We start from the raw sequence: 57,671 nt of genomic DNA, 5'->3' as shown, positions 1-57,671 counted from the left end.
TCCGATCCTGATCGCACGCTCAAGGTCGGCATATCGAGCCCGTATCTGATCGCCGCGGTTGCCTTGTGCGATCCCGACCTGACGATGACCTGTCCGCCCGGGCTGACCGCGATCGCCGGCGCCGACGCATTGACACACGCAATCGAGGCTTTCACCGCCATGCGGCGCGGCGAGGATCCGGACCTGCCGCAAAAGCACGTGTTCATCGGCAAGACGGCGCTGACCGATCATTTCGCGCTGCTGGCCATAAAGCTGCTGGGTCGCAGTCTGCAGAAAGCCTGCACGGACGGCACCGATGCCGATGCGCGTGCCGATGTGATGATGGGCGCGTTGGCGGCAGGGTGTGCATTCGGTACCGCCGGAACGGCGGCGGCGCATGCCGTGCAATATCCCGCCGGTGCGCTCACACACACCGCGCACGGCTTGGGTGTGGCAACCATGATGCCCTACGTCATGACCTATAACAGGCGTGTGGCTGCCGCTGAAATGGCCGAGATCGGCCGCGCGCTCGGGCTCTCCCCAAATGGGCGCAGTGAAGACGAGCAGGCCGGCGCTGCCATAGAGGAGATCAGGCGGCTGTTCGCAGCGATCGGCATCACCTCGACGCTGGCGGATCTTGGCCTACCCGCTGATAAGCTAGACTGGACCGCCGAGCAGGCGCTCGGCATCGACCGCCTCATCAAGAACAATCCGCGCCCATTCGATCTCGCCACCATGCGACGCCTGGTTCAGGCAGCCCACGACGGCGATCTCGCGGCCTGCGCCAATTGAACGAACGGAACAAGACGATGACCCTTGCCCAGCAAATCGACCAGGATGGCTACGACGTGCGCCGGTTTTCGCACGGGCTTTACATCGACGGCACGTGGCGCCCCTCTTCCGATGGCCGGCTCATCGATGTGGTCGATCCGTCCTCCGGGGCCGTGATCGCGGCGGTTCCCGATGCAACGCTTGAGGATGCCGCAACTGCCGTCGAGGCCGCAGCCAGGGCCGCCAAGGGATGGCGGGAGACAGCGCCGCGCAAGCGCTCGGAAATCCTTCGGCGATGTTTCGAACTCATGGTCGAACGTTCTGAAACGCTCGCCATGCTGATCTCGCTGGAGAACGGCAAGGCGTTGCGGGACGCGCGTGGCGAGGTGGCGTATGCGGCCGAGTTTTTTCGGTGGAACGCCGAAGAGGCGGTCCGGATCACCGGCGAATTCGGCACCGCACCATCCGGCACCAACCGGATCGTGGTCGACTATGAGCCGATCGGGATCTGCGTGCTGATCACGCCCTGGAACTTTCCCGCCGCGATGGCGACCCGCAAGATTGCACCGGCACTGGCGGCAGGTTGTACGGTCATCCTGAAACCCGCCAGCGAAACGCCACTGACGGCCTACGCTTTGGCCGCACTCTACAGTGAGGCCGGGGTCCCGGCCGGCGTCGTCAACGTCCTCACCACGACCAGTCCTGGTCCGTTGACATCGGCCATGCTGGCCGATCCGCGTGTCAGGAAGCTCTCCTTCACCGGCTCAACCGGAGTCGGCCGAACCTTGCTCGGCGAGGCGGCCAAGCATGTCATCTCCTGTTCGATGGAACTCGGCGGCAATGCGCCCTTCGTCGTGTTCGACGATGCTGATCTTGATGCGGCGCTCGACGGTGCAATGATCGCCAAGATGCGCAATGCCGGCGAGGCATGCACCGCCGCCAACCGCATCTATGTCCAGTCAGGCATCCACGAACGGTTCGCTGACGGGCTTTCCAAACGCATGGCGGCGCTCAAAGTGGGAGCGGGCACCAATGCCGATACCGAGTGCGGCCCTATGATCACAAAGAAGGCAGTGGACAAGATCGACCGTCTCGTCAAGGACGCGGTGGAGCGGGGAGCCACGGTGCTTTGCGGCGGCTCGATTTTGGACCGCGAAGGCTTTTTCTATCCGCCGACCGTACTCTCGGCGGTATCGCCAGAAGCCGACATGGCGCATGAGGAGATCTTCGGGCCGGTGGCGCCCATCACCATGTTCGAAACCGAGGCGCAGGCCATCGCGTACGCTAATGACACGGAATATGGCCTTGCAGCCTATATCTATACGCGCGATGTGGGACGTGGAATGCGTGTGGCGTCGGGTATCGAGGCCGGTATGATAGGGCTCAACCGCGGGCTGATGTCCGATCCAGCGGCGCCCTTCGGCGGCGTCAAGCAAAGCGGCCTTGGCCGCGAAGGCGGTCAGCACCACGGCATCGCCGAATTCATGGAGGCGAAATACATCGCCGTCACCTTCTGATCGGGATCCCATGCAGAAAGACCCCTTCCGCACCCGCGACCACGTTGCCGATTTTGACGACATCGTGGCCGATATCGTGGCGCGCAGCGCCGCGACCCGGGCGACGCTGCCCATGGCCGGCGATCTCGCCTATGGCGAGCACCCTGCCGAGAAGCTCGACCTGCTTTTTCCACCCGCCCGGGGCCGCAATCTTCCGGTTCATATCTTCATCCATGGCGGCTACTGGCGCATGTTCTCCAAAGCCGACTATTCCTATATCGCGGATACCGTGACCAAGGCTGGCGCGATCGCGGTGATCGTCGATTATGCGCTGATGCCTGAGGTCAGGATGGCGGCGATCGTGGATCAGGTCCGGCGCGCCAAACAATGGGTGCTGGACAACATCGCCAGCTATGGCGGCGACCCCGGCCGGATAAGCCTCAGCGGCCATTCCGCCGGGGCGCATTTGGCGACTTTCCTGTTCGAAAAGACGCCAGCGCCTTCGCACATCCATGCAGTGCTGCTGTTGGGCGGCCTCTACGACCTGAAGCCCCTCCAGACGTCTTTCCTCAAGCCACTAATCGGCATCACCGACGAGGAGGCTGTGGCCTTCACGCCGATGACGCGGCAACACGATCCTGATACCGACGTGACGATCGTGGTAGGTGCCCAAGAAACACCGCCATTCCAGAAGCAGGCGGCTGATTTCGCAACGCGATTGCGCGCGCACGGGCTCGGTGTCCGCAACCTGTCCCTGAAAGATCGGAACCATATGAACAGCGTACGGGATCTGGGCATCACCAGCACGCAAGCTGGCGATCGCCTGCTAGAAATCATCGAAGCGACGCGCGGCTAGTCCGGCTGGGTTCCGCGCAACCCAGGGGCGGACTGAGCGCCTTGCGCTGCAGGGGTCATCTGCCGTCAGTTCCCAGATGACCGCAACGGGGCCGAAGGAGAATGTCCGCTCTCGGGCCTATGTGGCTGAAGGTCGACCTTTTGCATCCATGGCTGTGCCGAAGGCTTGCCGCCGTTGCTTTCTCCCGCGCCGCGCGACGGTTCTACCTACTGAGGCCAAGACCTCGTGCGGCTGGCCCAATTCAGCCCTCGCCGCAGGATAGTACCCATGGACGGATTGTCGAATTCCTCCGGGACATGGCCGAGTGCGCTGAAGAAGACGCGGCCGTGGCCGAACGGCTTTTTCCAAACTGTCGGCATAACCACGCCGTCGATCCAGGGATAGTCCTCGCCGGTGAAACGGACGGTCGCCAGCACCTCGTTCGCCGGATCAACATGCATGTAGTACTGCTCAGAATGATATTCGAAGTCGGAAACACCAGCCATGATCGGGTCGTCCTGGCGCGCGATCTCAACCGTATAGCGTTTTATGCCGCCGGGTTCGCGCACATAGGCGCCGCCGACCATGTAGCGGAACCGGTCGTTGTCACGGAATCCGTCGGCCATGCCGCCATGGAAGCCCCCAAGCCCGACGCCCGACCAGATTGCCGCCCAAAGCCTCTTTGAGGTGTCGACACTCATCTGGCCCACTGTCCAGTTGGGAACGATCAGGTCATAGCCGGCGAGATCTTCCACGTCATAGGCACTGAGCGTTTCGCTATGCGTCACGGCGAATCCATCTTCCTCAAGCATCGACCTGACGCGCTCGCCAGCCTCGACGGCGCGATGCGGCGCATAGCCTCCGGAAATGATCAGACACCGCCTCATGAAATCCCTCTTCATCTTTTGGCCATCCACATTGCGGATGCGCATATCGTACAAAACAACAATTGTATCAAATTTTCAAGGCGAACGTAGGCGCATCGCGAGAATCCACACATATCGGTCCTTTGACGGCTTCTCTGATGTATCTTATAGAACAATAATTGTTGATATTTATTCCGAGGTGCGCGATGTTGCCGGGGATTTCGGCCGACGAACGGCCGCACCCGCCCCGAGGAGCGAATGATGAGCCAACGACCGCAATCAGCCACACTGAACCATGTCAGCATTCCCGCCCACGACCTTGCGGAGTTGGAGGCGTTCTATCGCGAAGTGCTGGGATGCGAGCGCGTGCAGGCGCCGAATTTCGGCTTCCCGGTGTGCTGGATGCGGCTCGGCAATTTGCAGCTCCACCTCCAGCAGGTCGGCCCGACCGCTGGCGTGCGCACCTACCAGCATTTCGCGGTCGAGGTGGCCGACTTCATGGGCGCCTACCGGGCATTGCAGGCGCGGGGCGCTTTCGAGGAAGGCACACGCTATGCCGACCTGTGGCTTTTGCCGTCGGGCGAATTACAGATGTTCGTGCGTGATCCCTCGGACAATCTGTTCGAGATCGACCATCCCGATGCCACGCAGCTTGACCTGTCGGCTTTCGAGACCCCCTTGCGCCGGCTGGAGAACGAGCAGGAACAGTCGCAGCAGAACCGGCTTGCCACCCTCTTCCTCTACCGCAAGGCGGCAGCCTGATCGCGCCGTGCGAGGCGCGCGTGCTAAACGGCAAGATTCGTGGTGATCTCGTTGCCCATCGCCTGGATGGAATGGATCAGATGCTCGAACCTGCCGGGCTCCGCGCCGACCAGCGCCGTCACGCAGGTAATGCCGATCGAGGCGACGGGAATGTTGTCCTTGCCGAAAATCGGGCGAGCGACGCAGGTCAGCCCCTCGTGGGTCTCGTTCGCGTCGATTGCATAGCCGCGCTCGCGCGTGACCGCCAGATCGATGCGCAGCGCATCCGCGTTCATGATGGTGTTGCCGGTAAGGCGGACGAACTCGATGTTGTTGATCAGCGTCTCGCGCTGTTCCTGCGGCAGGAAGGCGAGCACCGCCTTGCCCACGGCGGAACTGTAGAGCGGTTCGAGAACGCCGATGCAATGGCGGATCGAGATGATCGAATCCGACAGCGCGAAATCGGCCAGCAGCACCCGGTCGTTGACAAACAGCCCCAGATGCGTGGTCTGCTGAGTGATGCTGGCCAGCCGCTGCAACTGGTCGTGGAAAGAATTGATCAACCGCGTCTTCTCGCGCAGCCGCGACGCCCAATAGTAGATGCGGCCGCCGACGTCATACTCCTTTGTCGTGGTGTCCTTGCGCAGGAAGCCGCGATGCTCGAGCGTCTGCAGGAAACGAAAGGCGGACGCACGATCCATGTTGAAGCGCCGTACAATATCCGACAGCTTGAGCGGCGCCGGCGCCTCGATGATCTCATCGAGGATCCGCAGACCTTTTTCGAGGCTCTGGATGTGGCCGGCCGGACTCTCGACCTCGTGCACGGGGTTCGGATTGTCCAACATTGTCTCCCGAAAGTTTGATTATGAAACAATGGAATAGGCTGTCGGCCCTTACCTGTCAAACGAACAAACCGGGCGCGCCTGGTGGAGCTCCACGCAAATGCTGGCAGTATGAGCACACCGTGACGCCAGATTGTCCATCCGATCGCCCAGGGCCGCCAGATACTGATAAGCTCCCCAAGACAACAATTGTTTCTCAATGACTTTGCAAACACGCCTGAAATCCATGCGACCTCAGGCCTTCAGCGCTGCCACACCCTTTCGCAGGATGACGATCACCGCCAAGGTCGCGACCACCAGCAACACCGTCGACACGACAGCGATGGTCGGGTCGATCTTGTCGCGCAGCGCCGTGAACATCACCTTGGGGAGCGTCGCATTGTTGCCGCCGGACACGAACATGGCCACCACCACTTCATCGAGCGAAGTGACGAAGGCAAGCAGGCCGGAGGCGACGATGGGTCCGCTCACTTGTGGCAGCACGACCCTAAGCCAGGCCTGGTGCCAGCGCGCACCCAGGCTGCGCGCGGCGCGTTCCTGGCTGAAATCGAACTGGCTGAAGGCGGCGCTCATCACCACGAACACCACCGGGATCGCCAGCGCCACATGGCCTAGCACCAGCCCGGTCATGGTGCCGACCATACCGATGCGAGCCAGCACGAAGAACAGGCCGATAGCGATGAGGATCGAGGGTATCACCGCAGGCAGGACGATGAGCCCGCTGACCAGCAGCCGCCAGCGCTGGCTCAGTTGCGCGGCACCGTAGGCGGCGAAGATGCCGATCGGCACCGACACCAGCGTGGTCAGCGTACCGGCAGTGAGGGACGCGCGCGCCGCCTGGGTCCAGGTGATGGAGTCCAGAAAGTATTGATACCAGCGCAGCGACAGCGACGGCGGCGGAAACGCCAGGAAATCCGACGATGAAAACGACATCGGTATGACGATGAAGGACGGCGCCGCCAGGAACACGACCAGCAGAATGGCAAGCAGCCATTTCAGTCGCTCGATAAGCGGCGTGTCCTCGAACCCATCAAGCATGTCAGCTCCTCTGCCGCGAAAGCAGGACGCGCTGCACCCCATAGCTCAGCGCGAACAGCAAGGCCGTGAACACCAGCAGCAGCACGCCGAGCGCGCTGGCAGCGCCCCAGTTGGAATAGTTGGACAGGCTGCGCGCGATGCGCATCGAGATGACGTTGACGTTGCCGCCGCCGAGGATGGCGGGCGTGACGTAGAAGCCAAGGCTCATCACAAAGACGAGGATCGCGCCGGCCGCAATGCCCGGCACGGCGAGCGGCAGGAAAATCCGGCGATAGGTATAGGACCTGGACGCTCCCATGCTGGCCGCGGCACGGATCAGCGCGCGGTCGATGTTGCGCATGGCCCCCAGCACCGGAAGGATGAAGATCGGCAGCATGATGTGGGTCATGCCGAGCACCGTGGCGAAATGGTTGAAGGCAAGCTCCAGCGGCGCCTTGGTGATCCCAAGCCACATCAGCATCGAATTGACGATGCCGGTGCGCTGCAGCAACACCAGCCAGGCATAGGCTCGCACCAGCAGCGAGGTCCAGAACGGCAGCAACACCGCCGCCAGGAAGATCACGGAGCGCCTGGGCGGCAGGCCGTTGATGAAGGTGGCGAAGGGCACACCTATCACAACGCACGCGGCCACCGTTGCCAGCGCGACCTGAAAGGTCGTGACGAAGATGCGCGCGTAGCTCGCCCCATCCAGGATGCGCTGGTAGTTCTCGAAACTTGGCTTGCCGTCCGCGCCGAAGGCCGACAGGAAGAACAGCCAGGCGCAGGGTACGAGTACGCAAAGCGCCACGACCGCCAGGCAAGGTAGCGTGAAGGCCAAGGAGACGAAGCGCTCAAGCCTGGTGTCCCATGCCAGCCGCCTGCCATTGTCGGCCTGCGCCGCAGAGTTCGGAATGGTCGCATTCAAGGCGGACATGTCTACACCTGAAGGAAATGCACCCGGTCGCGCCGAACGTGCAGGTCGATGGGCTGTCCCACCTGAAGGTCGGCGACCTCGGAGCTGAAATGCTTTTGCGCGCGCGCCGTGATGGCTTGCCCGCCGGCAAGGTCGACCTGCAGCAGCCAGCTGTCGCCTTGGAAAACGACGCCTCGCAGCAGGCCGGCGACCGCGAACCAGTCGCTCTCGTCGCCGCTCCTGGCCAGGCAGAAATCCTCGCTGCGCACCATCAGCGCATGTGCCGAAGACGCCACCGTACCGAGATTCCCAGACACAACGCCGCGCGCCTCGGCCAACGGCAATATGGTCGCCTCGCCGATGAAGCGGGCGACGAACTCGTTGGTCGGACGCCGGTAGATGGTTTCGGGACTGTCGAGCTGGACGATCCTGCCCTTGTCCATGACAGCGACACGATCGGCGATTGTCAGCGCCTCGCGCTGGTCATGGGTCACGTAGAGTGTGGTGATCTGCAGCTTGTTGTGCAGTTCGCGGATTTCGATCTGCATCTCCTCGCGCAGGAGCTTGTCGAGGGCCGATAGCGGCTCGTCCATCAGGAGCACCTTGGGCTCGAACACGATAGCGCGGGCGAGCGCCACGCGCTGACGCTGGCCGCCCGAGAGTTCGCCGATGCGCCGCGATCCGTAGCCGCCAAGCTTGACGACGTCGAGCGCCGCCAGCGCCCGCTTGCGCGCCGCGTCCTGCGGCACGCCGCGAACCTCCAGCGGAAACGTCACATTGGCCATGACGTCCATATGCGGAAACAGGGCATAGCTCTGGAAGACGACGCCGAAGCCGCGCTGGTTGGCGGGAAGCCTGACGATGTCGCTGTCGCCGAAGAAGATCCGTCCGCGATCGGGGCGGATGAAGCCGGCGACGGCCATCAAGAGCGTGCTCTTGCCCGAGCCCGAGGGACCGAGAATGGCGACGAATTCGCCGGCCTCCACCGTCAGGCTGACATCGTCGAGGGCGCGGAAATCGCCATACATCTTGGACACGGCCTCGATGCGGACCGATTCTGCGGAACGACTGCTCATATGACCTGTCTGGCTGTGGGTGGGGGCCGGGGAAAGAAGCATAGGGGACAGCGCCTATTCGGTCATCATGTCTTCGAACAACTGCTGGACGTGGTCGTTGTTCTTCGCCCACCAGTCGATGTCCTGCACGATCATCGCGCCCGAATTGGCCGGGCTCGTCGGCAGCACGGCCTCGGCTTCCTTGCTGATGATGCTGGTCTTGTAAGCGCCCTGGTTCAGCGGACCGTAGGAGACGTATTTGGTGAGGCCGGCCTGCGACTGCGCCGACGACATCTCGTTGATCATCTTCATCGCCTCGGCCTTGTGGGTCGAGCCCTTGGTCACCGCGAAACAGTCGTAAGTCAGAATGCCCTGGTTGTAGGTGTAGTTTACGGGGCCGCCAGCTTCCTTGGCGGTCTGGAAACGGCCGTTCCATCCGGTCGTCATGTCCACCTCGCCGTCCTTCATCAACTGCCCATGCTGCGCACCCGAAGACCACCAGACAGAAATATTGGGCTTCAGCGTCGCGATCTTGGCGATGGCGCGTTTGATTCCTTCCTCGGTGCCCAGCACTTTATAGACATCCTTGGGCGCCACGCCGTCGGCCAGCAGCGCCATCTCGACCTGCGCCTCCGCGTCGGAACGCATCGAGCGCTTGCCCGGAAATTTCTCGACATTCCAGAAATCGGCCCAGCTCGAAGGCGCGTCCTTGGCATAGGTCTTGGTGTTCCATGCCATCACCGCCGCGTAGCCGTAGATGCCGACGCAATAGGGCGCCGCCGTCCCCGGCAGGAACTCGGAAGCGTCAACGGCCTTGTAGTCGATCGGCTCCAGCATGCCTTCGGCCCCGGCGATCGCCGCCTGGTAGCCGCTCATGATGATGATATCGGTCTTGACCGAATTGGAGCCAACCTCGAGCCGAAGCACGTCCAGGGCGTTGTCGGCCGTCTCTTCTTTCACCTGGATGCCAAGCTTCTTGGCGGCCGGCCCCCAGAGCACGGCGCGCCCACCTTCCTGTACGGCGCCGCCGGGCGTGTTGAGCGTAAGCGTTGCCTCCTCGGCGGACGCCGTTCCGGCAAACGCGGCCGCAAGAATGCCTGCAGCCAGTATCGAACCACGCATAAGTCGTCTCCCATTCTTGTTCAGGTCGTCGGCAATTGTTGTTTTTAACACAACATTTATGCCTCACAAATCGATGTAAGGCCATCTTACCGCCGATTGTCAAGCAATTTTGCTGGATTTTTGCGACGCCGACAATTTCTTTTTCTTATGAAACAATTTCTGTTGATCAAGATTACGGCGGTCGATATGGGTAACCCTGACCAAGGAGATGACGCCAGATGAGTGACGGCGAGGCAAAACTGATCAATCTCGCATTCCGCGTCGGCAGCGTCGCCGAAGCGGAGGCGCTGGTTCAAAGCACCGGCGGCTGGTCGAAGCGGGCCTTGCACGACATCGATGGCAAACAGTTCCTGGAAGCCCGCTTTGGCGGCATCAGCATCAATTTCTTCGAGACCGCGCTCTATGACGGAAAGAACGTGCCTTCGGCCCGCGGCTTCCTGCACGCAAGCTTTGCCGTGCCGAGCCTCGCCGTCATTCTCGAAAATCCCGACTGGAGCGCCAGGCTCATTTGGGGGCCCTCTACGATTCGTGGCGGCTTCGGCCATCGCCGGATCGCCTTCTTCGAACCACTGCCCGGCTGTCGCATAGAATTGATGGAGGAAATCGATGATTGAAGCATCGCAGTTGCGGTTCTTCGCCCGCGCCGGCGCGGCCACCGTCTATGAAGCTTACGGGCGCATCGGCGATCTCGACCCGGCCGTGCGGACGATGGTGCCAGGCCTCGCGATTGCCGGTCCGGCCTTCTGCGTCGGCTGCGAGCGCGGCGACAATCTGGCGCTGCACCGCGCAGTGGCCGAGGCAGCGGCCGGTGACGTGATCGTGCTGTCTGGTCATGGCGAGGCCTGCGGCTATCTGGGCGACATCCTCGCCGAGGCGGCGGCATGCCGGGGCATTGCCGGCGTGGTGGTGGACGGCTTCGTGCGCGATGCGGCCGAACTAACCAAGATGCGCTTTCCCGTATGGGCCCGGGGCCTGGCCATCCGCGGCGCGACCAAGATCCATGCCGGATCGATCGGTGCCCCGGTACAATGCGGCGGCGTTCGCATTGCGCCCGGCGACCTTGTGGTTGCCGACGACGACGGGGTGTGCGCGGTAGCGAGCGTCGATCTTAGCCGCGTCTTCCAAAGCACCGGAGAGCGCCTTGCACAGGAAATCGCGATGCGCGACCGACTGCGCCAAGGCGCGCTGACGCTGGATCTTCTCGATCTTCGCAAATATCTGTCGGCCGCCGGCGAGGATCTGCCGCGATGATCCATTGCCGAGACTGTCGCCGGCCGCCTGCGTGCCAGTCCCTTTCGTGTCCGAGGTCCTAGACGATGCCCGATGCCCAGAATGCCCTGCCGCTTGACGGCGGCCCCTATGATTTCATCGTCATTGGCGCGGGTTCGGCCGGTGCGGTGCTGGCCGCGCGCCTTAGCGAAAGCGGACGCAAGAAGGTCCTGCTGCTCGAAGCCGGCCCCAGAGACCTGAACCCCTGGATCCACCTGCCCATGGGCTATTCCAAACTGTTCACCGACAGCCGCTACAACTGGATGTACGAGAGCGAGCCGGAGAGCGCTCTTCAGGGGCGCGTGCTCTACCAGCCGCGTGGCAAGGTGCTGGGCGGATCGAGCTCCATCAACGGCATGATGTATGTGCGCGGCAACGCCGAGGATTTCGACGATTGGGCAAAGGCCGGCTGCGACGGCTGGTCCTATGACGAGGTCCTGCCCTATTTCCGCAAGGCCGAAGACCAGTCGCGCGGTGCCGACCATTGGCACGGTGTCGGCGGCCCGCTGAAAGTGTCAGACCAGTCGTTCGGGCACGAACTGCCGAACGCGCTCTGCGCGGCAGCGGTGCAGGCCGGGCTCGAGCGCAACGACGATTTCAACGGCGCCGCGCAGGACGGCTTCGGCTACTACCAGATGAACATCCACAGAGGCCGTCGCTGGAGCACGGCGCGCGGCTATCTGACCCCGGCCCGCAAGCGCGCCAACCTCAGGATCGTCACCGGTGCCCGAGTCGAGCGGATCGTCGTCGAGAACCGCGTCGCCACAGGCGTATTGTTCAGCCAAGGCGGGCAGAGGCGGATCGCGACGGCTGGCGAAATCATCCTGTCGGCAGGCACAATCGCCTCCCCGCAACTACTCATGGTGTCCGGGATCGGGGCCGCCGCTCCGATGCAGGACCTCGGTATTGGCTGCGTCCTTGACCTGCCGGAAGTCGGCCGCAACCTGCAGGACCATACCTGCATCCAGCTGATGTTCCGCTGCACCAGGCCGATCACCGTCAACGACATCGCCAACAGTCTGGCGAGGCGCATCGCAGTTGGTATGCAATATGCTATAACCCGCAAGGGCTACCTCGCTGAGACCGGTATCTATGTCGGCGGCTTCGCCCGCAGCGACGACACGCAAGACCGGCCGGACATCCAGATGGCGATGGCGGCCTGGAGCGTCGGCGAGCGCACGGCCAAAGGTGCGAAGCCGCACCCATTTTCCGGCTTCAGCTTCAGCCCCGAACATGTCAATCCCGATGCGCGCGGTGCAGTCACGCTGCGCTCAGCCGATGCCATGGCCGCGCCGAGGATCAGCTTCAACTTCTTCCAGACCGATTACGACATCCGCGCCATGACCTTCGGTATAAGGCTGGTGCGCAGGATTTCCGAGCAGCCGGCCATGAAGCCCTACGTCGCCTCGGAATTGCAGCCGGGCAAGGATATACAGACCGATGACGAGATCCTCGACTTCATCCGCCAGAAGGCGGGCTCGGACATCCATGCTGTCGGCACCTGCCGGATGGGCCCTGGTGCCGGCGCCGTGGTCGATCCACGCTTGCGCGTGAACGGCATCGCTGGCCTGCGCGTGGTCGATGCCTCTATCATGCCACGCATCGTGCGAGGCAACACCCATGCCGCCGTGGTCATGATCGCGGAAAAGGCGGCAGACATGATCCTGGCCGATGCGCGATCCTGAACCCGGGCGCCTGCCCCGTCCCAAGGACCTGACGCTGGCCAACTGGGACCGCGCGCCTCGCAATCGCTGGGCCTACCAGCACGTGAGCGATTTCCTGCCCACGGCCCCCATCGCCAGCGCAGAACCGATGCCGCTCATTGCGGCGCACACCGGCCTCGACCTCACCGCCCTCACCTTCACCGACCATCGCGGCGACAGGGTCAATGCGGCGGCAGTGCTCGACGGCTCATGGACCGACGGCTTTCTCATCCTGCATCGCGGCCGGGTTGTCGTTGAGGATTACAGGAACGGCATGCGGCCCGGCAGCGTGCATCTGACGCAATCGGTTTCGAAATCGGTCGTGGCAGCGCTGGCCGGCATCCTCCATAACCAGGGCAGCCTCTCGCTGGACAGGACCGTGGCGGCCTATGTGCCCGAATTCTCGGACTGCGCTTATCGTGACGTCACCGTCAGCCAATTGCTGGACATGACCAGCGGCGTGCACTTCCCCGAGGATATGACCGACCCCGTGTCCGGCATCGGCTTGATGGACATCGCGGTCGGCTGGAAGCCCGCGCCGGCGGGGAATACGAGCCCGAGGACAGTGCGCAAGCTGGTGGGGTCCCTGCGCGGCCTGTCGCGCCCGCATGGCCAGGAGTTCGAGTACCGGTCGATGGAAACCGAAGTGTTGGGTCTTTGTATCGAGGCGGCTGTGCGGGGCAGGCTCGCCGATCTCGCTTCCGAACTGGTCTGGCGACCTATGGGCGCCGAGGACGAGGCGAATTTCGCGGTCGATCCGGAAGGATATGCCATCGCCGACGGCGGCTTGTCGGCCAGCCTGCGCGATCTCGGCCGCTTCGGGCTGATCTACGCGCAGGATGGCTGCGCCAACGGCAGGCAGATCGTGCCGGAGCAATGGGTGGCGCACACGCGCATCGGCGACACCAGCCTGTTCCCCGAGCGCTACCGGGCCGACCGCCCCAATGGCGCCTACCGCAACCAGTTCTGGATCGCCGATGTCGATGCCCCGGTCATCCTGGCGCTGGGGGTCTACGGGCAGATGATCTATATCGATCATCAACGGGATTTCGTCGGGGTGAAACTGTCGACCTGGCCGGAGGCCATCAACCCGGACATGCGCATCGACGTGCAGAACCTGATGGGGACGATCGCCGAGAATCTCAGTTCGATCTGAAGGCGATCTAACGGTTTCGGCTGAAATTCGGACGTGCGGTACTCGGTTTGGAGGCCTGAGATAAATATCAGATTTCTTCGCGAAGTTTCGCAGGTTGAAAGTCAGAATGGGGCCGAAAGGAGAATGTCCGCTCTCGGCCTTATGTGGCTGAAGGTCGAACTTTTGCGCCGTGCTGATCCCTGGTTCCATGCAACCGTCCCTGGGACCCCACAGGCACCTCCACACATGAGCACCAACCCTGCGTGCGCAGGTGATGGACACTGGGCGGCAGCGGATAGGGGCGGCGACCAAAAGCAAAACCGGAATGATCTGTTTTTGGAGAAAATCCCTAATCGGGACGCATGCTCAGGTCTCCTGCACCACACGCCGTGCGTTAAGCGATACCACCGAAGCAGAGATATTTGAGTTCCGTGAAGTCATCGAGGCCGTACTTCGAGCCTTCCCGCCCAAAGCCGGACTGCTTGATGCCGCCGAACGGCGCCACTTCCGTCGAAATCAGGCCAGTGTTGATGCCGACCATGCCGTACTCAAGGGCTTCGGCCACAGCCCAAACGCGCGACATATCCTTTGCGTAGAAATAGGCCGCCAGCCCAAACTCGGTGTCATTCGCCATGGCAATGACATCCTCAACGGCATCGAAACGGAACAGGGGTGCCAGGGGACCAAACGTTTCTTCACGGGCTACCGCCATTTTGGCCGTCACGTCGGTCAGGACGGTCGGCCAGATGAAATTGCCCCCCAGGGGGTGGTCCGGGCCGCCAGCCACGATGCTGGCGCCATGAGCGACGGCGTTTTCGATGTGGCGCCTGACTTTGGCCACGGCGCGATCGTCGACCAAGGGACCGATCTCGGTGCCTTCCTCGAAGCCGTCGCCCACCTTGAAAGCTTTCACGCGACGGACAAGTTTTTCCGCAAACTCCTCGTAAATGCCGGTCTGCACGTATAGGCGGTTGGCGCAAACGCAGGTCTGTCCGGCATTTCGATACTTTGAGACTACGGCTCCCTCGACGGCAGCATCGATGTCGGCATCGTCGAACACGATAAACGGTGCGTTGCCGCCCAACTCCATGCTGAGCTTCATCACCTGCGCCGAAGCTTGCGCCATAAGTGTGCGGCCGACTTCAGTGGATCCGGTAAAGGTGAGTTTGCGTACCTTTTCGTTTTCGCAGACCTCATCACCGAAGTCCGAACTCTTGGTGATCGGGACTACGCTCAGCAAACCGGCGGGAACCCCTGCCCTTTCCGCAAGCACGGCCAGTGCCAAGGCAGACAAAGGGGTCAGGGCTGCCGGTTTGAAGACCATCGAACAACCGACCGCCAAGGCCGGAGCGATCTTGCGCGCCACCATCGCCGAAGGAAAATTCCAAGGCGTCACGGCCCCGACGACGCCTACGGGTTGCTTGATTACGACGATCCGCTTGTCACGAGCATGCCCGGGGATGGTGTCACCATAGACGCGCTTGGCCTCCTCGCCGAACCATTCGATGTAGGACGCGCCGTAAAGGATTTCGCCTTTCGACTCTGCGAACGGCTTGCCCATCTCGGCGGTCAAGATGGTGGCTAGATCGTCCAGACTCGCGATTGTGAGATCGTACCAGCGACGCAGAACGGCCGCGCGCTCTTTGCCCGTACGGGCAGCCCAGTCCTTCTGTGCGACATGAGCTGCGTCGATGGCTTTCGCGATTTCAGCTCGCGTGAAATCAGGCAATGTTGCCAGCACCTCGTTCGTTGACGGGTTGGTAACGTCGAAGGTTTGGCCGGACCGCGATCGACCGAGCCATTCGTTGCCGATCAATCCCGCTTCGCGGACCAGGTCCCTATCCTTGATCTTGCTTAGGAGCGTCGCTGATACGGCCATGACCATTCACCTTTACTGGATTGCTGGCGCCCGCGCTTAAACATCAGGCGCTCCGCGCGGTACGGACTTGGGGACGAGCATCCCCGGCGGCGTCGAAGAGCCCCAGCGAACGTATCGAGCGGTTCCGAACTGCCGCCGGCGACAAGTTGCGTGCGGGCTTTTTGCACGAGTTCGGTCGCCGTCACCGGGTTGTCGGGATCGCCCTTGGTGTCGTGGCGCGCAGCGGAGACAGGTCTTCCCGGGGGCAGTTTCCATTACGATCTTGGCTCCCCATGATTGAGGTAACGGCCGTTCCCTCCAGCGCGCCTGGCATGGCTCGCTCCGTATCCTGCTTTTCTGATACCATCGCATCGGAAGGGGTCCCTCCGTCAAATAGCGTTTTGTAATGGGAGATATAGCGAAACGGCACACTCGGCCGTTCGCCACCAACCCTGAAAGGTGTCCACTTCCTGTATTGAAGAGCTGGCAAAGGCTGCACCACGTGCAGTTACGTCGCTGCCTTGGAGAATGAGCCGCTCTCAACGACTTTCGAGAATATTCAAGCTGACAAAGGTCCAATCCGGCTGCCTACGATGTGATGGTAGGACCACGAGGCAATGCCTCGAATTGAGCTCTATTCCAGCCCTGCCCCAATGACACCGTGTCCGCGCTACCCTGCGATTTCTTCAGCCGCTGCGCCAACCGGCGGATTTCGCCAATCAGGACGGGGAGGACGACATGCTGGGCAGCGCTTTCCTGCGGTCGCACCAGGGCGATGGTTCGCGTCATGTCCCTGTCGGCGATGGCGGAGGCACTTAATGCGTGTTGAGAGAGTTCACGGGCCACGCTTGAGTGAGGCAGAATGGTTGCATATTGCGTGGCCTTATCCGCGATCACGGTTTTGACCGCGCCAAGGGAATCGAGTTCCAGCTCTGGCTTGAGGGCAATGCCCCTTGCCCGGTAGACCCGATCGATAATTCGCCGCAACTCATGGATTTCGCTGGGGAGGATCAGCTTCAGACGGCTGATATCGCCGAGCTGGCGTGGTGGTTGGAGCTTCACACCGGCATAGGACGTTACAAGTACAAGGCGCTCTGAGAACAGATCGATGATATCGAGCCTTTCCGGCGAAGTAGGTCGATAGGTAAGCGCGGCGTCGAGACGTCCGCCACGCATGAGGCTGGCGAGGTCGCCGCTATAGGCCTCGACCACGTTCAGTGTCACGCCCTGACCTTGACCTCCGACGAAACTGCGGATGTCCTCAAGGAACAGCGAAGCGATAGTTGGGCAGATGCCCAGCGATATCTCGCCTTTCAGTCCATTGGAACGCCGACGCATCTCACGAACGGCGTCATCCAGGCCATCAATGTGAAGGCGGGATTGGCCCAGCAGGAACCGGCCTTCTGCCGTGGGCTCGGCGCCCCGTCCGCTGCGGTTGATCAGGGAAACCCCAACCTCCTTCTCAAGCAGTTTGATCTGCCGCGTCAGCGAAGGCTGCGCTACGCCGATGGATTGGGACGCGCGAGAAAATCCCCCGTGCTCGCACACCGCAATGAAATAGCGCAGGCGCCTGAGATCGATGCCATCCATCTCCCCGCTACCTGCCCGTGACACGGTCAAGGAGCCGGGCAATCCACGGCGTCGTGGTTGGCTCAAACAGGGGGTTGACGTCAGGCACAAGGTTGATCTGGTGGCGCGGCAGTTGATCTACCACGGATAGCCGGCCCTGATAGGCTAGCCACCACACGATGAAGACGCCGACGAACCAGAACAGGACCTGCCAGATTAGCAGCGATGGCACGCCCGGCGCCACGACAGATCCGGCAAAAATCGGCTCGCTGAAAAACTTGTTGCCGAGGATCGCTCCGGGCCCGAGCGCGAAGAACGCCCAGAGCAGGGTCAGCGACCATTTCGCGGTCGTGGCCGCAGGGTTGCCATTGCGCGCCGGTTGGCTTTTCTCAAATGCATCGTGGAGGCGGTCCCTGCGATCTCTTTCAGCACCACTTCGCGTGAACAGAGAGACCAGGAGGCACGCCGCAAAATTCGGGATCAGCCCCCATCCGGCCGAATGCACCGATAGAGGCCAACGGCCCCACGGCAGGTCGATGAACAGTCGCTCGAACAGGACCAAGCCAAAGCTCTCTGTAAACACCACGAAGAGACCTCCGACAATTAGCCCCGTCAACACACCGCTACGGCTAATCCAACGCACCCAGCAAAGGCCTAATACTGCCGGAAGGAGCTGCACGGATAGACTGAGCGTGAGAGACGAAAAGATCGTCGCGCCAAGCGGCGCATAACTCGCGGCGATGGCGACGGCGCCATAGACGAGGGCTAAGGTTACGCGTGCGGCAAACCGCGTCGTGCGTTGGTCCATGCCCGGAACAATGTAGCGGGAAGTGAGTTCGACCGTGCAAATGGAAGCACCCGATCCGGCGAAGAACGCCACGGCGATTTGGGATGCCGCCACCAAAAGAACAATGAAGCCCACCGCCACCATCTGGTCGAGCGATGCCAGGCGCGCGGTGAAGGCGGTCAGGGACCCTCCTGCCGCGATCTCGCCCGCTAGGATCGGCCCTACCAATATCAGTGCACCGGCCGCGACCCCCGCGATCATCCAGACCTGGCCAAATGCAAAGCCGCGATGCGGCTTACTTGTCATACCGAGGAAGCTGAACCCGGGACTGATGGCGATGCCGCCCAAAGAGAGTGCGAACGTCAATCCCGCAAACGTCGTCCAGATGCCTCCGATCGGGAGTTCCTTGCCGATACCGGCCGTGAACTGGATCACTCCGGGGATCATGTCGGGCAGCACGCCCCCGGTTGTCGCAATGCCGCCAGCGGCAAACGCGAGCTTGCCAACTGTGAAGCCCGTGAAACCGCCGAAGAACAGAAGGAGGGCCAGGATCAGCAAGGACTGGGCGGCAACAAAATAGGCGGTGCCGCGCCAGCCGCCGATCACGCTGCAAACGAACAGTGCAAACGCAACCGCCCAGATTGCAAGCCCGGACGGAATGTCGCCCGCAGTTGAAGCGCCCACCAGTTCGCCCGCCTGAGACAGAGCCATCGCCGCGAACGGAATGGTGAAGAGAAACAACAAGACAAGCATGAAAATACGCAGGGTGGTGCTACCAAAATAATCGCCGAGCAGGTCACCCAGGGTTCGCAACGAGGTTAGTCTCGAAGCGAGCCAAAGGCGCTTCTGCGTGAGGGCCGCAACGAGGGCGACACAGATGATCCCGACAGCAACCTGATTGTATTGCAGGCCGAAAGTGGAGAGCAAAACCAGGTGGTCCGAAAGGCTAAGACTTGCCAAGGTAATGCCGGCACCAGCAAAGATGATCACCCAAGGCGGCAATGATTGACCGCCATCCACGAAGTCAGACGCCTGCTGGGTGTGACGGCCGCTGATGGTTGCAAGATAGAGACCGAAGACCGCAACGATGGCGAGTATGGAAACCAGCAGGGAGGTCATTCGGAGCCTCCCGTCGAACGGGCTGGATCTCGGTCACCCGAACGGAAGTCGCGGATGGCGTCGAACCCTTCAAATGCCTGTCGCGCCCCGTATCGGATGATCAGGTAGAAAATCACCACGGCCCCTATGGTGATAAAGCCGACGCTGAGCGGTATGAAGTTATGCACGGCCAATGGCACGCCAACGAGCGACAGAGCCACGAAAAGGACCAGGCCGAATCCATAGATGATGAGGCCAAGTCCCAATTCGCGGGGCGAGAACCCTGTGCCGTAAACAGCATTGACGATCACATGCGCCACAAATCCCGCCAGAATAATCGCGAACCCAGAGAGGAGATAAGGCGCCCCGCCTTGGCCGAATCCGTAGTCAAACAAGAATGCGGCCGGCAGGGCCGCTGCCAACCAGCACGCCATAACCAGGGCGTGGCGGTCTAGCGTTTCATTTGGGCCGAGCGGGGTCATGAAAAGTTCTCGCTAAAGTGGGCCGCGTTCAGTCGTCCTTGTCCTTAGGAGCATCCGGCCCCTGGAAATTGCGGAACGACATCCCGCCCGCGCTCCCGAGATTCTCGATCGGCAGCCCGAGGTCCTTCATGAGCCCGTCTACGAACGCAACCTGGGTGCGGTACTTCATGGCGGAGTTCACGACGCGGTCCGTCATGTTGCCCCCACCCGAGCCGCCATTGCCCGCGCCAGCTGTTTCCGACGGGCTGTTGAGGCCTGGCAGTCCATCGACCTGCAGGATCTTGATAGATTCGATATTTTCCATCGGCTTGACCGTCTCACGAATAATACTCGGCAGATTGCTGACGAGATTCTCGTAGATGGCACTCCGCCTGCTGGCGTCCGAACGGGTGTTCTCCGACTCGTTGAGCATGCGCTGCCCGGCAGCGTCTTTGGCGTAGCGGATTTCGGCTGCGTTGGACTCGGCGATTTCCGCCTGTGCCCTTAGTTCCGTAGCTTCTTTCTCGGCTTTTGCCGAAGAGACCACGCGTTGGGCGTCGCGCTCGATCCTGGACGAAGACTGGATAAGCTCGATCCGCTTGATGCGTTCGGCCACCTCTTGTTCGCGTGCGCTGTTGACCTGCTCTTCCTGTTCAACCTGCTTTTTCAGGGCTTCCGCGGCTTCCGTCTTCGCGTAGGCTTCCTCGATCGACTTGTTGATCACCGCGATGAGCCGTTCCTTGTCGACGATTTCAACCTCCTTCTGCTGTTCGATCTCATACTTATCGACAAACTTCCGCGCCGCGATGCGCAGCTCATCAATCTGGCGGTTGGCCTCGATCGACGCGTCCTGGATTTCTTGGAATGCCTTGGTCTCGGCAAGCTTGATTTTCTGGTTTTTCTCGATCTCGAGTTGCACGATTTCCTCGTCAACCCTCAAGCGTTCGACGTCGACATCGTAGCGCTTCTGCAGGCGCGCCTTTTCCTGGTCCGCTTCGGCAAGCTCATTGCTGATGCGAACCTCCTTTGACTTCGCCACAGCCAGCAATTCAATGGTTTTGTCGGTTTCGATACGGTGTGTCTCGGTGACCCGTTGGCTCTGCAGTTTGGCCTGGTCGATCTCGGCCGATGACGTCGTCTCAATAATTGACAACTCCTGTCGCGACCGGATTTCCGACTCCTTCACATGCTGCTCGTTTTCGATCCTCTCAGCCTCGACTTCCCGGCGGTTCTGGATCCGTTGCATCTCGAGCTCGCGGCGCGACATGATCTCCGTCAATTCAGTCTCTTGCTGTTTCTTGATCTCCAGCGACCGCACCTCCGACTGGGTAGTGATCCGTTCGGAATCAATCAGCCGGTCTTTGGCGATCCGGATCCGCTCGCCTTCTTGCTCGCTGCGAATCCTGGCGTTTTGAATACTGATCGTGGAACTGGACCGCTCTGCCTCGATTTCCGCCAGCTGGGAGGCCTTGCGGATTTCGATTGCCTGTGTCTGTTCAATGCGGGCGTACTCAAGGTCACGCTCGATCTCCAGAGCCCGCTGCTCCGTCTCGAAATCCTTGAGCTTGATGCCGATCCGCGATTCGTTTTCGATACGATTGCGGAGCTGACGGCGCTCTTCAATCTGCTCGGTCAGTTGCGTCAGTCCTTCAGCATCGAACGCGTTGGACGGGTCAAATACAGAAATGGCGGTCTGGTTGAGGTTGGTCAGCGAGGCGTTTTCAAGCTCGAGACCGTTGGAGCCGAGAGTTGTCGCCGCCAGAGCGGCTACCTCGCTCATGTAACGACCGCGGTTGGTGTGGATCTCATCCATCGTCATTGTAGAAGCGATGGCCGACATTGCGTCGACGAACCGGCCCTGAACGATCTCTTTTAGCGCGGCCGGATTCTGGGTGCGCTCGCCGAGCGTCCGGGCGGCGGTCGAGACACCGGCTTCCGTCGGTACGACCCGTACGAAGAACTCTGCGATGATATCGATGCGCATTTTGTTCCTGGTGATCAGGGATTGCTCGCCGAGCCTCCTGATTTCCACCGGGATCGCGTTCATGTTGACGCGAGTGATGTCGTGGACGATCGGAATGATCAGCGCACCACCGCCCATGACCACTCGCTCGCCCCCGAGGCCGGTCCGGACGAAGGACTGATCTTTTGACGAGTGTCTGTAAAGCCAGTGCAGCAGATAGACACCGATCGCGATGATGATCGTTATGAGAATAACGACTGCGATCACATCTGAGCCATTCATTGGAAGATCCTCCACTTAACCGCAGGCGCCGAACAGGTTGGCGCGAAGATTGACAGCCCTCAGAAACGTTCCTCGCCGGCGACGGCAAGTACGATCATTGAGACGGCGATGAGATTGATAAGGTCAGCGACAGTGTAGAGCACGATGATCGGCGCCACATGTCCCGTGCCGATAACGACATCCACGAAATGCAAGATCGGGTAGATCGCCCAACCGATGGTCAGGATCAGCCTGATCCAGAAATAACCGAGCCGGATTGGCCGCGTCGACTTGCTGACGGCATCCGCCATCGCGCCGAAATACATCTCGCCGAGAATGTAGAGCCAGAAGGCGATCGACAGCAGCACGCCAAGGGTTGGATTGAAAATCCGTGCGTCGCCAAGGTACCTTGCGAGAACCATCAGGATTGCAGCTGCCAGTGTCCGCCAGAAGACACCGACGGGCACTTTTCCCGCGATACTCGCAAAGAAGAACACCGACGCCACCTGCATCGGCTGAACCACAAACCACGCAACATAGCGCGAAGCCGCACTGAGCTGCTGGCCCGTCAGCCAAATGTTCGATGCAGCGTAGTATTCAATACCCGATGCGAGAAGCGCGACGCCTGACAGGGCCAGCGGAACCCGCCACCGCTCGGACGTCCACGTCAGGCCCAGCATCGCCAGGGCAGCGGTTGCAAACGTGGCAAGGGTGGCAACGCTGAGCGCGGTGCTCACAACGGCGCTGGACTGAAAGAGTGTTCCAAACATGGGTTTTCCCTAAACTTGGGCTCTGATGTCTGGGGCGCGGCCGTAGAGCGCGACCATCGGCAGGATCAGAAGACCGAAAATGAACTGTTGCCATTCGTATTTGAGCCCGATGCCGATCAGGAAGGCACTCAGGACTTGCAGGACGAGAACCCCGATCACTGTGTAGCCGTAGCCGCCGTACCCCCCCATAAGCGAGGTTCCGCCGATCACCACCGCAGCCAGGGTTGTGAAAAGATACTGGTCGCCGACCCCGATGAATCCGCCGCCGCTCCATCCCAGCAGCAGGCATCCTGTCAGGGCGGCCGAGAAGCCGCTTATGGTGTAGGCCACGGTCCAGTATTTGAACTCGGAGACGCCGATGAGCTTGGCGGAACGGCGATTACCGCCAAGAGCATAAATATACCTGCCAAAGGCGGAATACCGCAGCCCGACAATGACGATAATCGCAATGACGATCCACAGGAGGATTGTCGGCGGAACGGCTAAACCGAAGGTACGACCGTTCATAGCAGCGAGGTTCTGGAGCCATTTGGGCACTGTCCCAAAAACATTGCCGCCAAATGACGATCCGATGCTGGTGAGGATCTGGACTAGCCCTGCAATCGCAAAGCCCATGCCGAGCGTCAGGATCAAAGCTTGGCCCTGCAGTCTGTATGACAGGACGCCGTTGAGGAAACCCAGAGTGGCGCCGATGATCAGCACAAAGACGACTGCCAGCCACGATGGCACGCCGAGCCCGATCAGGAAGAGCAGCCCGATATTCGAAGACCCGATGACAAATGGGATCGACAGGTCCAAGCCGCCCAGCAGCGCCACCAGTGTTTGGCCAACACAGGCGATACCCAGGAAAGCGGCAAACAGCAGGATTGCCTTGATATTGGGGGCGGAGAGAAACCCGTTGATCGTGAAGGAGCTGATCACAATCAGCGCCAGCAGGACAATCAGCCCGATAAACGCGCTCCGGCCGTGAGCGAAACGGTTGCTGACCTTGAACGCGAAGACCAGGATCGCTTCCAGCAGCAGGAAGGCGATCAGGTTGCCAAGGCTTCTGAAGGACGGGACCGTAGCGGTAATCAGCAGGTACACAATCAGCATCACCGACATGGTGACGATCAGAACCCGGTTACCGGCCCAGACGCCGCCGGCAGCGGCGGGCGCGCTCCCAGAGTCCAGTGACGAAGGCCGCGGCTCAAATATGACCGCTATGTAGTTGATCAGCCAGAAAAGCACAGCGGCCAGCACGACCGTGTAGAGAATTACAATTTGGGCGCTGATTCCCTGCCAGAATCCCAAGCCAAAGCTGATCGCGGCAACTACGAACGTGACCGCCAGGTTAAGCCACACCAGAGCGCGTGATCGCGGAACAAATAGGCCGCCACTGCGGCTGCCGTCGCCAAACGTCTGGGTCATGTCGTGATCCCCACCAATTGTGCGGCCGCCAAAATGCCGGCCGCATGGCTTTGCTCGCCGACGACAAGAAACAGGAGCAGGATGAGTGCCGAGACGAACACATAGATGAACGCGCCGAGGCGCACTGATACGGCTTCAGACACGACCACACGGACCGTAAAGGTCAGCACGGCCAGTATCGCGGCGAAGCCAAAGACGGCCTTTTGAAGCGGGGAAAGGTCGGGCAAAGCGGCTCCGCTTCCCGATTGCGGGGGCAGCAGCAAATAGCGGGTCAACACGTCCGGATTGGTTTTCAAGGCATCACTGGCCACCGCCGCCACGCCATAGGTATCGCGGGTACTGACATACAGCATGATCCCGAGAACCACGCAGCCCAGGACGACAAATGCCGCAAAGGGCGAAATGAAATAAAGGTATCGGCCGATAACTGGGACGAGCAGGGTCAGCAGCAGCGAGAGAACGAGGATTAGCCCATAGAAAAGCTGCGTCACAAACGCTTGCGTCGAGCCGAAATTGAACGTGGCGAGCACATAGCCGATCAGGAAGAGATTGAGCGCGCCGAGCAGCCCGCCCGCCACGCCACCGCGCCCGCCGGACAGGCTGACGCCCCCGAGTACGAGGGCGGTCACCGCCGTCAGCGTCATGGTGGTGCCCTGTGTCGGATCTCCGGACGAAATCAGCGCGGTATAGCAGATCGCGCCGAGGCCAACGAAGAGACCGGCGATGACATGGGCACCGATCCGAACCACGTTGATGCGCACGCCGCTGGTGTAGGCCGCACGCTCATCGTAACCCATCAGACGCAGGTTTGTGTAGAACGAGGTCATGGTGAACAGCAACCATGCCGCGATAGCCAGCAATACGATCAGAAGGACCGGTGAAAAGATGGTGTTGCCAAGACCCCAGGACGACATCCAGGCGGGCGCAGTGCCGCCAGGTCTCGGGAGGATGACGAGGTTGATGCCGGTCAGGGCCAGAAAGCCACTCAGCGCTACAATGATCGGCTGGACACGCACGAATATGATGATGAGCGCGAAAAAGAGCTGGTAGAGCACGCCGATCCCAAGGGCGACCAGGATGACACCAAAGGGACCCGTCACGATGCCAAGCCCGTTGAGCTTGACGATCGTGACATTGATGAAAGCGAGCAGCGGTCCAACCGCCAAGTCGACAGTGCCGCGTCCCGCCACAGCCAGGGCCACAAGGGAGAATGTCGCCAGTATCAGGGGCGCCGACACGATGATCGCGCTGCCGAATCCCGATAGCGATACGAGGTTCGGCCCCCTGATGACCGCAGTGCTCAGGAGCAGCGCGATCAGCAGGATCGGGACCAGCAGGTAGGTGTTTTGGGAGGCCCTGGACTGCGACATTACCATTTGTCTTTCGTTGCTAACGCAACCTAGAACTCAATGACCTTCCGGCCCTCGTTGGGCCGCTCGTTGCGAGACGATGACCGGCTTTCGGAAATGCTCCGCCCCGACAGGGCATTGCTGCCTTGACCGCGCCTTTCCGGATCCGCATTGAGGATTTTCTTCAGCACAGGAGAGATGACCTCCTTGAATTTCGCCGGGTCTTCCGACGTCGGGAAGTGACCGCCGCCAAAGATGATGCACTCGGAATTCTTGACCTTTTCGGCGGTACGCTGGGTCATTTCCGGCGTACAGGCGAAATCGTACTCGCCAGTCAGGAAGTAGATCGGCACCTTCCCCGAGATTTTCTGGCACTGGTCGCGGAAATCCGAATCGACGCTGTAGAAATAGAGGTCGCCCTTGAAAATGCCCGGGCCGCCCTGCGCGTAGTACCACCAGGTCTCCCACCGGTAATCGTCGGGAGAGAGCGGCGCCATCAGACCGAACACCGAGGTCGCAACCACTTCGCCACCATGGATGTGGGGGTGATGCAGCGGATCGATCCACCATCCCGGCGAATAGTCGCAGGCTTCAAGAGCGATGAAGGCAGAAAACTCGCTTTCATAGCGCAGTGCCAGTGCCAGGCAGATGTTGCCCCCCATTGACTGGCCCATCAGGACCGGTTTGCGCAGATCCAGCGCCCGGCAGAACGCCACGATGAACTCACAATAGAATTTGGTCGTGAGTTTGTATTCGTCTTCCATCAGATGGAAGTCTGCCGGCGGGATCGATTTTCCATGCCAAGGCATGTCGAAGGCGATGACACGGAAATTCTGGCTGATATCGGGATCGCACAGCTGATGCCGGTACTGGCGCCCGTCAGTGCCGGCGGTATGCAGGCAGACCATCGGAATGCCTTCGCCGTGTTCCTCGTAGTACGTGCGATACGTTTTGCCTTCGCACTGGACATAAACGTAACGCCCGACAATCGGATCGTGTGTATTCATGACAACTCTCCTGCGCTGCCGTTAAACTTGTCGCATCAGCGAGAGCATACGCGTCAGCGCCCGCAGATTCTGCCAGAAGGGGAGCGAATTGCCCTCAATAATCAGCTGCTTGTGCAGCGGATGCGCCATCGCCCAGATGTCGTTGAACATCGGCGGCGGGATTTCCTGGGCAAACTTCGACCAAGCGCTGCTCGGAGCCTTGAGCCAAAACTCCACGCCCATATCATTGGGGGTGAGACCCTGTGCAATCTTCTGAATTTTGCCCCCCGAACATCCACCAGATACTCGGTGTCATCGAAACCCAGGACGAATTTGCTCGTAAAAAAACGGCCGACAACCGGCAAGATACGATCATCGTTGACCTTCCTGGCCCATCGCTCGATCCATTCCAGATCAAAGCTGCTCCTGCTTCCATATCTACTCATATGATCCTCCTAATTGGGGAATTCCTGACCCGTTCCTAACCGGGCAATGACTTCTTTGCGGGCCCGTAAACTGCCACGAACGACGCCGCATCGATGGCAACCGGCATCACTGCAGCCGCGAATACCGCGAAATCGGCTTCGGCCGGCAACTCGACCTTGTCCACCTTCAGCGCATAGAGCGTGAAGAAGTACCGGTGCGCTCGATCCGGCGGCCAAGGTCCGCCGTATCCCTTGCCAAATCCCGGGATCCTGAACGTCACGAAGTCGCTGTTGAACTCGACAGCGCCGTGCGGCATTCCCAAGCTCCCGCTCGCTCCTTCCGGCAGTTCCCTAAGTTCCGCCGGAATGTTTGCCACCAGCCAGTGTGCAAACGAGCGGGGAAAATTAAATGCTTCTGGCAGATCAGGATCGGTGATGGCCAACGCGAAGCTGCGCGTGCCTTCTGGAGGACCTGACCAAACCAACCTGGGCGAGAGGCGGTTGTCTTCGGCGAACCGGTCGGGGATAACGCGCCCCGGCGCAATATCCGGACAACTCAGTACGAAAGATGGTGTTGCCGCCATATGGTTCACCTCCTGGTTCAGCAGGGTCACAGACCTCGGCACCGGCCGGCCCTGCTCAAGTCTCGGACTGTGGCTATCTGCGACCGGCATCGGACCGTCCGGATCATTCTCGTTGGCGGCCTCCCCGGGCAACCGCGCCGTTGCGCGGCGACCGAACATGGCGTTGAGGATGACATGTCCGTCGAACGGCGGCTCAAAATCAGCCGAAATCGCGCCATTGCGAAACACGTGAACCCGCGTGCACAGGTTCAGGAATTCTTCGAGCTCGCTGGATAGGAACACCACCGCGTTGCCGCGGGCCGCGAATTCCTTGAGGTTGCGGTAAAGGTCCAGCTTGGCACCGACGTCGATGCCGCGGGCCGGATCGTTGAGCACCAAAACCACGGGCTTTTCGGCAAAGGCCCTCGCAATCAGCACCTTCTGCTGGTTGCCGCCTGACAGCGATGTGATCAGGTTCTGGGGGCTTCCCATCTTGACGGCCAGTTTGCTGGACTCCCACTCGAAAACCGGCGTCAGCTTGGTCCGGTTGATGAAGTTCAGCACACCGCCGGATCGGAACTCGCGATACACTGGGAGGAGCAGATTTTCGTATATGCTCAGATTGGCAAAGATGCCTTCTTTCTTGCGATCGCCGCTCACATAGCTGATGTTGTTTCGTCGCGCCGATGCAAGATCAGTAACCTCGCTGGCCTTGCCGTCACTAACCACCACCAGCCGGCCGGCAATCGGAGACTGGATGCCGGCGACGCACCTTACGAAGTCCGCCTGCCCTTGCCCGTCCAGGCCGGTGATCCCGATGACCTCGCCAGGGTATACCGTGAAATTGACAGCTGCAGCGTCTGACCAGACCCGAAGGTCGGTCGCGCGCAGGACCGGTCGGTCGCCAAGACGCGTCGGCAAAGGCTGATCACGGCTGGTCCCGCTGCGCTCGGCGCCGGCAATGAGCTCGAGAATCCTGGACTCGGTGATCTCCTCTTTAGCCAGCTTGCCGACATCCACGCCGTCGCGCAGCACCGTCGCGCGGTCTGCAATACGCACCAGCTCGGCGATGCGGTGGGTGACGATCAGAATGCTCGCCCCCCTTTGCTTCAACTGCCGCATCTTACGGAACAGCCTCTCGGTGGAATCAAAGTCGAGCGCGGCAGACGACTCATCGAGGATCAGGACCTTTGGATCGGTAAGGAGAGCCCTGGCGATCGTGACCCACTGTTTGACGCTCAGGGGCAGCTCGCCCACGAGGCCGGAGAGGTCGATGTCGAAACCGAGGAGCTCGCGCATCAGCGCGGCTGCCTTGGCTTCCTTTTCCTCCCGGTTCATGGATGAACCCAGCAGGCTGTCCGCCCCTAGGTAAAGGTTGTCCAGCACCGAGCACTCATCTGCAACAAGCACCTCCTGAAAAACATTGGAGATGCCCAGCTGGCGCGCTTCGTGTGGAGACGTTGCCGACTTTCCCAGGATTGAGACCTGTCCGCTGTCCGGAATCAGAACGCCCGAAATAACCTTCGCGAGCGTGCTTTTGCCCGAGCCATTACCACCAATGATCGCGTGAACCTCGCCCGCATAGGCCGTCAGGTTGCACCCGCCGAGCGCTACCGTCGGCCCGAAGGTCTTCCTGACCGATGAGAGTTCAACCGTGGGGTACGACATCATAGGTCCAGTTGGCCGACGTTGGTCGGCTAGACTTGCATGGAATGAAGGAAATGCCACCCCGTCGGCGTCGAAGGGGTGGCCAGACCAGTGGCGGTCACTGCGCCTTGAAGGTCTCGGGATCAGCCGGGCGCAGGAAAAACTGGTCCAGGTAATCCTTGCTTGCCCAGTTCTCGGCGCCGACGTTGTACCAGCCGTCAGAGTCTTCGCTGCAGTCGGCCGGGACGGCCTTTTCGAGCTGCTCGTAAGTGAGCGTCTGCGGCTTCGTGAGGATGGACTGGACCTTCGGCCCCTGTCCCTGAAGAGTGCGCATCATGATGTTCCATGCGAACTCGAAATCATCACCTGGGGGCCATGCCTGGACCGCCTGGCTGACGAAATCCTTGTTGTTGCGCCAATAGCAAAGCGCACCGATTTCGCCGCCGATCGAGAACGGCACCATGTCGCGTCCACTCTGTTGCAGAGCGCGCAAGGCACCCAGCTCAGACGCCGACTGGATGATGATGCCGTTCAGATCGCCCGGATTGGTGGCCAGCCATTTCTGGATCTCGGACTGGGCAACCTGGTCGGTCCACATGCCGGCGACTTGACCCACCACCTTGATGTCGGGGTATTTCGCCAGAGCCTTCAGCACGCCAACGTTCTGGGAATCCGATGCCGAAGCGCCGGGAATGCCTTCCACAACAAGGACGTTGCCCTTGCCATTGATCTGCTTGGCCATCCATTCGCCGAGCATGCTGCCACCCACCACGAAATTCGCGGAGGCGTTCACAGCATATGGAGATGTCAGGTACCCGGTGGCCGAAAACACCGGTATGTCACGCTGGTGGGCGTATTCAACGGTCTGGTTCAGCGAGGTCGGATTGGAGCAGCAGACGATGATTGCGTCGACGCCCTGGTCGACAAGCTGCCGCATCTGCTGGATCTGCGTGGAGTCGTTCAGGTTCGACTGGGTAATGATCACGTCCTTGACGAGGCCGAGCTTCTTCCATTTCGGAATGAGCTCCTCCTGCAGACGTTTCATCACGTCAGCGCGCCACGTATTGCCCGCATATGAACTCGCATAGCCGATCGTCCACGGCGGACCCTTCTTTGGCTTCCAGTCGCGATACGCACTCTCCGCGAGCGGCTGCATCGGATCCATCATGTCCTTGTTGTAAAGTTCGTCCTGGATGTTCTTGGGCAGCTCATCCACGCCACCGGCAAATGCCGGACTGAAGCTGGCGATCGTTGCGACAACGGCAAGCGATCGCAACATGGTTGCGAATGTCGTCAATTTTTCCTCCCTTAGTGCCGGGCGTTGAGCCGTGTGCACGCTGAGTTCAGTGGAACCCGCGAGGGACTATCGGGCAATCAGGACCTTGGAGGTAATACATTTTTCAAATGCGCTCTATACGCTTTCGCTATGGAGATCTCTCGGCTGAAGGGTCCAAGACCGAAGCTATGGGAGTTTCCCAAGGATTGGCGTGCTTTGGGGAGGAAGTAGCCAGTCAGCTCTTGAGCGATAGAACAGATCCCCCAGGCTCGTGTCGGTCGTGATCGATGATGCTCTCGACGCCGTAACCCTGAACGGTGATCCCGACGACCTCAAACTCGTGCTTCGCAACCTGAATGAAAACGCGCTCGAGCATGTGGCGAGTGCGGGACGCATTACGTGGTACGCGCAGCCTGACCGAAATGGCGTGGCGATCTCCGATGAGGGGCCAGGCGTGGATGACGATGAGCTGCCACGCATCATCGAGCGATTCTATCGAGGGCACAACAAAAGCGCTTCCGGCACCGGGCTTGGCCTTACGATCGCAACAATGGCGGCGGCGCGACTGGGAGCGATCCTCAGTTTCCGGAATCGATCCGACCGGCAGGGGCTGATTGCCGAGTTACAATGGCGCGCGACTTCCCGCTGAAGCCGCGTCACGCGTCCTGGATCAGAACCTATCCGCCCGGAAAGGTGACAGATCGATCGCCGGCGGCGAACCGGCGGCAAGTTGCGACACGATCTTGCCGGTGACGGCTCCTCCGATCAGCCGGCAAGATCATCGTCTGCGACAGTGGCGCGCTTTGTACGCCTCACTCCGAGCGGATGCCGTATCGAAATGTACCGCGGCCGATCTTTCCACTCGATCGGGAATGACGGCACCAACACTCATTCTGGATAAGTTGTCGGTTTCCAGATGTGGGTGGAAATGATGTCCCTCAGTTCCGTGCGCACCGCACGGAAGAGCGGGCGAAAATTCGACGACATAGGTCGCTGCGACGAGGTCGCGAGGATCAGCTGTCGGGTAATCGGCGGGTCGAATGGCCAGACCTCGATGCGGCCAGCCTCGACAAGGAGATGGACGGAAGCATAGGGCAGAACCGTATAGCCTGTGCCCTCCTCGACTAGAAGCAGGGTTGAAGGCATTGCCTCCAGCTCCATCTCGACACGCGGATAGATGCCATGCTCCGCCAGGGTGTTGTCGATAAGCCGCCGCAGCCCGTGCGGGCGGCTGGGCAGGATCATCGGCAGCTCGGCGAAGATGTTGAGGCCGACCGGCGCGCGCGGCAGCACGCGCTCTGACAAGACCGGTCCGATCAGAAAAAGCTCGTCATCGGCCAGGGGTTCGGTCAACACGGACGGATGGTTCGGCGAATTGTAGAGCACGGCGGCATCGATGCGACCGGCAATCAGCCATTCCAGGATATGGCCGCTGAAACCTTCGATCACCTGCAGCGCGACATTGGGAAACTCGTTCTTGATCTTCTTGACCAGCGGCACCGTCAGCACGGTGCCGACTGAAGGCGGCACGGCCAGCACCAACCTCCCCTTCGGCGAGGATTTGAGGTTCGAGACCGCATTCTGCGCCAGCCGCATCCGCTCGACGATCTCGTCGGCATGGGCCTTCAGGAGCACGCCCGCCTCGGTCAGCACGACACCGCGGCCGTTGCGATAGAACAGCTCGACGCCGAGTTCCTCCTCAAGCCCGCGAATATGGCGCGTGACCATCGGCTGGGTGACGCTGAGGTCGAGTGCGGCCTTCGAGAAGCTGCCAGCCGCACCGACGGCGATGAATACCTGTAGCTGCTTCGTGTCCAACTTTCACCCCAACCATCCGCTGCAGCGCTTCCAGGCTCCCCCAGTGGTCCGTGTCACGTGCCGAACGGGTACTTCTGGCCTCGGACATTCAGAAACACGGCATAGACCGATGTTGTCGCCGTGATGAACAGCCGATTGTTGCGCGGCCCGCCAAAGGCCAGGTTCGCAACCATTTCCGGCACCTGGATTTTCCCGATGAGTTCACCTTCGGGCGTATGGCATTGTACGCCATCCCATGCGCTGATCCAGAGATTGCCCGTAACATCAACGCGAAAACCATCCGGAATGCCAGGCGATATGTCGGCGAAGATGCGGGAATTTGCCAATCTGTCGCCGTCAACGTCAAACTGCCTGACGTGATGGGGAGCGCTGCGGTCGGTTAGAAAGCCGGAGTCCGAGATATAAAGGCGCTTCTCGTCGGGCGAGAAGGCGAGCCCGTTCGGCATGGAGAAATCATCGGCAACGACGGTGATCTTCCCCGATACCGGATCAATCCTGTAGACGCGGCAGCCCGGCTGCTCCTGCAGGCCCTTGCGCCCGACATAGTCGGAGATGATCCCGTAGTTTGGATCGGTGAACCAGATGCTGCCGTCGGACTTCACGACCACATCGTTCGGCGAATTCAGCGGCTTGCCATCGTAGGCGGAGGCCAGCACCGTGATCGAGCCGTCCCATTCGGTACGCACGACACGGCGTTCCCCCTGCATGCAGGTGACCAGCCTTCCACTACGGTCGCGCGTGTTGCCGTTCGGGTTGGAGACATGGCCCCGGAACAGCGAAACCGCCCCCGTCTCCTCGTCCCAGCGCAGCATGCGATCATTGGGAATATCGCTCCAGATCAACGAGCGAAGGTCGGCGAAATAGACCGGTCCCTCCGCCCAGCGATTTCCCGTGTGGATGGTTTCGAGGAATGCGACGGGATCGATCAGATCCCCGAACCGTGCATCGATCATCTCGTAGCAGGACATCGGCCGCCCCTCGCCTATGGCAGCCGGATCGCGACGGTCTTGGTCTCGGTGTAAAGCTGGAGCGCCTGTTCGCCAAGTTCTCGCCCCCAGCCCGATTGCTTGAAACCGCCGAAGGGCATGGTGACGTCGTTGAAGTTATGGCAGTTCACCCAGACCGTGCCGGATTTGATCTTCGCGGCCAGCCGATGCGCGGCGCCCAGATTGTTGGTCCAGATCGATGCAGCAAGGCCATACTCGGTGTCGTTGGCATCCTTGGCAAGTTTGTCCAGGTCCTCGTCGTCGAACGGCATCGCGCAGGCCACCGGCCCGAATATCTCTTCGCGGATCACCGACATGTCCGGCCGCGTCCGGGAAATAACCGTCGGCTTGACGAAATAGCCGGTGTCACCGGCCCGTGTGCCACCGGTGACGATCTCGGCGCCGTCACTCCTGCCTTCCGAGATCAGCCGGGTGATGCGTTCCATCTGCTGCTGAGAGACGACGGGGCCAAGCTCCGTCGCAGGATCAAGCCCGGCGCCGAGCTTCAGCTTTTCGGCGCGCGCCGCGATCCCGGACATGACCTTGTCATAGATCTTCTTGTGAACGAAGAAACGCGTTCCCGCGCCACAGCTCTGCCCGGCATTGAAGAATGCCGCGCTCGAGGCGCCGGCCACCGCCATGTCGATATCGGCATCGCCCAGCACGATGGTCGGCGCCTTGCCGCCAAGTTCCAGGCTAACCTTCTTGAGATTGCCGGTCGCGGCGCGGGCAATCAGCCTGCCAACTTCGGTCGAACCGGTGAATGCCACCTTGTCGATGTCGGGATGGGCAGACATCGCCGCACCGACGGTTTCGCCAAAACCGGTCAGGATGTTGACCACGCCTTCCGGAAAGCCGGCGTCCTGGACCAGCTTGCCGAAATAGAGCGCGCCGAGCGGTGTCTGCTCGGCTGGTTTGAGCACGATCGTGCAGCCGGCCGCAAGTGCCGGTGCCACCTTCCAGGCAAGCATGCTGAGCGGGAAGTTCCACGGGATGATCTGGCCGACGACGCCGACCGGCTCGCGGCGGGTGTAGGCATGCCAGTCGCCGGGCGCGTTGATCGTCATCGTCTCGCCATTGATCTTCGTGGCCCACCCCGCATAATAGCGGAACGTCTCTGCCGTGAACGGCACCTCGCCTTTGCGGGAATCGCCAATCGGCTTGCCGCTCTCATAGGAATTGAGGGTCGCGAGCATATCGACATTGGCATCGATCAGATCGGCGAGTTTCCAGATCAGCCTGGCGCGCTCGGCCGGCACCATTTTCGACCATGGACCATCGATCGCCTTGCGCGCGGCCTTGACCGCCAGATCCACATCGGCGCTGTCGCCGGCCGGCACGGCGGCAATGATCCGGCCGTCCGAAGGATCGACCACTTCCAACGCCTTTCCCGAGGCCGCCGGGAGCCATGCGTTGCCGATCAGCATCGCGTGCTTGCCGCCGACGAACGCCGCCACCTTGGGATCGAGTGGCGGCACGGCATCGAAACGTATGGTCATGGTTTCCTCCCGAAGCATCTGGTCGATCAGCGCTGGACGAACGGCGCGGGAATGGAGTTCCCGGCATCGATCCAGATGCTTTTTTCCTGAAGATATTCGTAGATAGCGGTCTGGCCGTTCTCGCGGCCGATGCCCGACTGCTTGTAGCCGCCGAAAGGCGAGAGATAGCTGGTGGCGCGGTACATGTTGACCCAGACGCTGCCGGCCTCGAGCCGCTCGGGCAGGCGTATCGCCCGACCGAGGTCCTGCGTCCACATCCCGGCCGCAAGCCCGTAGATGGTGTCGTTGGCGATAGCCACCGCCTCGTCCTCGTCCTCGAAGGGAATGACCGACAGCACCGGTCCGAAGACCTCTTCCTGGGCGATGCGCATGGACTGCTTCACGTTGCCGAAGATCGTCGGCTCGACGAACCAGCCGTCGGCAATCGATGTGTCCTCGGGTATCTTGCCGCCGAGCAATTGCGCAGCGCCCTCGCCATTGGCGATGCCGATGTAATCGAGCACTTTCGCGCGCTGCGGCAGAGTGGTGATCGGACCCACCTGGGTCTCGGGATCGAGCGGATCGCCGATCCTCGCGGTCTTTGCGAAAGCGACCAGCTTCTCCGTCACCTGGTCATAGACCGAGCGCTGCACGAGCGCGCGCGATCCGGCGATGCAGGTCTGCCCGGTCGCGGCGAAGATGCCCGAAACGAGCCCGGGAATGGCGGCCTCCATCTTGGCGTCGGCAAAGACGATGTTGGCGGATTTGCCGCCGAGTTCGAGCGTAACCTTCTTGAGCCCGCCGGCGGCGGCCTGATAGACGCGGCGGCCGGTTGCGTCGCCGCCGGTGAAGGCCACTTTGGCGACATCGGGATGCGTGACCAGCCGGTCGCCGATCTCGTGCCCGAATCCGGTGACGATGTTGACGACGCCCTTGGGAAAGCCCGCCTTCTCGAAAAGCCTGCCGAAGAACAATGCCGACACCGAGGAGAATTCCGACGGCTTCCAGACGATCGTGTTGCCGGCGGCGAGCGCTGGAGCAAGCTTCCATGTCGCCAGCATCAGCGGCGAGTTCCATGGGGTGATCGCGGCCACAACCCCGAGCGGCTCGCGGCGCGTGTAGTTGAACACGCCCGGCTTGTCGATCGGGATGACGCGCCCCTCGATCTTGTCGGCGAGGCCGCCAAAGAAGCGGAACCATTGCGGGATGTATTTGCACTGCATCCGCATTTCATTGATCAACTTGCCGTTGTCGCGGGTTTCGAGAACGGCCAGGTTCTCGGCCTCCTCCGCCACGAGGTCGGCAAAGCGCGTCATGATCTGCCCACGTGCGCTTGGGGTCATCGTCCGCCATTCGCCGCGGAAGGCGGCCGCGGCTGCCTGAACGGCCGCATCCACATCGGCGACTCCGGCGCGCGGAACCAGCGCCCAGGCTTTGCCGGTGAAGGGATCGAAGGATTCGAAAAAATCCCCCGACTGCGCGGCGGCCGAGCGGCCGCCGATCAGCATGGAGAGCTTTTCCGTGGCGAGCGGCGGACGGGTTGTCATGCTCCGACTTCCTGCAAAGCTTCGCGCGCCACCCGGAAAGAATCGACGCCTGCGGGCACGCCGGCATAGATCACGACCTGTAGAAGCACTTCGCGGATCTCGTCCTTGGTCACACCGTTGGTCAGCGCGCCCTTGACATGCATCTTCAGTTCGTGCGGACGATTGAGGGCAGCGAGCATGGCGAGGTTCAGCATGCTGCGGGTCTTCTTGTCGAGCGTGTCGCGGCCCCAGACGGCGCCCCAGCAATATTCCGTCACGAGTTCCTGCAGCGGACGATTGAAATCGTCGGCGCTGGCGAAGGACTTCTCGACGAATTCGGCACCCAGAACCGATTTGCGGATTTCAAAACCCTTGTCGAATACATCTTTGCCCATTGGATTGTCCTTTCCGTTGATTGGGAGATCAAAGGCCGGGAGTCGGCCGATATTTGCGGCCGCGCGCAATGACGTGGCCGAGCGAGCCGTTGGTCAGGTAAATCTGCGTCGCCTTTGAATCGTAGGGGACGTTCTCCTGGCCGGGATAGCCGATCAGTTCGCGCACGCGCGGGCTCATGTAGTAGGTGGCGATGGCAATCGTTGTGATCGCCGAGAAGGCTTCGCCATCCTCCTTGTTGAGGCTTTCCAGGCAAGCTTCGGCGCCGCTGGCCGGATCGACCGCGATGCCGCGCGCAAAGCCCGGCTTCAGGTCCGTGCGAAAATCCAGCGACTTCTCGACGTCGGCGTAGCCGCACACGTCGCTGAACTTCGGCATCTTGCCATATGCGGGGATCAGGAAATCGGCGAGCGCGAAGAAGGTGTTCTCGTTCGACATGTCAGGCCACCTTCTGGTTGCGGCGCTCGGCGATCATGCGGCGCGTGTTGCGCAGCGCTACCGCCATGATGGTCGCCGTCGGGTTGGTGGCGCCTGATGTCGGGAAGGTCGACGCGTCCATGACGTAGAGGTTCGGGACGTCGTGGCAGGCGCCCCATTGGTCGACGACCGAGCGCTTCGGATCGTCGCCCATCACGGTGGTTCCGATCAGATGCCAGCCCGATTCACGCACCGGTGTCGAAACCAGCGTCTCGATGGCACCGGCGGCGCGCACCGATTCCAGGCAGCGATCGATGTTGAACTTCAACAGCCGGTTGGAGTTCTCGTTGACCTTGTAGACGATCTGCGGCGCGGGCAGCCCGTCGGAGTCCGTCAGATCCTTGGACAGGATCACCTGGTTGCTCTCTTCCGGAAGATCCTCGCCGACAATGCCCCAGATCAGCGAGTGGCCGAAGCGGCGCGCCACATTCTCGTGCAGGTTGTCGCCCCAGAAATCCTGGAACCGGCCGCTCTCGGCGACATAGACCTTGGATCCGGTTGCCCCGGATACGCCAACTGGTCCGCCCGAGGGCATGCAGTTCCATTTCGAACCGCGCACGAAACCGCGGCTTTCGTCGGTCTCGTAGAACTCGAGCGAATAGACCTGCTGGCCAAAGGGGCCGCGCCAGGAATCGAGCGGATCCGCGTAAGAGGCGAGTACGCTGGCGAAGGGATGCATCATCAGCCTTTTGCCGACCATGCCCGATGAGTTGGCAAGGCCGTCCGGATTCCTGGACCCTCCCGACATCAGCAGCAGTCGCGGCGTGCCGACGCCATTGGCGCACAAGATGACCACCTTGGCGCGCTGGCGCCGCTCCCGGCCGTTCGCGTCGATATAGACGACACCGGTCGCCAGCCCTTGCTCATTGGTCTCGACTTCCTTGACCCGCGCACGGGTGACCAGCCGCGCGCCGGCTTTCAATGCCAGCGGCCAATGCGACCGGTCGGTCGTGGATTTCGCGCCCTCCGGGCACCCGGTAAGACAGGTTCCGCGGCGCACGCACGGATTGAGTTCGCCGAACGTCTCCGACGGGATGGCATTGCTGCCGGGCCACCAGTGCCAGCCCATCTTTTCCATGCCCAGCGCACCGCGCAGACCGACGGAGCCGATGGGCAGCGCCGGGAAGGGGTAGGCACCGCGGGGCGGATAGGCCGGATCGCCGGCGAGACCGGAAACGCCCACCTCGCGCTCGATCTCGAGTTGGTAAGGCAGCAGGTCTTCATAGCTGAACGGCCAGTCCTCGGCCACGCCGTCCATCGACCGCACGCGGAAGTCCGACGGCAGGAAATGCATCCATTGCGCGCCATAAAGCGTCGCGCTGCCACCGACGCCGGCGAACATCAGCGGGTTGATGTCCGTCGTCGACGTGTCAACGGGATAGTCATTGGGATTGTCACGGACGTTGGGATTGGGATGCCAGAGCTTAGTGCTGACAAGCTCGTGCTCCGGACGCGCGCCGGTATAGTCGGCATAATCAGGCCATTCGCCCTGTTCGAGCACGACAACGGAAATGCCAGCACGCGCCAGATGAAGCGCGGCGACCGAGCCGGATGGACCGGCCCCGACGATCACGACATCCACTTCCTCGTCGCGCCTTGCCCGTGCACCGCGATCCGCCAGAACTTCAACGGTCATTTTCTTCCTCCCTTGGGGTCCAACGGCAGCATCGGATCAGGCGAGCCGCGTCCGGTAAAACGCCGCCGCGCCGATGATGATGACGCCCTTGATGATGAGCTGCATCTCGATCGGAAATCCGAGCAGCAGCACGAGATTGTTGATCACCACCAGAACAGCCACGCCAAGCAGCGCCGCGAAAACGTTGCCGCGCCCACCAGTAAGCGCCACGCCGCCCATCACGGCGGCAACGATGGAGTCCAGTTCGTAGCCTTGGCCGACCCAGTTCGAGACGGTACCGACATAGCCGAGCAGGAACAGGCCGCCTATTCCCGCGCAGACCGAGCAGATGACGTAGCAAAGGATGACCACGCGATCGGGCGCGACACCGTTGAGGAACGCGGCCTTCGGATTGCTTCCCACCATGAATATCTCACGGCCAAGGCGTGACCGGTGCAGCACGATGCCGAACGCGATCGCCAGGAATGCCAGGGTGATCAGATTGACTGGTACGCCAAAAATCCGCCCCGAGGCCAGGAAGCCCATGCCCGGCGGCAAGGTGCTGATCGGCGCCCCGCCGGTATAGGCGAAACGGATGCCCTGCAGGATGATCATCATCGCCAGTGTCGCGAGAAACGGGCTGACATTGCGCTTGGCGACAAGCCAGCCGTTCACCAGGCCCACCACGGCCGACAGGGCGATCGCGGCGATGAAGATCATCGGAATCGCTTCATTGGTGGTGGCTTTGAAAGCGGTCGCCAGCACCGCCACCGTCGCCATCAGCGAGGCCACTGACAGGTCCAATCCGCGCACCAGGATGACAAAGGTCTGACCGATCACAACCATGCCAAGCGGTGCCGCGATGGTCAGCACATTGACCAGGTTGGCCGGCCGTAGAAAGGTCGGTGAGGCGAGAGCCGCGACGCTCATCAGAGCGACCAGGAAGACCACCAGCCCGTAGCGCTCGAAGACAGACGCCAGGGAAATGCTCTGCGATCGCGGCATCGGGGTATCGAGAGGCGCCATCATTATCTCCGCCTTGGTGTGTGGATGCCGACCGCGATGATGATGATAAGACCCTGGATGACCCACTGGTAGTAGGACGAGACATTGACGAAGTTCAGCAGGCTGTTGAGCATGGTGACGAGCAGCACGCCAAGGAAAGTGCCAAGCACGCCGCCTCTTCCGCCGGCCAGGATGGTGCCTCCGACCACCACCGGCGTCACCGACTGCAGCGTCAGCGCGGCACCGATGCGCGGGTCGCCAACGCCAGTTCGCGCAGTCAGGAAAATCGCCGCTATGCCCGCGCACAGGCCCGACAGCGCATAGGCAAGCACCACGATACGATCGACCGGCAACCCGTTCAGCCGCGCCGCTTCCCGGTCGCCGCCGACGAAGTAGATGCTGCGGCCCGTGCGCGTGCGCTGCAGCCAAAGCCCGGCAAGGGCGAAAATCGCGACGAGCACGACGGCGCTGAGCGGAATGCCGCCGACCTTTGCATAGGCGATATCAGCGAAGGCACGCGGTACGGAGCCACCGGGCTCCTTGCGGTACATCAGTGTTCCGCCGAAGATGATCGAGGACATGCCGAGCGTGACGATCAACGGATGGACGCGCAGCACGACCGTCAACAACCCGTTGAGCGCGCCCACAGCGGTCGCGGCGACCAATGCGAGCGGCAGCGCAAGCCACACCAGATCGGGGCGCCATTCGAGGAAGTTCGCCAGAAAGACGGTGAGCGCACCAACCAGCGAACCGACCGCCAGATCAATGCCGCCCATCAGCACGACAAACGTCTGGCCTAGGCTGACCATGCCCAGCACGATGAGCTGCTGGAACAGGTTGCCGATGTTGCGCCAAGTCAGGAATCGATCGGACAAGAAGCCGCCCGCGACCGCAAGCAGGACCAGCAGCACCGCCACGATCAGGTAGGAAAGCATCAGCCGGTTGCGGCGAAGATCCATCGTGATGGCACTCATCCTACCGGCTCCGCACGCTGATCAATTTCTGTCTTGCGGTGCCCGACAGATCGCACGGCGAGATCCATGATCGCCTCCTCGCCGAGCGCATCGCCTTTGATTTCGCCAACGACATAGCCTTGCGCCATCACGAAGACCCTATCGGAAAGGCCGACGATTTCGGGCAGTTCCGAACTGATCATCAGCACGCCGACGCCAGAATCCGCCAGCCGGCGCACGATGCGATAAATCTCCACCTTGGCCCCGATATCGACCCCGCGCGTTGGTTCGTCGAGGATAAGCAGCCTGCTGGCGATCCGCGACCAGCGGCTGAACAACACCTTCTGCTGGTTCCCACCGGAGAGATTGCCGATCTTCACGTCAGGCGACGGCGTCGCGACCGAAAAGTCCTGGATCTGCCGCATGGCCACCGCACGTTCTTGCTTGCGGTCGATCAGGCCATGTTTCGTTATGCCTTCGAGGTCGGGCGCTACGATATTGGCGGAAATCGGCAGGCCGAGAAACAGGCCGTCATCCTTTCGGCTCTCGGTCAGAAAACCGAGTCCATGGCGTATCGAGCCCTTCGGAAGCTTCGCCGCAAATGGCTTGCCATCGAATTCGATCACACCACTCTCCACGGCACGCGTGCCGAAGATCGCCTCGGCGACCTCCGTGCGGCCCGAACCGACCATGCCAGCGACGCCGACGATTTCACCAACCTTGACGTTGAGGCTGACGTCACGGACGCGCGGACCAGCCTTGAGATTGCGAACGGTGAGCACATCCGGGCCGCTCGCCGGTGCGGTACGCCGCGGCGGATAGATCTGGCTGAGCCGGCGACCGACCATCCGGGTGATCATCTCCTCACGCGTGAGCGCGCTTACCGGGCTCGTGCCGACGAGCTGGCCGTCCTTGAGAATCGTGACCGTGTCGGCGATCTCGAAGATTTCCTCCAGCCTATGGGAGACGTAGACGATGCCGACGCCTTCGTTGCGCAGCCTGCGCATGTTCTCGAACAAAAGATCGACCTCGCGTCCGGCGATGACCGCCGTCGGCTCGTCCAGGATGAGCAGCCGCACCTTGCCAACCAGGGCTTTCGCGATCTCGACCATTTGCTGGTCGGCAAGCGGCAATTCGTCGATCCTGGCGTGGGTTGGAATGTCGACGCCGAGCTGTGAGAGGATTTCAGCGGCGCGGACGTGGCGGGCGCGGTTCGAAATGAGACCCAGCATGCCGCGGGGCTGCGTATCGACCAGAATGTTCTCGGCAACGGACAGCTCGGGAAAAAGGGCAAGCTCCTGATGGATCACGTGGATGCCGGCAGCGCGTGCCTCCTTCGGCGACTGCCAGGAAACCGGCTTGCCGAGATAGGTCATGGTCCCGGAATTCGGTTTGGTTACGCCGCCCATGACACGGATCAGCGTCGACTTGCCCGCGCCATTTTCGCCGAGAAGGGCGTGAATCTCGCCGGGTTGCACGGCGAAATCGACCTTGTCCAGGGGTTTGACTCCAGGATAGTCCTTCTCGATCTGACTGAGTTCAATAACAGACGCTGACATATCCGGTGCTCGAACTGTTCAATGCACGTCCGGTGTGCGCCCAGGAGGGCGCACACCGGGTCGCTTGGGAGGCTTACTTCGGATAGTCGGGATTGAATGTGCTCGGATTGTAGCCGGCAGGCAGCCCGTTGCTTGGCGACAGATCGCCCGGGTCGCTCATGCTGACATGGTCGAGCAGATGCCTGTCGCCCTTGACCGAGACCGTATCCGCACCGGGCGACGTGACAACCTGGAAGCTCACCTCTACCTTGTCCGGGACCGAGATGCCCTTGAGCACATCGAGCGCGGTCTCGATGCCGGTGATGCCCATCGACGTCGGATAGTCGATGCCGACCATCTTGATGTTGTGCTGGTTGGCCAGCTGATACATCCGGGCAACGTCGCCACCGGTCATCGGCGGGAATTCGCCGTCCTTGTAGCCGGCGTCAAGAAACGCTTCGATCGCACCATAGCCCTGTAGCGCGCTGTCGGCCAAGACACCGTCGATGGCCTTGCCGTGCTTCTGGATCAGCGCGGCCATCACCGACTTGCCGGTTGCCGGATTCCAGTCGCAATACTGCTTCTCCAGCACCTTGATGCCGGGGAACTTCGAGAACACTTCCTCGTTCGCCTTGATGCGGATTTCCGCGACGCTCGACCCGGCGATGCCTGGCAGCATCACGATGTTGCCCTTGCCGCCCAGCGTCTCGCACAACCACTGCGCCTCGAGACGGCCCAACGCCCAATCGGATGCCGTGACGTAGGTGATGTAGTTGGCCGGCGTCTTGACCTTGCGATCGACCATGACCACGGGAATGCCCTGTTCGGTTGCGCGGCCGACGACGGAATCAAGCGCGTCCTCGGTCGAGGCCGCAATGAGCAGAATATCGACGCCCTGGCTGATCAGATCCTGGATATCCGCGATCTGCTTGGAAGGATCGTCATTGGCGTCGGTGACGAGAAGATGGGCGATCTCGTCGCGATGCTGGCCGGCCGACCAGAGGACGCCATGCTGAAAGGCGACGCGCCAGGCATTGGAAATTGAAGCATTGGAGAACCCGATCGTGTACGGACCCGCCTTCTTCCATTTCGAGGTGTCGACCATGGTGTTGGCATTGGGGTTCCACATCCAGGTGCGCGGCGCGCCATAGTAGCCAGGCTTCTTTTCCGCCGTCTCTGAAGCGACGGCCGCGCTGGTCTGGGCGAGTTGGATGGCCGGCGCGGCGGCCATGGCTGCCGCCACGGCCGGCATGCCCCGGATAAAGCCCTTACGGGAAATCTTGTGGTCTAGGATGCTCTTTATTGACATTGGTTCCTCCTCCTTAACGCTCGACAGAGCGTTTAAAATTCTCCTCAGACATTCTCGCGCACGAGACAGTATAAACAAAGAATATATGCTTATATCTCGGGCAAATCGCGCGAACATTCTCCTGACAACCTCCACCTCAGGAAAATTCGATTGAAAGCGATTTGATGCAAATTAGCAGTCGATTACCCACAATCGTCAATCTGCCGTCTTGTAATAGCTGCTATTACCTTTTTGGCCATTGGGAGCAGCGAAGAATACGACTTATCTAGCAGCCGGTTCTGGGCGCTCGAGGTGCGTTCCGTCGGAGGAGAGGCCGTGAATATTCTTGTCGTCTTGCGCATGATCCCGGATTCCGCGGGCGAGCTGCAACTCGCCGAGGACGGCCGCGGCATCGATCGGGAATGGCTGGATTTCCAGCTCAACGATTTCGACGATCATGCCCTCGAGGAAGCAATCCTGCTCAAGGAAGCCAGCGGTGCGAAGGTAACGGTGGTGGCCGTTGGCGAAGGCGCCAACCGTGTCCTGCAGATGGCCGCGGCGCGCGGCGCCGACGAAGTCGTGGCACTTCAATCGGAGGAGGACGCCATGATCTCCTCACGAGAGATCGCGGCTTCCATCGCGGCGATGGCGAGGGCAAAGTCGGTCGACTTGGTTCTGTGCGGAGTCCAATCGACCGAGGATGTCTTTGGCCAGCTGGCGCCCTATGTCGGCGCGCTGCTCGACTGGCCGCATGTGTCGGGAACCAACCGCATCGTTGCGAACGGCGCCGTGCTTCGGGTCACGCAAGAGCGCGGCGCGGGCGTCGCCGTCACCTATGAGCTGGCCACGCCGGCGGTGCTCGGCGTTCAGACCGCGTCGAAGGCGCCCCGCTATGTCTCGGGCAGCAAGCTTCGCGAGGCGTCCAAGACGCCCATCGGCCGGGCCACGCCCGAATTGTCGGGCTTCGAGCTTACCGCCGAGATCATCACATTGCGCCTGCCAGTCCAGGGCGGCTCTGGCGAGAACCTCGGCGGCAATGCCGAGACAGTCGCGGATCGCTTGGTCACCATCCTGGCAGCCAAAGGCCTGGCGAGGAACTAAGCCATGAAATTGATTGCCTGTACCGAAGGCCATTCCGGCAAGATCGAAGCCTTCTCACTTGAAATGATCGCCGCGGCACGTTCGCTGACCCAGGCCGACGACGAGGTCGTTGCCTTTTTCGCCGGTCGTGACGCGGAAGGCGCATCCGCTTGCCTCGGTGCCGCCGATCGCCTGATAGTGGCCCGCTCCACAAGATCGGATGTCATTCCCGCCGAGACCTATGCGCTGCTTCTGCGCGACGTCATCATCGCCGAAAGCCCCGGCCTGGTCCTGGTCCCCTATTCGGCAAACGGACTGGACGTGGCAGCGGACATCGCGGCGCGAACCGGCTGGCCGCTCATCTCCTATGTCAATGAAATCAAGCGGCATGGCGAAAACCTGACGATCGTCGCGCAGATGTATGGCGGCAAGATACTCGCCGAATGCGAAGTGCGGCTGCCCGCGGTTCTGATGATCAACCCAGGTGCCTTCGCGGCGGCAGCGCCGGCTCCGATCGCGCCCGTGAACGTGCAAACGATCGATGCCGAACCCGTGCTCACCAGCGGCAAGGTGAAGATGGTGGCCATCGACATGCCGGATTATGCCGATGTCGATCTGACGACAGCCGACAGGATCGTGTGCGTTGGCCGCGGCATCGGCGACGAGGCAAGCATCGACCTTGCCCGCAATCTGGCGACGATGCTGGGGGCGGAGATCGCCGGCAGCCGTCCTGTGGTCGACAATGGCTGGCTGCCGAAGCTGCGCCAGGTCGGCAAATCCGGCCAGAAGGTGAAGCCGAAACTTTACCTGGCGCTCGGCGTGTCCGGCGCGCCCGAACATCTCGAGGGCATGTCGCAGGCCGACCTCATCATTGCCGTCAACACCGATCCGAAGGCGCCCATCTTCAATGTCGCGCATTACGGCGCGACCTGTGACCTGTTCGATCTCGTCGCCAATCTGAGCGACAGGCTGCGGGCCGGCTCTGGCCGTTGAGATGGCATCGACCCTGCCACTCTGGATCCTGGTCGTCACAGCACTCGCGCTGACGGCCTGGCGCTCTCGTCGTTACGCGGTTGCTCTTGCCAATGCACCGGCCGCGGCCCGCTTCGACCGCCCGATGCTGCGTCTCCAGGGCGTGATGGTCGCCATCGGCATGCACCGGAAAATGCTCCGCAAGCCGCTTTCCGGCGTGCTCCACGCAATCATCTTCATTTCATTCTTCGTGCTGTTCACCGCCACGATCGATGCCTTCGGCTCACGGCTGTTTCCCGGGTTCTCGCTTGCGCCCATCGGGGGCGAAACCTGGATTGCCGCTCTGCAGGATATCTTTTCGGTGCTGATGCTGGTCGGCGTCGCACTTGCGCTCTATCAGCGCTACGTGCTGAGGCCTGCCCGCTTCGATGGCTCGAGCGGCAGCGATGCCGCAATCATCTATGTGTTGATCGTTCTGATCGTGGCGTCCCTGCTGCTCGAGGCGGCGGCGCGCATAGCCGGCGGCGCCGACGGCTCGTGGCGGCCCGTCGCGTCAGCACTGGCAGGACTGCTCGAGCGTGCCGGAATGCCGGGACATGCGGGTGAAGAGCTGTTCTACTGGATTCACGTCGGCGCCATTCTGGCGTTCCTCGTCTATATCCCCGGTTCGAAACACCGGCACATGTTCCTTGCCGCGCCCAACATCTACTTCCGCAGCCTCGAGCCCCGCGGCCTGGCGCCCGCGGTCCCGGAAGCGCGTGAGGCTCCAGGCATCGACAGCCTGGGACAGTTCGACTGGAAACAGCAGCTCGACCTTCTGTCCTGCACCGAATGCGGCCGTTGCCAGGCGGTCTGCCCAGCCTATGCGGCCGGTCTGCCGCTCAGCCCGAAGTTGCTGGTCACCGACATGCGCGATGCGCTTGCCGCGGGACCATCGGCCGCCCCGCTGGTCGGCGGCGTGATTTCCGAGGAGACGCTTTGGGCCTGCACCACCTGTCGTGCCTGCATGGAAGCATGCCCGGTCGAGATCGAGCATCTGCCCAAGATCATCGACATGCGCCGTCATCTGGTCGACGAAGGCCGTGTCAGCCCAGGTCTGCAGGAGGCGCTGTCGAACCTGACCCGTCTCGGCAATTCCATGGGCAAGCCTTCCAAGATGCGGGCCCGCTGGACCAGGGACCTCGGCTTTCCGGTCAAGGACGCGCGCGAGGAACCTGTCGACGTTCTATGGTTCGTCGGAGACTACGCGTCCTACGATCCGCGCGTTCAGGAAATCACCCGCAAGGTTGCCGAACTGCTGACCGCGGCCGGTGTCGACTTCGGCATTCTCTTCGATGCCGAGCGCAACAGCGGCAACGATGTACGGCGCGCCGGCGAAGAAGGTCTGTTCGAGACGCTCGCTCAGTCCAACATCGACGAGATCAAGGCGTGCAGCTTCAACCGGATCATGACCACCGATCCGCATAGCCTGAATGCGCTGAAGAACGATTATCAGCATTTCGGCGCGGCGTTCGAGGTGCTGCACTATACGGCGCTGCTGGCGGAACTCATCGCGGCGGGAAAACTCGACCTGCATGTCGCCGACGGCGCCAGGGTCACCTATCACGATCCCTGCTATCTTGGACGCTACAATGGCGGCTTCGATGCGCCGCGCGAACTGATCCGGGCCGCCGGCTACACGCTTCATGACATGCCGCGCTGCCGGGAGAATTCCTTTTGCTGCGGCGCCGGCGGCGGCCGCATCTGGCAAGGTGACGACGGCGTGACCGAGCGGCCGAGCGAGAACCGCATCCGTGAGGCGCTGAGCCTGGGCGACGTCGCTTATTTCGTCGTCGCCTGTCCGAAGGACAAGGTGATGTACACAGCCGCGATCGATGCACTCGGCGTGGCCGACAGATTGAAGGTCGTGGACATAGCGGAACTTCTCGTGCCGCGTACGAGCCAGGCGCTCGAAATGCCCACGGTGGAAACGACTTGACGTAATGCGATCCAGGAAATCGAGACCAAGCACCATGGGCAATAGGCCCCGAAGGAGGAGAGAGCGATCATGTCGACCCTGAAAATCGGCTTTGTTGGCATTGGAAAAATGGGCACGCCGATGGCGACCCGTCTCATCAAGGCCGGCTATGAGGTGATAGTCCACGATATCGACGCCAACGCCGTGCTGGAACTGACCAATTCGGGCGCAAAGGCCGCGGGCAGCGCAGGCGAGGTTGCCGATGCCGCGGAGATCGTCTTTGCCAGCTTGCCCAGCCCGCAGATCCTGGAAAAGATCGTGCTCGGCGATGGCGGCATCGCCGACGGCAAGGCGGTCCGCATCTTCGTAGACATTTCCACCACCGGCCCGCGAACGGCCGCCAGGGTCGCCGAAGGCCTTGCAGCCAAGAACATCGCCATGATCGATGCGCCCGTCAGCGGCGGATTGAAGGGAGCACGCAACGGCACCCTCGCCGTCATGGTCTCGGGTCCCAAGGCCGCCTTCGAGACGGCGAGGCCGGTCATCGAGAATTTCGGCCGGATATTCTTCATGGGCGAGGTTCAGGGCGCCGCCCAGACCATGAAGCTAGCCAACAACCTGCTTGCGGCAGCGGCCCTTGCGGTCTCCTCCGAGGCGGTGGTGATGGGCGTGAAGGCGGGCCTCGATCCGAAGGTCATGATCGACGTCATCAACGCATCGAGCGGCCGCAACAGTGCCACCGAGGACAAGTTCCCGAAATCCGTCCTGCCCCGCACCTTCGATTTCGGCTTCGCCACCGGCCTGTCGTTCAAGGATGTGCGGCTGTGCGTGGATGAGGCGGAGGCGATGGGCGTGCCAATGGTGGTGGGCAGTGCCGTGCGCCAGTTGCTGAGCGTGACGAACCAGCTCTACGGGCCGGATTCCGATTTTACCTGTATGGTCAAGACGGTTGAGACATGGGCGCATGTGGAGGTTGGCTCAGCCCAGACTCCAGATGTCGCCAAAGCGAGCTGATCATGGGTGACTCCGAACGCTATGAGATCCATGCCGTTCGCTACGGCCATTTCGAACGCCGCTCGGGTGAGAACTTCCTGGGCGGGGACGCACATGATGTTCCCATGCCGCTCGACTATTTCGTCTGGGCGATCGTCGGCGAGAAGCGCACCTTCATCGTCGACACCGGTTTCGACAAACCGACCGGTGACAAACGCGGACGCAGTGTCGTGAGGCCCGTCGATGACGGCCTGGCGGCAATCGGCATCAACCACGCCGATGTCAGCGACGTCATCGTCTCCCACATGCATTACGACCATTGCGGGAACCATCATCTGTTCCCGAACGCGACCTTTCACCTGCAGGATGCGGAGATGGAGTTCGCGACCGGCCGCTGCATGTGCCATCATGCCATGCGCCATCCCTTCGAGGCCGAAGACGTCACCACCATGGTGCGGCGCGTCTTTGCCGGAAAGGTTTGCTTCCACGATCCCGACTCGAAGATCGCGCCCGGCATCACGCTCCACAAGGTTGGCGGCCACTCGCGCGGACTGCAGGTGGTGCGGGTGGAAACCGACAATGGCGCGGTCGTGATCGCGTCCGACGCGGCCCATTTCTACGCCAATATGGAGCGCGAAAAGCCCTTTCCGGTCTTCGACCGACTGAGCGACGTGATCTTCGGGGTGGAACGGATGAAGCAGCTTGCCAGTTCGCCCGCTCACATCGTGCCGGGGCACGATCCGCTGGTGCTCGAGCGCTTCGCGCGCAGCCGCGAGGACGTCGAGGACATTGTAAGCCTTGCCCACCCGTTGGACTGATCACGTCGATGCCGTGACGGCCGGGAGCCAGCGACACGTTCGGGCAGCGGGCGGGTCAGCCATGAACTGGTTCCCGGCCCTCGTCAGGAGCGCGTACCGGGCATTCGGACACGCGCGGCCTCGCCCGGATCAAGGCGACGACCGACTTCATAGCCAACGCGGTGCGTGAGGCGGGAGATCCGTTCCTGCCGAGACAGAAATAAGACGGTGGCCGGGAGCCGCCGGCTCAGATCCTTTCGACAGCCAGCGCTATGCCTTGCCCGCCGCCGATGCACATGGTGATGAGCCCAAACCAGCTCTATTCCGCGCTGACATTCCAGGGGGGCGCATCCTGGAGAAAGCGGCTTCTGGATGATATCGGGGATCAGGGTCCGGTATCGGAACTCATCGAAAGCCGTTCGGATGCAGTTTTAAGCGGTCCACACTCACGATGCAGGTCACTCAAGGCACGAGAACGGGGGTATTTTCGGCGGCGTTTGGGTAGGCTCAAATCATTCCCACTCGATTGTTTCTAACCCAGCTAGGTCATTGATCTAGCTGGGTTTTTTGTTGCTTTTGACGCGCAACGCCGACCCATGGACCGTCAAAAAGTTACGCTTTTGATTTTAAAGGGAAAATCGCCGCAAAAAATATTTTAAGGTTTCAGCATCAATCGGAGTCAACCGCGCTTTTCGGTCGACTTCAGGTGCCGGTATGTCCTCGCCGCCAGAACTAAAAAGTACCGTCACAGCTTTGTTGGAGAATCCATCGATTGCCTTCACTTGGTCGCCGACAACACAGCGATACAAACAAGGCGCTCAAGGAATTTAGGCTTCACGCTTTCGTCATGATGCAATTTGCAATAGGGGAATTCAAGTCCGCAGGTCTACAAGAGAGCGATGTCATGAGGCGGCACTCAGCCACCACTCGTCCGGGTTACCGTGGAACGGATCGGGCGAGCACTTGACCGTGTTGCAGAGATCATCGTTGCGCGCGGTGACCAAGGCGAGGCGTGGCTTCCGCTATATGATTACCTGGAACGGGCGATGCGGGATCTTCAGGCGAAGGAGGAACGCCTCGCCGAAGTGCGCGAGCGTGTCAATCGATTGCGGGCTAAAGCACGAACCCCATAGGTTCCCACTACATCGCCGCGATCCGGCGGATTTTCGTCTATGTTCACCGCAATAGACGTGAAGACTTTTAGCGATTCAGTTGGCTGGGATCGACATCTTCTGTAAGGTATTGTTTTTATTGCCTTTTTTCTGTTTCCGAGCTCGATTTGCATCACAATAGGTGTCACAATATGTAGCACATTCTCGGCGACTGTCGTGGACCTCCAGGTGAGGCGTCGAGGTCGCCGCTATAGAGCGACATCCTCACGCAGGTCGGCTCACCTTGATGTCCGGTTTCTTTACCGCGCGCCAATCTGAACGTTCTTTATCCCGAAAAGAATTGGCAGGCCCGGAGGATGTATCAAAGGTTTTGATTTCATCGAGTTTTTCGTGGTCCAAAATCAAGAATCTTCTCGTATTGTTCCGTATCGCCCCGTCACCGACATTCGCTGACGGCGGCATCTGAATGGAGAATTCGTCTCGAAGCAAAACAGGATGACAATCCGGGTGCACAATGATCCCCGTTGATACCCACGGTCATTGTGGATCGCGACTGGTCGCGCTTGGATGTAATTTCGACCTGAAATGAGGGATTTGCGAGTTGCACTTTGCTTCCGCCCAACGCACCGACGCCCGGCCAGTTGTTGTTCCGACCCATACGCGCTCTGGGCTGTTTTCGAGGCTGAAAGGACGGCAGGCTTATACAGAATGGGCAATGGCTGTGGATATCACCTCATGCCGCTCCGCCGTCGACTTTGCGCAGCGGGATCACCTCGGCGCTTTCAACGAGGTCCGGTATCTCTGTAAGCAGCGCCGTGATGTGCGGGGCGGCGGCGTGTTTGTCCAGAAGCTCACGGCTTTCCCATTCTTCGGTCCAAACGAAGCGGCGTGGCTGGTCAAGGTCGCGGTTGAGCTGGTAGCTGATGCAGCCTTCTTCCTCAAGAGTGGTCGCGATCACGCCGCGAAACAGGGTTTCGAGTTTTTCTTCTGCGCCGGGCTTAGCGAGAAAGATGGCGACAACGGGGGTCGTCATAAACAGCTCCATAACGATTGCTATTAGTTGCGGGGAAATCGTCGACCGCAAAACTGCACAGCGCCTGACAGCGTGCAATTCTTGCAGCCCTTGTACGCAGCGCGACCTACGCGCGGTTGCGGTGTTGGTGATAAGGATACCTTTCTCTCTAATCGCTGCATCTGCAAGTCCTCGCCAAGCACCGATTGCCGCGTGAGATCAGAAGCGCTCGATATCGCCGTGCTCCTAATTTGTCGGATCAACCGCCGCAGATGGCGTGCCGCCCGCCTCAATTGCCTCACCCGCAGCAAGACATAAGTCCTCGCGGAACCGACCTGCCACCAGTTGCACTCCCACCGGGGTACGCCCAACCAGTCCCGTGGAAACCGCTAGTGCTGGAAGTCCCATGAAGGGAATGGCAACTTGCGGCAGCTGGGCATGCCAGACCCTCGTGAAGGACGTCTCATCCTTCAGGTCGAGCTGATCTGGAAATGGCAAATCGCCTGATACCGGCATCAACAGCACTGGATATGTGTCAAGGAAGGCGAACCATTCGCGGGTCAATGCATCGCGCCTGGCGAGCGCCCTGGAGAGATCGAACGGATGCACCTTCGCCCCCATGCCGCGCAGACAGGCCAACGCACCTGGATCACCCTCGAGCTCGGCCATCTCAAGCTGAGCCTCATAGCCATCGCCAAGCCAAAGTTTTGCTAGAATATCCGCTGGTTCCCGCATAGCTGGCGTATCAGCTACCTCTTCAACGACCCAGCCAGCGTGTTGCAGCCGCTTGCCGGCGTCGACAACCGCTGCGACCACCTCGGGCACAGGATTGAGACCATCGGGGTTGAGGCACATCGCAACGCGCTTCGGTCTCGGCGACCCATCGAGGGGCACCGGGGCGTACCAAGGGTCGCGAGCATCTGGGGCGGACATCGCTGCTAAGGCGATGCGCAGATCATTGATTGTGCGCGCCAGCGGACCCGATACTGCGGCCACCTGCGCACCAATCGGGCGTTCTGGCGAGCCTGGGTTAAAACTCGGGACACGGCCCAGGCTCGGCCGCAAACCATGCACGCCGCAGGCGTAAGCAGGATAGCGAATTGATCCCGCGATGTCGGTGCCATGAGCGATATGACCGATACCAGCTGCGACGGCTGCACCAGCTCCGCCGGAGGAGCCGCCCGGGGTTATGGCAGGGTCGCGCGGATTCTTGGTGTCGCCATGGATAAGGTTGGTTGTGAACCAGCGATAAGACACGGCCGGGCAGTTAGTGCGGCCAAGCAAGATGGCGCCGGCCTTTCGTAGGTTGGCGACTGCCGGGTTGTCGGCCCTGGCGATATTGTCGCGCTTCAACCTCATACCGTCGGTAGTTGCAAAACCTTGCTGGTCGACACCAATTTTTATTGTTACCGGAACACCGGCGAGTGGCCCCAATTTGTCGCCACGTGAAATTGCGGCGTCGATCAGTGCCGCCTGCGCCAACACGTCGTCGGCCCGGTGGTCCACCACGGCATTGATCTTGGGATTGACCGCATCAAGCCGGGCAAGAGCCGCCTCCGCAGCCTCTTTTGCCGAAACCGTCTTCGCTTTGATCAGGCCCGCGAGTTCGGCGGCCGACAGACGCCAAAGGTCGTCCATGAAATGCTCCGTGCATCAGGCCTAGAAGGTCTCGAAGTCGCGGGCGACGTTCGAATTATGTGGGGGTAGCACTCGGCGTAGCGCGACGCTTTTTTCACCCGGCGCCGGCCAGACGATGGAACGCGGGTCGCTGGTGAGACGCATCGAATTCAGTACGTGTATTGCCTCTTTGGTTCGAGCTGGCGTAGCGCCATTGGCGACATGCAAGTCCGCGAATAACCCTGCCCCTTGGCGCTCCAGCCGGCGCCTCCACCACCGCGTGCCGCCGTCGACGATTGGGCGGCCCTGGCAGTCTTTATACATCCTAAGTTCGATAACAGATGCATACCAAACGGCATCCCCGTCGACTCTCATTGCGACCGGTTTGTTGTGAAGGACGAGCATGCCGTCAGGCCCCGGCTCGATTTCCCCCCACGTGGGAGGCGTACGGATCTCGATCGGCCCACAGCAGACGGTTCGCCAGTCCCAACGAAGCGCGCGACGCAATGCACGCGAGCAATTGCGAACGCTGCTCGCGGCATAGCCAAAGGCAAAGGCTGCAGCCGCAGCAGGCAGCAGCAGGGCCGCCACAGTTTTTTTTACGGGCGCGAGAATAGCTTCCCCCGCGCTTTGACAGAACATCGATATAGACGGCAAGCATCAGGACAATTCCACTAGTTATGTTCTGGTAAGCCGTTGGTACGTTCAGCAACGAGAGCCCATTTGCAAGGCTCTGCATTAGCAACGCGCCCAGCAAGACGCCAGAAACTGTGCCCGTGCCGCCATAAAGGCTTGCTCCACCAATAACCACGGCCGCGATCGCGTTCAGCTCCAGGAACAGACCCGATTCTGGCGGTGCCGAGCCCAATCGTCCGACGAGCATTAGTGTCGCGACGGAGGTCAACACTCCGAGGAGGACGAATGAAATCATCAAATGCTTGGTGATGGGTATGCCCGCAGACCTGGCAGCATCGCGATTGCCGCCAACCGCATAAACGTGGCGTCCCCAAACGGTGTTGGCCAGCATCCACGAGACCACCGCCGCCGTGACCAACGTGATCGCCACCGGCATGGGTAAGCCACGATAAGAAAGCGTTGCCCATGCAAGCAGGACCACACTTGCGAAGCCCAACCCAGCTCGAAGCAATGCACGACGACGATGCTGACTGTCCTCCCCGAGGTTCCGCAGCGGCCACAGTGCTATTATCGCGGCTACCACAATGAAAGCCCAGAGCGCAGGTCCGGTAACAAATGCCTCCCCGAAAAAGCGGATGTCGTCGGAGATGCCAGTGATCGTGCGGCCGCCTGACAGCGCAAGCGCCAAGCCGCGAAACAGCATCAAGCCGCCGAGTGTTGCCACGAAGGACGGAAGACCGAGGCGAGCAACCCAGGTGCCGTTCCAAAGGCCGACCAGGACGCCCATTGCGAGCGCCGCTGCGATGGTTCCCCAGACGCCGACCACGCCGCTCACCTCGATCATGGCGACCACGGTAACGCAAAGGCTCAGGAACGATCCCACGGAGAGGTCGATTTCGCCCTGAACGACGACTACGAGCATCCCGATGGCAACAATGGCAGTCATGGCGGTCTGCCGCATGAGGTTGCTTAGATTGCGGTCGCTAACAAATACGCCATCTGTCAGGATGGAGAACGCGATCCAGACGATGGCAATCGCCAGGAGCAATCCCGCGGCCGAACGCAAAACGGAAATGATGGAGTTTGCCCGGGTCGGTTGCGCAGCCCTTGCTTCTGAAGACGCAACTGCGATCGCGTTGCCCTTCGAGTCAGCTATCGTTGTCATTGCGGTCCCATCTTTGATTTCATTGCAGCCCGCCCGCCAATGCGAGCAATTCATGGGGGTTCGTGTCTTTCGATTTAATCAGTCCGACCTGCCTTCCGTCACGCAGCACCAGGACCCGGTCGGAAAGTTCTAGCGCTTCCGACTCCTCCATTGTCGCGTACAGCACGGCGGTTCCGGTCGATGCGAGCTTACGCACGAGCCGATAAACGTCTTGCTTGGCGCCCAAATCGATCCCGCGGGTAGGCTCATCGAGCAAAACCACACGCGGCTCGTTGATGAGGGCTCGCGCCAACAGAACCTTTTGCTGGTTACCGCCACTGAGGGCTGCAATCGGCTGATCCGGTCCTTGCGTGCGAATAGCCAGGTCGCGGATCAGGGACCTGCAGAGGTCCGTACATTTTGTAGGATCGACAATCGGCCCTTTCCAGCGGGGAGGCCCACGGTGCCATCCCAGCATCATGTTTTCCAATACCGAAAGATGTGGGACGACACCATCACGCTGACGTTCAGCGGATACATAGGCCACTCCAGATAGGATCGATTCCCGCGGACTTCGTGGTCGGAATCGGGAGCCTGCCAGCTCAATCGCACCGCTCGTCAACTCGGGCATGAACCCATAGAGTGATTGGAGTAGCTCAGACTTTCCGGCCCCAAGCGGCCCGTACACTGCGATGATCTCGTTCGCCCCGACGTCGATGTCGATCGGGCCAACGTCGCGCGGAGATTCCAGTGACCGCGACAGGTTCCATCCATCGAGTTTTATCATCGTTTCGCGCCGCTCGGAGGCCGTGCTTTGACCGTTGGAGACGACATTGTCCCGGCCGCTGCCGAGCATGGCCCGTACGATTGCCCCATGATCGAGACTTGACTTTGGGGTGTCCAGCGCGACGCGGCCGTCGCGAAGCACGACAACACGGTCACAGACCCGCAAGATTTCATCGGTGCGATGAGAGATAAAGATAATGCCCGCGCCCTGAGTGGCAAGCTCGCGCATTCGCTGGAGAAGCACCGTGATCTCACCAGATCCGAGCGCCGACGTCGATTCGTCAAAAACGAACACTCGACTGCCGCTCGCAATCGCACGAGCAATCTCCACCTGTTCCATCAAGGCGACCCCGCCCTGCCCGGCAAGCCGCGTTCGCGTATCAATTGTCAGCCCGAGCCTGCGCAATGCGGCGTCCGCTTGCGCGTGCAACCCCTTCCAATCAATGATGCCGAGACGAGATGGCTCGATCGCCAGCATCACGTTCTCACCGATAGTCAGTTGAGAAACAACGGAGCCTTCCTGGTGAACGAGAGCAACGCCAGCACGATGCGCATCCCTGGAGTCGGCGAACGTCGCCAGCTTGCCGCTACAGATGACGGTCCCGCGATAAGATCCATGCGGGATCTCACCGACAATAACTTTTGCCAGCGTACTTTTGCCGGCACCATTTGCTCCCATCAGGCCGACAACCTCTCCGGCCGAGACGCTGAAGCTTACGTCATCAAGAGCGCGATTGGCCCCGAACTCGACGGTAATACCGTCGAGTTTCAGCAATTCGCCGGCATTATGCCCGCCCCAGGTGGCTGATGCCACGAACGCTTCCACTTGCAGTTACCCTGCCTTGAGGCCGATATCTTCGGGTTTTAGCCAATCCGTCAGTTTGAGGAAGTCGGGCAAAGTCTCTTTGTTCACAACCCGTGACTGAATCCGCATTCCTGGAATTTTATGACCATCCACATCGAGAGTCTCGTTGGTTTTCGGCGTCTCCCCACGGGTGAGCGCCAACGCCGCCTCGGCGGCCACGCGTCCCATTTGGATGAGGTCCGTCCAAGCACTCATCGCCATGTCACCCCTAACGATGGCACGAGCACCTTCGGGCCATACATCCTCGCCGCAAAGCCAGACTTTGCCGTTCAATCCCTGCTCCGTCAGGGCCTGGAGCGCGCCCAGCGCCAAACCTTCCTCGTTGGAGACGATGGCCTGAATATTGTTGTTGTTTTGGGTCAACGCATCCTCGATTTGCTTGAGAGCCGACTCTTGACGCCAATTATCGTGCCATTGATGAGACACGATTTTGATCTCTCCAGAATCTATGAACGGCTTGAGAACCCTTAGCGCTCCCTCAGTCTTTTGACGCGCCACATCTATGCCCTCAGGGCCGCTGACGATGGCCCAATTGCCTTTTTTTGCTTCCTTTAGGGCCTGCTTCGCTTGAATTTCCCCGACAAGATAATTGTCGCGCGCTGCCCAGTAGTCGATGGCCGTCGAGGGGATGACATAGTTGTATGAGATGATCGGAATGTTCGCCTCGCGCTTGACGCGCTCGACAATCTTCTTACCGGCCTCGACGTTCACGGGAATGATCACGAGCACCTTGATGCCCTGAGACAGCATGGCGTCGATCTGGAAGTCTCTGGGTCGCGACGTCTTCATTCGCGCCTTGGATTATATATTGAAGTCCCAGTTCATCGGCGCGCGCCTGGAAATAGTGGCGGTCATGAGGCCAGCGGAAGGCGTCAAAGCTAGGAAAGCTGAACCCAACCAGCGGACCAGTCGCGGCGCGCGCCGAAAAGCCACCTGCGCCCAGGGTTGCAGTGGCAGCGCCAAACGCCGCCGCTGACTTCATGAATTCGCGGCGTGAGACGCCGCCTTCGACAAACAGTTTGGTCAAGGCACGTAAGTCACGCATGAAATTCTCCCAAGAGCGCTGGCTACGGAAAATCCGAAAAAGATGGGTGACCGTTGACGCCCACCAACTCTACGCAACGATCAATTTATATAGAACATCCCATCTAAAAAAAAATGTCAAGCATACGTCACAAAAATAACGTTTGTGCTTACAGCGACGGATTTGAGAGTGGCAGTCTTAGACGGGCGCGACCATGTTCGGTCGCGTTGACTTCCCAATTCATCGCGGCGTGGCGCGAGGCGACAGCTATGTCGCGGTAGAGTCGGGCGATCAGATTGTTCGCGTAGGCGCCGCGCGCACCGATGAGATCCCATACCGTCTCCGCCGAACGCCGCGCGAGCTGTCCGGCATACGCTGAGTTGCAGCGATAGTTCGATCGCTCCAATGGCGTCGGCGCATAGTCGGCGGAGG

49 protein-coding genes (2 of these 49 cut by a window edge) are annotated in these 57,671 nt (G+C 61.0%); 14 read left to right on the top strand and 35 right to left on the bottom strand.

The annotated features are described in order from the left end of the window. The 3 genes in view from AC1VON_RS12865 to AC1VON_RS12855 are tightly spaced (at most 17 nt apart) and all read left to right on the top strand, a layout consistent with a single transcriptional unit that may run on beyond the window. A protein-coding gene (locus AC1VON_RS12865) for an iron-containing alcohol dehydrogenase (RefSeq protein WP_172351793.1) crosses the window boundary here: on the top strand, positions 1 to 771 show its 3' portion. It extends 456 nt beyond the left edge of the window; only the last 771 of its 1,227 coding nucleotides appear in the window; its start codon lies beyond the left edge, outside the window; its stop codon occupies positions 769 to 771. A gap of 17 nt (positions 772 to 788) precedes the next feature. Next, a complete protein-coding gene (locus AC1VON_RS12860) occupies positions 789 to 2,267 on the top strand; it encodes an NAD-dependent succinate-semialdehyde dehydrogenase (protein WP_483122982.1) in 1,479 nt (492 codons plus the stop codon). Between the two features lie 10 nt (positions 2,268 to 2,277). Continuing rightward, positions 2,278 to 3,102, top strand: a complete 825-nt coding sequence (locus tag AC1VON_RS12855; RefSeq protein WP_483126325.1) for an alpha/beta hydrolase — start codon at positions 2,278 to 2,280, stop codon at positions 3,100 to 3,102. 206 nt (positions 3,103 to 3,308) lie between these two features. Here the strand turns inward: AC1VON_RS12855 and AC1VON_RS12850 are convergent, their stop codons facing one another. Beyond that, the gene (locus tag AC1VON_RS12850; protein WP_483122979.1) at positions 3,309 to 3,968 is read right to left on the bottom strand and encodes a ThuA domain-containing protein; all 660 of its coding nucleotides are present in this window, start codon (positions 3,966 to 3,968) and stop codon (positions 3,309 to 3,311) included. A 240-nt stretch (positions 3,969 to 4,208) separates the two neighbouring features. Between AC1VON_RS12850 and AC1VON_RS12845 the strand changes: the two genes are divergently transcribed. Beyond that, positions 4,209 to 4,709 (top strand): VOC family protein, encoded by a 501-nt coding sequence (locus AC1VON_RS12845; RefSeq protein ID WP_483122976.1) that lies wholly within the window; start codon positions 4,209 to 4,211, stop codon positions 4,707 to 4,709. A 23-nt stretch (positions 4,710 to 4,732) separates the two neighbouring features. Here the strand turns inward: AC1VON_RS12845 and AC1VON_RS12840 are convergent, their stop codons facing one another. The 5 genes from AC1VON_RS12840 to AC1VON_RS12820 form a co-directional block, all read right to left on the bottom strand. Next, positions 4,733 to 5,530, bottom strand: coding sequence for an IclR family transcriptional regulator (locus AC1VON_RS12840; protein ID WP_483122974.1), 798 nt, complete (start codon positions 5,528 to 5,530; stop codon positions 4,733 to 4,735). Between the two features lie 234 nt (positions 5,531 to 5,764). Next, the gene (locus AC1VON_RS12835; RefSeq protein WP_483122972.1) at positions 5,765 to 6,568 is read right to left on the bottom strand and encodes an ABC transporter permease; all 804 of its coding nucleotides are present in this window, start codon (positions 6,566 to 6,568) and stop codon (positions 5,765 to 5,767) included. A gap of 1 nt (position 6,569) precedes the next feature. Beyond that, entirely contained in the window at positions 6,570 to 7,481 is a 912-nt protein-coding gene (locus tag AC1VON_RS12830; RefSeq protein ID WP_483122970.1) for an ABC transporter permease, read from the bottom strand. 2 nt (positions 7,482 to 7,483) lie between these two features. Next, on the bottom strand, positions 7,484 to 8,536 hold the full coding sequence (locus AC1VON_RS12825) for an ABC transporter ATP-binding protein (protein WP_483122967.1): 1,053 nt from the start codon (positions 8,534 to 8,536) through the stop codon (positions 7,484 to 7,486). Positions 8,537 to 8,590: 54 nt separating this feature from the next. Next, on the bottom strand, positions 8,591 to 9,637 hold the full coding sequence (locus AC1VON_RS12820) for an ABC transporter substrate-binding protein (RefSeq protein WP_483122964.1): 1,047 nt from the start codon (positions 9,635 to 9,637) through the stop codon (positions 8,591 to 8,593). 218 nt (positions 9,638 to 9,855) lie between these two features. Here AC1VON_RS12820 and AC1VON_RS12815 point away from each other — a divergent pair, with 218 nt between their 5' ends. The 4 genes from AC1VON_RS12815 (at position 9,856) to AC1VON_RS12800 (ending at position 13,765) form a co-directional block, all read left to right on the top strand. Then, positions 9,856 to 10,251 (top strand): hypothetical protein, encoded by a 396-nt coding sequence (locus AC1VON_RS12815; RefSeq protein WP_483122961.1) that lies wholly within the window; start codon positions 9,856 to 9,858, stop codon positions 10,249 to 10,251. Next, positions 10,244 to 10,888: a 4-carboxy-4-hydroxy-2-oxoadipate aldolase/oxaloacetate decarboxylase gene (locus AC1VON_RS12810; RefSeq protein WP_483122959.1), complete on the top strand. Its 645-nt coding sequence runs from the start codon at positions 10,244 to 10,246 to the stop codon at positions 10,886 to 10,888. The genes AC1VON_RS12815 and AC1VON_RS12810 overlap by 8 nt, the downstream gene beginning before the upstream one ends. A 65-nt stretch (positions 10,889 to 10,953) precedes the next feature. Continuing rightward, complete coding sequence (locus AC1VON_RS12805; protein ID WP_483122955.1) at positions 10,954 to 12,591, top strand: GMC family oxidoreductase; 1,638 nt, start codon at positions 10,954 to 10,956, stop codon at positions 12,589 to 12,591. Then, positions 12,578 to 13,765: a serine hydrolase domain-containing protein gene (locus AC1VON_RS12800; RefSeq protein ID WP_483122951.1), complete on the top strand. Its 1,188-nt coding sequence runs from the start codon at positions 12,578 to 12,580 to the stop codon at positions 13,763 to 13,765. Before AC1VON_RS12805 ends, AC1VON_RS12800 begins: the two co-directional genes overlap by 14 nt. 373 nt (positions 13,766 to 14,138) lie before the next feature. On the opposite strand, the gene AC1VON_RS12795 is transcribed toward AC1VON_RS12800, so the two are convergent. The 12 genes from AC1VON_RS12795 to AC1VON_RS12740 all read right to left on the bottom strand — a co-directional run bounded on the left by AC1VON_RS12795 (position 14,139) and on the right by AC1VON_RS12740 (position 30,170). Further along, positions 14,139 to 15,623, bottom strand: a complete 1,485-nt coding sequence (locus tag AC1VON_RS12795; RefSeq protein ID WP_172351796.1) for an NAD-dependent succinate-semialdehyde dehydrogenase — start codon at positions 15,621 to 15,623, stop codon at positions 14,139 to 14,141. 567 nt (positions 15,624 to 16,190) lie between these two features. Continuing rightward, positions 16,191 to 17,192, bottom strand: coding sequence for a LysR family transcriptional regulator (locus tag AC1VON_RS12790; protein ID WP_483122947.1), 1,002 nt, complete (start codon positions 17,190 to 17,192; stop codon positions 16,191 to 16,193). 7 nt (positions 17,193 to 17,199) lie between these two features. Next, a complete protein-coding gene (locus tag AC1VON_RS12785) occupies positions 17,200 to 19,077 on the bottom strand; it encodes a hypothetical protein (RefSeq protein WP_483122945.1) in 1,878 nt (625 codons plus the stop codon). Continuing rightward, on the bottom strand, positions 19,074 to 19,538 hold the full coding sequence (locus tag AC1VON_RS12780; protein WP_483122944.1) for a hypothetical protein: 465 nt from the start codon (positions 19,536 to 19,538) through the stop codon (positions 19,074 to 19,076). Before AC1VON_RS12780 ends, AC1VON_RS12785 begins: the two co-directional genes overlap by 4 nt. Before the next feature lie 28 nt (positions 19,539 to 19,566). Next, on the bottom strand, positions 19,567 to 21,762 hold the full coding sequence (locus tag AC1VON_RS12775; RefSeq protein ID WP_483122941.1) for a flotillin family protein: 2,196 nt from the start codon (positions 21,760 to 21,762) through the stop codon (positions 19,567 to 19,569). Positions 21,763 to 21,821: 59 nt separating this feature from the next. Continuing rightward, positions 21,822 to 22,511, bottom strand: coding sequence for a bacteriorhodopsin (locus tag AC1VON_RS12770; RefSeq protein ID WP_172351801.1), 690 nt, complete (start codon positions 22,509 to 22,511; stop codon positions 21,822 to 21,824). A gap of 9 nt (positions 22,512 to 22,520) precedes the next feature. Continuing rightward, the gene (locus AC1VON_RS12765; protein ID WP_172351802.1) at positions 22,521 to 23,921 is read right to left on the bottom strand and encodes an ABC transporter permease; all 1,401 of its coding nucleotides are present in this window, start codon (positions 23,919 to 23,921) and stop codon (positions 22,521 to 22,523) included. Then, a complete protein-coding gene (locus AC1VON_RS12760; protein ID WP_483122937.1) occupies positions 23,918 to 25,159 on the bottom strand; it encodes an ABC transporter permease subunit in 1,242 nt (413 codons plus the stop codon). Before AC1VON_RS12760 ends, AC1VON_RS12765 begins: the two co-directional genes overlap by 4 nt. 161 nt (positions 25,160 to 25,320) lie before the next feature. Further along, positions 25,321 to 26,277, bottom strand: coding sequence for an alpha/beta fold hydrolase (locus tag AC1VON_RS12755; RefSeq protein ID WP_056565134.1), 957 nt, complete (start codon positions 26,275 to 26,277; stop codon positions 25,321 to 25,323). Between the two features lie 21 nt (positions 26,278 to 26,298). After that, complete coding sequence (locus AC1VON_RS12750; protein WP_483122932.1) at positions 26,299 to 26,493, bottom strand: hypothetical protein; 195 nt, start codon at positions 26,491 to 26,493, stop codon at positions 26,299 to 26,301. 244 nt (positions 26,494 to 26,737) lie between these two features. Next, positions 26,738 to 28,912, bottom strand: a complete 2,175-nt coding sequence (locus AC1VON_RS12745; protein ID WP_483122928.1) for a YbhB/YbcL family Raf kinase inhibitor-like protein — start codon at positions 28,910 to 28,912, stop codon at positions 26,738 to 26,740. Positions 28,913 to 29,009: 97 nt separating this feature from the next. Next, positions 29,010 to 30,170 carry an ABC transporter substrate-binding protein gene (locus AC1VON_RS12740; protein WP_445299328.1) on the bottom strand — a complete coding sequence of 387 codons (1,161 nt, stop codon included), beginning with the start codon at positions 30,168 to 30,170 and terminating at the stop codon, positions 29,010 to 29,012. A gap of 268 nt (positions 30,171 to 30,438) precedes the next feature. On the opposite strand from AC1VON_RS12740, the gene AC1VON_RS12735 reads away from it, so the two are divergent. After that, positions 30,439 to 30,816 carry a sensor histidine kinase gene (locus AC1VON_RS12735; protein ID WP_483122924.1) on the top strand — a complete coding sequence of 126 codons (378 nt, stop codon included), beginning with the start codon at positions 30,439 to 30,441 and terminating at the stop codon, positions 30,814 to 30,816. Positions 30,817 to 31,055: 239 nt separating this feature from the next. On the opposite strand, the gene AC1VON_RS12730 is transcribed toward AC1VON_RS12735, so the two are convergent. The 11 genes from AC1VON_RS12730 to AC1VON_RS12680 form a co-directional block, all read right to left on the bottom strand. Further along, positions 31,056 to 31,985 (bottom strand): LysR family transcriptional regulator, encoded by a 930-nt coding sequence (locus AC1VON_RS12730; RefSeq protein WP_172351807.1) that lies wholly within the window; start codon positions 31,983 to 31,985, stop codon positions 31,056 to 31,058. Between the two features lie 53 nt (positions 31,986 to 32,038). Then, positions 32,039 to 32,953, bottom strand: a complete 915-nt coding sequence (locus AC1VON_RS12725; protein ID WP_172351808.1) for an SMP-30/gluconolactonase/LRE family protein — start codon at positions 32,951 to 32,953, stop codon at positions 32,039 to 32,041. 14 nt (positions 32,954 to 32,967) lie between these two features. Next, entirely contained in the window at positions 32,968 to 34,470 is a 1,503-nt protein-coding gene (locus AC1VON_RS12720) for an aldehyde dehydrogenase family protein (RefSeq protein ID WP_483122921.1), read from the bottom strand. A 26-nt stretch (positions 34,471 to 34,496) separates the two neighbouring features. After that, positions 34,497 to 35,996: an aldehyde dehydrogenase gene (locus AC1VON_RS12715; protein WP_483122918.1), complete on the bottom strand. Its 1,500-nt coding sequence runs from the start codon at positions 35,994 to 35,996 to the stop codon at positions 34,497 to 34,499. Further along, a complete protein-coding gene (locus AC1VON_RS12710; protein WP_056565175.1) occupies positions 35,993 to 36,370 on the bottom strand; it encodes a carboxymuconolactone decarboxylase family protein in 378 nt (125 codons plus the stop codon). Before AC1VON_RS12710 ends, AC1VON_RS12715 begins: the two co-directional genes overlap by 4 nt. A gap of 28 nt (positions 36,371 to 36,398) precedes the next feature. Beyond that, complete coding sequence (locus AC1VON_RS12705) at positions 36,399 to 36,806, bottom strand: hypothetical protein (RefSeq protein ID WP_172351811.1); 408 nt, start codon at positions 36,804 to 36,806, stop codon at positions 36,399 to 36,401. 1 nt (position 36,807) lies between these two features. Then, a complete protein-coding gene (locus AC1VON_RS12700; protein WP_483122913.1) occupies positions 36,808 to 38,481 on the bottom strand; it encodes a GMC family oxidoreductase in 1,674 nt (557 codons plus the stop codon). A 36-nt stretch (positions 38,482 to 38,517) separates the two neighbouring features. Next, the gene (locus tag AC1VON_RS12695; RefSeq protein ID WP_483122909.1) at positions 38,518 to 39,486 is read right to left on the bottom strand and encodes an ABC transporter permease; all 969 of its coding nucleotides are present in this window, start codon (positions 39,484 to 39,486) and stop codon (positions 38,518 to 38,520) included. A 2-nt stretch (positions 39,487 to 39,488) separates the two neighbouring features. Beyond that, positions 39,489 to 40,439: an ABC transporter permease gene (locus AC1VON_RS12690; protein ID WP_172351814.1), complete on the bottom strand. Its 951-nt coding sequence runs from the start codon at positions 40,437 to 40,439 to the stop codon at positions 39,489 to 39,491. After that, positions 40,436 to 41,977: a sugar ABC transporter ATP-binding protein gene (locus AC1VON_RS12685; protein ID WP_483122907.1), complete on the bottom strand. Its 1,542-nt coding sequence runs from the start codon at positions 41,975 to 41,977 to the stop codon at positions 40,436 to 40,438. The genes AC1VON_RS12690 and AC1VON_RS12685 overlap by 4 nt, the downstream gene beginning before the upstream one ends. Before the next feature lie 73 nt (positions 41,978 to 42,050). Then, complete coding sequence (locus AC1VON_RS12680) at positions 42,051 to 43,265, bottom strand: substrate-binding domain-containing protein (RefSeq protein ID WP_162258877.1); 1,215 nt, start codon at positions 43,263 to 43,265, stop codon at positions 42,051 to 42,053. Positions 43,266 to 43,580: 315 nt separating this feature from the next. Between AC1VON_RS12680 and AC1VON_RS12675 the strand changes: the two genes are divergently transcribed. From AC1VON_RS12675 to AC1VON_RS12655, 5 genes are all read left to right on the top strand, one after another. Then, on the top strand, positions 43,581 to 44,345 hold the full coding sequence (locus AC1VON_RS12675; RefSeq protein ID WP_172351816.1) for an electron transfer flavoprotein subunit beta/FixA family protein: 765 nt from the start codon (positions 43,581 to 43,583) through the stop codon (positions 44,343 to 44,345). Positions 44,346 to 44,348: 3 nt separating this feature from the next. Continuing rightward, positions 44,349 to 45,317 carry an electron transfer flavoprotein subunit alpha/FixB family protein gene (locus AC1VON_RS12670; RefSeq protein WP_483122902.1) on the top strand — a complete coding sequence of 323 codons (969 nt, stop codon included), beginning with the start codon at positions 44,349 to 44,351 and terminating at the stop codon, positions 45,315 to 45,317. A 1-nt stretch (position 45,318) separates the two neighbouring features. Continuing rightward, a complete protein-coding gene (locus AC1VON_RS12665) occupies positions 45,319 to 47,274 on the top strand; it encodes a heterodisulfide reductase-related iron-sulfur binding cluster (protein ID WP_483122900.1) in 1,956 nt (651 codons plus the stop codon). A gap of 69 nt (positions 47,275 to 47,343) precedes the next feature. Then, entirely contained in the window at positions 47,344 to 48,267 is a 924-nt protein-coding gene (locus tag AC1VON_RS12660; RefSeq protein ID WP_172351818.1) for an NAD(P)-dependent oxidoreductase, read from the top strand. A 2-nt stretch (positions 48,268 to 48,269) separates the two neighbouring features. After that, complete coding sequence (locus AC1VON_RS12655; RefSeq protein ID WP_483122896.1) at positions 48,270 to 49,064, top strand: N-acyl homoserine lactonase family protein; 795 nt, start codon at positions 48,270 to 48,272, stop codon at positions 49,062 to 49,064. A 1,824-nt stretch (positions 49,065 to 50,888) separates the two neighbouring features. Here the strand turns inward: AC1VON_RS12655 and AC1VON_RS12650 are convergent. The 6 genes from AC1VON_RS12650 to AC1VON_RS12625 all read right to left on the bottom strand — a co-directional run. Beyond that, on the bottom strand, positions 50,889 to 51,188 hold the full coding sequence (locus AC1VON_RS12650) for a putative quinol monooxygenase (protein WP_483122891.1): 300 nt from the start codon (positions 51,186 to 51,188) through the stop codon (positions 50,889 to 50,891). Between the two features lie 225 nt (positions 51,189 to 51,413). Next, positions 51,414 to 52,805 (bottom strand): amidase family protein, encoded by a 1,392-nt coding sequence (locus AC1VON_RS12645; RefSeq protein WP_483122889.1) that lies wholly within the window; start codon positions 52,803 to 52,805, stop codon positions 51,414 to 51,416. Positions 52,806 to 53,193: 388 nt separating this feature from the next. Beyond that, positions 53,194 to 54,585: a sugar ABC transporter permease gene (locus tag AC1VON_RS12640; protein WP_483122886.1), complete on the bottom strand. Its 1,392-nt coding sequence runs from the start codon at positions 54,583 to 54,585 to the stop codon at positions 53,194 to 53,196. Between the two features lie 19 nt (positions 54,586 to 54,604). Next, entirely contained in the window at positions 54,605 to 56,164 is a 1,560-nt protein-coding gene (locus AC1VON_RS12635; RefSeq protein WP_483122882.1) for a sugar ABC transporter ATP-binding protein, read from the bottom strand. 18 nt (positions 56,165 to 56,182) lie between these two features. Further along, positions 56,183 to 57,004 (bottom strand): substrate-binding domain-containing protein, encoded by an 822-nt coding sequence (locus AC1VON_RS12630; protein ID WP_483122879.1) that lies wholly within the window; start codon positions 57,002 to 57,004, stop codon positions 56,183 to 56,185. Between the two features lie 404 nt (positions 57,005 to 57,408). Further along, on the bottom strand, positions 57,409 to 57,671 hold the 3' end of the coding sequence (locus tag AC1VON_RS12625; protein ID WP_483122877.1) for an acyl-CoA dehydrogenase family protein. 901 nt of this gene lie beyond the right edge of the window; the window shows 263 of its 1,164 coding nt (coding positions 902-1,164); its start codon lies beyond the right edge, outside the window; the stop codon is at positions 57,409 to 57,411.

Source organism: Mesorhizobium sp. HAY1-8B, from assembly GCF_056868045.1.
Note: the sequence above shows the minus strand (reverse complement) of the source record. Positions and strands in the feature narration are given on the sequence as shown.

Coding starts and splice junctions, on each gene's coding strand:
- AC1VON_RS12860 (WP_483122982.1), top strand. CDS start 789: ATGACCCTTGCCCAGCAAATCGACCAGGATGGCTACGACGTGCGCCGG.
- AC1VON_RS12855 (WP_483126325.1), top strand. CDS start 2,278: ATGCAGAAAGACCCCTTCCGCACCCGCGACCACGTTGCCGATTTTGAC.
- AC1VON_RS12850 (WP_483122979.1), bottom strand. CDS start 3,968: ATGAGGCGGTGTCTGATCATTTCCGGAGGCTATGCGCCGCATCGCGCC.
- AC1VON_RS12845 (WP_483122976.1), top strand. CDS start 4,209: ATGAGCCAACGACCGCAATCAGCCACACTGAACCATGTCAGCATTCCC.
- AC1VON_RS12835 (WP_483122972.1), bottom strand. CDS start 6,568: ATGCTTGATGGGTTCGAGGACACGCCGCTTATCGAGCGACTGAAATGG.
- AC1VON_RS12830 (WP_483122970.1), bottom strand. CDS start 7,481: ATGTCCGCCTTGAATGCGACCATTCCGAACTCTGCGGCGCAGGCCGAC.
- AC1VON_RS12825 (WP_483122967.1), bottom strand. CDS start 8,536: ATGAGCAGTCGTTCCGCAGAATCGGTCCGCATCGAGGCCGTGTCCAAG.
- AC1VON_RS12820 (WP_483122964.1), bottom strand. CDS start 9,637: ATGCGTGGTTCGATACTGGCTGCAGGCATTCTTGCGGCCGCGTTTGCC.
- AC1VON_RS12815 (WP_483122961.1), top strand. CDS start 9,856: ATGAGTGACGGCGAGGCAAAACTGATCAATCTCGCATTCCGCGTCGGC.
- AC1VON_RS12810 (WP_483122959.1), top strand. CDS start 10,244: ATGATTGAAGCATCGCAGTTGCGGTTCTTCGCCCGCGCCGGCGCGGCC.
- AC1VON_RS12805 (WP_483122955.1), top strand. CDS start 10,954: ATGCCCGATGCCCAGAATGCCCTGCCGCTTGACGGCGGCCCCTATGAT.
- AC1VON_RS12800 (WP_483122951.1), top strand. CDS start 12,578: ATGCGCGATCCTGAACCCGGGCGCCTGCCCCGTCCCAAGGACCTGACG.
- AC1VON_RS12795 (WP_172351796.1), bottom strand. CDS start 15,623: ATGGCCGTATCAGCGACGCTCCTAAGCAAGATCAAGGATAGGGACCTG.
- AC1VON_RS12790 (WP_483122947.1), bottom strand. CDS start 17,192: ATGGATGGCATCGATCTCAGGCGCCTGCGCTATTTCATTGCGGTGTGC.
- AC1VON_RS12785 (WP_483122945.1), bottom strand. CDS start 19,077: ATGACCTCCCTGCTGGTTTCCATACTCGCCATCGTTGCGGTCTTCGGT.
- AC1VON_RS12780 (WP_483122944.1), bottom strand. CDS start 19,538: ATGACCCCGCTCGGCCCAAATGAAACGCTAGACCGCCACGCCCTGGTT.
- AC1VON_RS12775 (WP_483122941.1), bottom strand. CDS start 21,762: ATGAATGGCTCAGATGTGATCGCAGTCGTTATTCTCATAACGATCATC.
- AC1VON_RS12770 (WP_172351801.1), bottom strand. CDS start 22,511: ATGTTTGGAACACTCTTTCAGTCCAGCGCCGTTGTGAGCACCGCGCTC.
- AC1VON_RS12765 (WP_172351802.1), bottom strand. CDS start 23,921: ATGACCCAGACGTTTGGCGACGGCAGCCGCAGTGGCGGCCTATTTGTT.
- AC1VON_RS12755 (WP_056565134.1), bottom strand. CDS start 26,277: ATGAATACACACGATCCGATTGTCGGGCGTTACGTTTATGTCCAGTGC.
- AC1VON_RS12745 (WP_483122928.1), bottom strand. CDS start 28,912: ATGTCGTACCCCACGGTTGAACTCTCATCGGTCAGGAAGACCTTCGGG.
- AC1VON_RS12740 (WP_445299328.1), bottom strand. CDS start 30,170: ATGTTGCGATCGCTTGCCGTTGTCGCAACGATCGCCAGCTTCAGTCCG.
- AC1VON_RS12725 (WP_172351808.1), bottom strand. CDS start 32,953: ATGTCCTGCTACGAGATGATCGATGCACGGTTCGGGGATCTGATCGAT.
- AC1VON_RS12720 (WP_483122921.1), bottom strand. CDS start 34,470: ATGACCATACGTTTCGATGCCGTGCCGCCACTCGATCCCAAGGTGGCG.
- AC1VON_RS12715 (WP_483122918.1), bottom strand. CDS start 35,996: ATGACAACCCGTCCGCCGCTCGCCACGGAAAAGCTCTCCATGCTGATC.
- AC1VON_RS12710 (WP_056565175.1), bottom strand. CDS start 36,370: ATGGGCAAAGATGTATTCGACAAGGGTTTTGAAATCCGCAAATCGGTT.
- AC1VON_RS12705 (WP_172351811.1), bottom strand. CDS start 36,806: ATGTCGAACGAGAACACCTTCTTCGCGCTCGCCGATTTCCTGATCCCC.
- AC1VON_RS12700 (WP_483122913.1), bottom strand. CDS start 38,481: ATGACCGTTGAAGTTCTGGCGGATCGCGGTGCACGGGCAAGGCGCGAC.
- AC1VON_RS12695 (WP_483122909.1), bottom strand. CDS start 39,486: ATGGCGCCTCTCGATACCCCGATGCCGCGATCGCAGAGCATTTCCCTG.
- AC1VON_RS12690 (WP_172351814.1), bottom strand. CDS start 40,439: ATGAGTGCCATCACGATGGATCTTCGCCGCAACCGGCTGATGCTTTCC.
- AC1VON_RS12685 (WP_483122907.1), bottom strand. CDS start 41,977: ATGTCAGCGTCTGTTATTGAACTCAGTCAGATCGAGAAGGACTATCCT.
- AC1VON_RS12680 (WP_162258877.1), bottom strand. CDS start 43,265: ATGTCAATAAAGAGCATCCTAGACCACAAGATTTCCCGTAAGGGCTTT.
- AC1VON_RS12670 (WP_483122902.1), top strand. CDS start 44,349: ATGAAATTGATTGCCTGTACCGAAGGCCATTCCGGCAAGATCGAAGCC.
- AC1VON_RS12665 (WP_483122900.1), top strand. CDS start 45,319: ATGGCATCGACCCTGCCACTCTGGATCCTGGTCGTCACAGCACTCGCG.
- AC1VON_RS12660 (WP_172351818.1), top strand. CDS start 47,344: ATGTCGACCCTGAAAATCGGCTTTGTTGGCATTGGAAAAATGGGCACG.
- AC1VON_RS12655 (WP_483122896.1), top strand. CDS start 48,270: ATGGGTGACTCCGAACGCTATGAGATCCATGCCGTTCGCTACGGCCAT.
- AC1VON_RS12650 (WP_483122891.1), bottom strand. CDS start 51,188: ATGACGACCCCCGTTGTCGCCATCTTTCTCGCTAAGCCCGGCGCAGAA.
- AC1VON_RS12645 (WP_483122889.1), bottom strand. CDS start 52,805: ATGGACGACCTTTGGCGTCTGTCGGCCGCCGAACTCGCGGGCCTGATC.
- AC1VON_RS12640 (WP_483122886.1), bottom strand. CDS start 54,585: ATGACAACGATAGCTGACTCGAAGGGCAACGCGATCGCAGTTGCGTCT.
- AC1VON_RS12630 (WP_483122879.1), bottom strand. CDS start 57,004: ATGAAGACGTCGCGACCCAGAGACTTCCAGATCGACGCCATGCTGTCT.